51 protein-coding genes, 5 tRNA genes, 1 rRNA gene and 3 pseudogenes are annotated in these 57,671 nt (G+C 42.9%); 37 read left to right on the forward strand and 23 right to left on the reverse strand.

The window, feature by feature from the left end; all coding sequences use genetic code 11:
* The first annotated feature begins 126 nt into the window (after positions 1-126).
* Positions 127-242 (forward strand): 5S ribosomal RNA (gene rrf / locus SB658_RS14140).
* 37 nt (positions 243-279) lie between these two features.
* Here the strand turns inward: rrf and SB658_RS14145 are convergent.
* Positions 280-512 (reverse strand): annotated as a pseudogene (locus tag SB658_RS14145) (MFS transporter); the annotation flags it as partial.
* A gap of 313 nt (positions 513-825) precedes the next feature.
* On the opposite strand from SB658_RS14145, the gene SB658_RS14150 reads away from it, so the two are divergent.
* Both SB658_RS14150 and SB658_RS14155 read left to right on the forward strand, forming a co-directional pair.
* Entirely contained in the window at positions 826-2,262 is a 1,437-nt protein-coding gene (locus tag SB658_RS14150) for a SulP family inorganic anion transporter (RefSeq protein ID WP_015252977.1), read from the forward strand.
* A 145-nt stretch (positions 2,263-2,407) separates the two neighbouring features.
* Positions 2,408-3,328: a bile acid:sodium symporter family protein gene (locus SB658_RS14155; protein ID WP_014478637.1), complete on the forward strand. Its 921-nt coding sequence runs from the start codon at positions 2,408-2,410 to the stop codon at positions 3,326-3,328.
* Positions 3,329-3,337: 9 nt separating this feature from the next.
* Here SB658_RS14155 and SB658_RS14160 read toward each other — a convergent pair whose 3' ends face one another.
* From SB658_RS14160 to SB658_RS14220, 13 genes are all read right to left on the reverse strand, one after another.
* On the reverse strand, positions 3,338-4,090 hold the full coding sequence (locus tag SB658_RS14160; protein WP_038427276.1) for an alpha/beta hydrolase: 753 nt from the start codon (positions 4,088-4,090) through the stop codon (positions 3,338-3,340).
* Positions 4,087-5,097 (reverse strand): iron ABC transporter permease FeuC, encoded by a 1,011-nt coding sequence (gene feuC, locus SB658_RS14165; protein ID WP_003234980.1) that lies wholly within the window; start codon positions 5,095-5,097, stop codon positions 4,087-4,089. The genes SB658_RS14160 and feuC overlap by 4 nt, the downstream gene beginning before the upstream one ends.
* Positions 5,090-6,094 (reverse strand): FecCD family ABC transporter permease, encoded by a 1,005-nt coding sequence (locus SB658_RS14170; protein WP_014478640.1) that lies wholly within the window; start codon positions 6,092-6,094, stop codon positions 5,090-5,092. The genes feuC and SB658_RS14170 overlap by 8 nt, the downstream gene beginning before the upstream one ends.
* Before the next feature lie 18 nt (positions 6,095-6,112).
* Positions 6,113-7,066 (reverse strand): iron ABC transporter substrate-binding protein FeuA, encoded by a 954-nt coding sequence (gene feuA / locus SB658_RS14175; RefSeq protein WP_014478641.1) that lies wholly within the window; start codon positions 7,064-7,066, stop codon positions 6,113-6,115.
* 90 nt (positions 7,067-7,156) lie between these two features.
* The gene (gene btr / locus SB658_RS14180) at positions 7,157-8,746 is read right to left on the reverse strand and encodes a bacillibactin transport transcriptional regulator Btr (RefSeq protein ID WP_144500621.1); all 1,590 of its coding nucleotides are present in this window, start codon (positions 8,744-8,746) and stop codon (positions 7,157-7,159) included.
* Between the two features lie 190 nt (positions 8,747-8,936).
* Positions 8,937-10,181: an exo-beta-N-acetylmuramidase NamZ family protein gene (locus tag SB658_RS14185; protein ID WP_144500622.1), complete on the reverse strand. Its 1,245-nt coding sequence runs from the start codon at positions 10,179-10,181 to the stop codon at positions 8,937-8,939.
* 13 nt (positions 10,182-10,194) lie between these two features.
* The gene (gene nagZ, locus SB658_RS14190) at positions 10,195-12,123 is read right to left on the reverse strand and encodes a beta-N-acetylhexosaminidase (RefSeq protein WP_410601809.1); all 1,929 of its coding nucleotides are present in this window, start codon (positions 12,121-12,123) and stop codon (positions 10,195-10,197) included.
* Between the two features lie 27 nt (positions 12,124-12,150).
* On the reverse strand, positions 12,151-13,476 hold the full coding sequence (gene amiE, locus SB658_RS14195) for an N-acetylmuramoyl-L-alanine amidase (protein WP_088467490.1): 1,326 nt from the start codon (positions 13,474-13,476) through the stop codon (positions 12,151-12,153).
* 56 nt (positions 13,477-13,532) lie between these two features.
* On the reverse strand, positions 13,533-14,900 hold the full coding sequence (locus SB658_RS14200) for a PTS transporter subunit EIIC (RefSeq protein ID WP_144500624.1): 1,368 nt from the start codon (positions 14,898-14,900) through the stop codon (positions 13,533-13,535).
* 25 nt (positions 14,901-14,925) lie between these two features.
* Positions 14,926-15,777 (reverse strand): MurR/RpiR family transcriptional regulator, encoded by an 852-nt coding sequence (locus SB658_RS14205; protein ID WP_021481935.1) that lies wholly within the window; start codon positions 15,775-15,777, stop codon positions 14,926-14,928.
* A 16-nt stretch (positions 15,778-15,793) separates the two neighbouring features.
* Positions 15,794-16,708 (reverse strand): N-acetylmuramic acid 6-phosphate etherase, encoded by a 915-nt coding sequence (gene murQ / locus SB658_RS14210; RefSeq protein ID WP_021481934.1) that lies wholly within the window; start codon positions 16,706-16,708, stop codon positions 15,794-15,796.
* A gap of 109 nt (positions 16,709-16,817) precedes the next feature.
* Complete coding sequence (locus SB658_RS14215) at positions 16,818-17,300, reverse strand: GNAT family N-acetyltransferase (RefSeq protein WP_014475628.1); 483 nt, start codon at positions 17,298-17,300, stop codon at positions 16,818-16,820.
* Between the two features lie 12 nt (positions 17,301-17,312).
* Positions 17,313-17,768: a 2-thiouracil desulfurase family protein gene (locus tag SB658_RS14220; protein ID WP_003234960.1), complete on the reverse strand. Its 456-nt coding sequence runs from the start codon at positions 17,766-17,768 to the stop codon at positions 17,313-17,315.
* A gap of 179 nt (positions 17,769-17,947) precedes the next feature.
* On the opposite strand from SB658_RS14220, the gene SB658_RS14225 reads away from it, so the two are divergent.
* The 20 genes from SB658_RS14225 to SB658_RS14320 all read left to right on the forward strand — a co-directional run bounded on the left by SB658_RS14225 (position 17,948) and on the right by SB658_RS14320 (position 35,998).
* A tRNA-Glu gene (locus tag SB658_RS14225) sits at positions 17,948-18,022 on the forward strand.
* 3 nt (positions 18,023-18,025) lie between these two features.
* Positions 18,026-18,101: transfer RNA gene (locus tag SB658_RS14230), tRNA-Val, on the forward strand.
* Positions 18,102-18,105: 4 nt separating this feature from the next.
* A tRNA-Thr gene (locus tag SB658_RS14235) sits at positions 18,106-18,178 on the forward strand.
* Positions 18,179-18,200: 22 nt separating this feature from the next.
* A tRNA-Tyr gene (locus SB658_RS14240) sits at positions 18,201-18,285 on the forward strand.
* Between the two features lie 4 nt (positions 18,286-18,289).
* Positions 18,290-18,361: transfer RNA gene (locus SB658_RS14245), tRNA-Gln, on the forward strand.
* A gap of 230 nt (positions 18,362-18,591) precedes the next feature.
* Positions 18,592-19,155: an RNA polymerase sigma factor SigW gene (gene sigW, locus SB658_RS14250; RefSeq protein ID WP_014478649.1), complete on the forward strand. Its 564-nt coding sequence runs from the start codon at positions 18,592-18,594 to the stop codon at positions 19,153-19,155.
* A 13-nt stretch (positions 19,156-19,168) separates the two neighbouring features.
* Positions 19,169-19,795, forward strand: a complete 627-nt coding sequence (gene rsiW / locus SB658_RS14255) for an anti-sigma-W factor RsiW (protein WP_410601813.1) — start codon at positions 19,169-19,171, stop codon at positions 19,793-19,795.
* Between the two features lie 160 nt (positions 19,796-19,955).
* Complete coding sequence (gene cdaA, locus SB658_RS14260) at positions 19,956-20,777, forward strand: diadenylate cyclase CdaA (protein WP_003223651.1); 822 nt, start codon at positions 19,956-19,958, stop codon at positions 20,775-20,777.
* Positions 20,770-22,221: a CdaA regulatory protein CdaR gene (cdaR, locus tag SB658_RS14265; RefSeq protein WP_029726928.1), complete on the forward strand. Its 1,452-nt coding sequence runs from the start codon at positions 20,770-20,772 to the stop codon at positions 22,219-22,221. The genes cdaA and cdaR overlap by 8 nt, the downstream gene beginning before the upstream one ends.
* Before the next feature lie 18 nt (positions 22,222-22,239).
* Complete coding sequence (gene glmM / locus SB658_RS14270; protein ID WP_014478651.1) at positions 22,240-23,586, forward strand: phosphoglucosamine mutase; 1,347 nt, start codon at positions 22,240-22,242, stop codon at positions 23,584-23,586.
* 436 nt (positions 23,587-24,022) lie between these two features.
* A complete protein-coding gene (gene glmS, locus SB658_RS14275) occupies positions 24,023-25,825 on the forward strand; it encodes a glutamine--fructose-6-phosphate transaminase (isomerizing) (protein WP_015252962.1) in 1,803 nt (600 codons plus the stop codon).
* A gap of 248 nt (positions 25,826-26,073) precedes the next feature.
* Complete coding sequence (locus SB658_RS14280; RefSeq protein ID WP_174243312.1) at positions 26,074-26,745, forward strand: undecaprenyl-diphosphatase; 672 nt, start codon at positions 26,074-26,076, stop codon at positions 26,743-26,745.
* A gap of 1,069 nt (positions 26,746-27,814) precedes the next feature.
* Positions 27,815-29,332 (forward strand): NADH dehydrogenase subunit 5, encoded by a 1,518-nt coding sequence (locus tag SB658_RS14285; protein ID WP_144500626.1) that lies wholly within the window; start codon positions 27,815-27,817, stop codon positions 29,330-29,332.
* Positions 29,333-29,346: 14 nt separating this feature from the next.
* The gene (locus SB658_RS14290) at positions 29,347-31,962 is read left to right on the forward strand and encodes a DUF2309 domain-containing protein (protein ID WP_144500627.1); all 2,616 of its coding nucleotides are present in this window, start codon (positions 29,347-29,349) and stop codon (positions 31,960-31,962) included.
* Between the two features lie 76 nt (positions 31,963-32,038).
* Complete coding sequence (locus tag SB658_RS14295) at positions 32,039-32,566, forward strand: carbonic anhydrase (RefSeq protein ID WP_038827946.1); 528 nt, start codon at positions 32,039-32,041, stop codon at positions 32,564-32,566.
* A 63-nt stretch (positions 32,567-32,629) separates the two neighbouring features.
* A complete protein-coding gene (locus SB658_RS14300; protein WP_014475635.1) occupies positions 32,630-32,920 on the forward strand; it encodes a DUF6407 family protein in 291 nt (96 codons plus the stop codon).
* Between the two features lie 57 nt (positions 32,921-32,977).
* On the forward strand, positions 32,978-33,352 hold the full coding sequence (locus SB658_RS14305) for a Na-translocating system protein MpsC family protein (protein ID WP_003246482.1): 375 nt from the start codon (positions 32,978-32,980) through the stop codon (positions 33,350-33,352).
* Positions 33,353-33,835: 483 nt separating this feature from the next.
* Positions 33,836-34,138: an ArsR/SmtB family transcription factor gene (locus SB658_RS14310; RefSeq protein ID WP_003234907.1), complete on the forward strand. Its 303-nt coding sequence runs from the start codon at positions 33,836-33,838 to the stop codon at positions 34,136-34,138.
* Between the two features lie 126 nt (positions 34,139-34,264).
* A complete protein-coding gene (locus tag SB658_RS14315) occupies positions 34,265-35,437 on the forward strand; it encodes an MFS transporter (RefSeq protein ID WP_144500900.1) in 1,173 nt (390 codons plus the stop codon).
* 207 nt (positions 35,438-35,644) lie between these two features.
* Positions 35,645-35,998 carry a hypothetical protein gene (locus SB658_RS14320; RefSeq protein WP_029317260.1) on the forward strand — a complete coding sequence of 118 codons (354 nt, stop codon included), beginning with the start codon at positions 35,645-35,647 and terminating at the stop codon, positions 35,996-35,998.
* Positions 35,999-36,141: 143 nt separating this feature from the next.
* Here SB658_RS14320 and SB658_RS14325 read toward each other — a convergent pair.
* Positions 36,142-36,265 (reverse strand): annotated as a pseudogene (locus SB658_RS14325) (MerR family DNA-binding transcriptional regulator); the annotation flags it as partial.
* A gap of 121 nt (positions 36,266-36,386) precedes the next feature.
* On the opposite strand from SB658_RS14325, the gene SB658_RS14330 reads away from it, so the two are divergent.
* From SB658_RS14330 to SB658_RS14345, 4 genes and pseudogenes are all read left to right on the forward strand, one after another.
* Positions 36,387-37,364, forward strand: a complete 978-nt coding sequence (locus SB658_RS14330; protein ID WP_015715154.1) for an alpha/beta hydrolase — start codon at positions 36,387-36,389, stop codon at positions 37,362-37,364.
* Position 37,365: 1 nt separating this feature from the next.
* Positions 37,366-38,037: a two-component system response regulator YbdJ gene (gene ybdJ, locus SB658_RS14335; RefSeq protein ID WP_003234895.1), complete on the forward strand. Its 672-nt coding sequence runs from the start codon at positions 37,366-37,368 to the stop codon at positions 38,035-38,037.
* Positions 38,034-39,020, forward strand: coding sequence for a two-component system sensor histidine kinase YbdK (gene ybdK, locus SB658_RS14340; protein ID WP_186437843.1), 987 nt, complete (start codon positions 38,034-38,036; stop codon positions 39,018-39,020). Before ybdJ ends, ybdK begins: the two co-directional genes overlap by 4 nt.
* Positions 39,021-39,078: 58 nt before the next feature.
* Positions 39,079-39,338, forward strand: a pseudogene (locus SB658_RS14345) (hypothetical protein).
* Here the strand turns inward: SB658_RS14345 and SB658_RS14350 are convergent.
* The gene (locus tag SB658_RS14350) at positions 39,323-40,093 is read right to left on the reverse strand and encodes a serine/threonine protein kinase (protein ID WP_129133851.1); all 771 of its coding nucleotides are present in this window, start codon (positions 40,091-40,093) and stop codon (positions 39,323-39,325) included. The pseudogene SB658_RS14345 and the gene SB658_RS14350 overlap by 16 nt on opposite strands.
* An 85-nt stretch (positions 40,094-40,178) precedes the next feature.
* Positions 40,179-41,036: a hypothetical protein gene (locus SB658_RS14355; protein ID WP_144500901.1), complete on the reverse strand. Its 858-nt coding sequence runs from the start codon at positions 41,034-41,036 to the stop codon at positions 40,179-40,181.
* A 131-nt stretch (positions 41,037-41,167) separates the two neighbouring features.
* Here SB658_RS14355 and SB658_RS14360 point away from each other — a divergent pair, with 131 nt between their 5' ends.
* The 4 genes from SB658_RS14360 (at position 41,168) to SB658_RS14375 (ending at position 44,626) form a co-directional block, all read left to right on the forward strand.
* Positions 41,168-42,352, forward strand: coding sequence for a DUF4885 domain-containing protein (locus tag SB658_RS14360; RefSeq protein WP_144500902.1), 1,185 nt, complete (start codon positions 41,168-41,170; stop codon positions 42,350-42,352).
* 317 nt (positions 42,353-42,669) lie between these two features.
* Positions 42,670-44,058, forward strand: coding sequence for an amino acid permease (locus tag SB658_RS14365; protein ID WP_029726943.1), 1,389 nt, complete (start codon positions 42,670-42,672; stop codon positions 44,056-44,058).
* A gap of 111 nt (positions 44,059-44,169) precedes the next feature.
* The gene (csgA, locus tag SB658_RS14370) at positions 44,170-44,418 is read left to right on the forward strand and encodes a sigma-G-dependent sporulation-specific acid-soluble spore protein CsgA (RefSeq protein WP_003234887.1); all 249 of its coding nucleotides are present in this window, start codon (positions 44,170-44,172) and stop codon (positions 44,416-44,418) included.
* A gap of 16 nt (positions 44,419-44,434) precedes the next feature.
* Positions 44,435-44,626, forward strand: a complete 192-nt coding sequence (locus SB658_RS14375; protein ID WP_003234886.1) for a DUF5370 family protein — start codon at positions 44,435-44,437, stop codon at positions 44,624-44,626.
* A 26-nt stretch (positions 44,627-44,652) separates the two neighbouring features.
* Here SB658_RS14375 and blaOXA read toward each other — a convergent pair whose 3' ends face one another.
* The gene (gene blaOXA, locus SB658_RS14380) at positions 44,653-45,456 is read right to left on the reverse strand and encodes a class D beta-lactamase (protein WP_106074132.1); all 804 of its coding nucleotides are present in this window, start codon (positions 45,454-45,456) and stop codon (positions 44,653-44,655) included.
* 172 nt (positions 45,457-45,628) lie between these two features.
* Here blaOXA and cypC point away from each other — a divergent pair, with 172 nt between their 5' ends.
* Positions 45,629-46,882 (forward strand): CYP152 family fatty-acid peroxygenase CypC, encoded by a 1,254-nt coding sequence (gene cypC / locus SB658_RS14385; RefSeq protein WP_144500903.1) that lies wholly within the window; start codon positions 45,629-45,631, stop codon positions 46,880-46,882.
* 40 nt (positions 46,883-46,922) lie between these two features.
* Here the strand turns inward: cypC and SB658_RS14390 are convergent, their stop codons facing one another.
* Positions 46,923-47,183 carry a hypothetical protein gene (locus SB658_RS14390; protein WP_003234883.1) on the reverse strand — a complete coding sequence of 87 codons (261 nt, stop codon included), beginning with the start codon at positions 47,181-47,183 and terminating at the stop codon, positions 46,923-46,925.
* Positions 47,184-47,450: 267 nt separating this feature from the next.
* Here SB658_RS14390 and aimA point away from each other — a divergent pair, with 267 nt between their 5' ends.
* Positions 47,451-49,070: a glutamate/serine transporter AimA gene (aimA, locus tag SB658_RS14395; RefSeq protein ID WP_003246447.1), complete on the forward strand. Its 1,620-nt coding sequence runs from the start codon at positions 47,451-47,453 to the stop codon at positions 49,068-49,070.
* Between the two features lie 46 nt (positions 49,071-49,116).
* On the opposite strand, the gene SB658_RS14400 is transcribed toward aimA, so the two are convergent.
* Positions 49,117-49,998 (reverse strand): glycerophosphodiester phosphodiesterase, encoded by an 882-nt coding sequence (locus SB658_RS14400; RefSeq protein WP_089172441.1) that lies wholly within the window; start codon positions 49,996-49,998, stop codon positions 49,117-49,119.
* A 98-nt stretch (positions 49,999-50,096) separates the two neighbouring features.
* The gene (gene glpT / locus SB658_RS14405; RefSeq protein WP_003246460.1) at positions 50,097-51,431 is read right to left on the reverse strand and encodes a glycerol-3-phosphate transporter; all 1,335 of its coding nucleotides are present in this window, start codon (positions 51,429-51,431) and stop codon (positions 50,097-50,099) included.
* 296 nt (positions 51,432-51,727) lie between these two features.
* Between glpT and SB658_RS14410 the strand changes: the two genes are divergently transcribed.
* From SB658_RS14410 to SB658_RS14420, 3 genes are all read left to right on the forward strand, one after another.
* The gene (locus SB658_RS14410; RefSeq protein WP_003234879.1) at positions 51,728-51,976 is read left to right on the forward strand and encodes a YbeF family protein; all 249 of its coding nucleotides are present in this window, start codon (positions 51,728-51,730) and stop codon (positions 51,974-51,976) included.
* A 91-nt stretch (positions 51,977-52,067) separates the two neighbouring features.
* Entirely contained in the window at positions 52,068-52,985 is a 918-nt protein-coding gene (locus SB658_RS14415; RefSeq protein WP_089172442.1) for a bifunctional helix-turn-helix transcriptional regulator/GNAT family N-acetyltransferase, read from the forward strand.
* Entirely contained in the window at positions 52,982-54,232 is a 1,251-nt protein-coding gene (locus SB658_RS14420) for an MFS transporter (RefSeq protein ID WP_087614845.1), read from the forward strand. The genes SB658_RS14415 and SB658_RS14420 overlap by 4 nt, the downstream gene beginning before the upstream one ends.
* Positions 54,233-54,488: 256 nt before the next feature.
* Here SB658_RS14420 and SB658_RS14425 read toward each other — a convergent pair whose 3' ends face one another.
* Positions 54,489-55,409 carry a DMT family transporter gene (locus SB658_RS14425; RefSeq protein ID WP_041339995.1) on the reverse strand — a complete coding sequence of 307 codons (921 nt, stop codon included), beginning with the start codon at positions 55,407-55,409 and terminating at the stop codon, positions 54,489-54,491.
* Positions 55,406-56,233 (reverse strand): AraC family ligand binding domain-containing protein, encoded by an 828-nt coding sequence (locus tag SB658_RS14430; RefSeq protein ID WP_038827919.1) that lies wholly within the window; start codon positions 56,231-56,233, stop codon positions 55,406-55,408. The genes SB658_RS14425 and SB658_RS14430 overlap by 4 nt, the downstream gene beginning before the upstream one ends.
* A 215-nt stretch (positions 56,234-56,448) precedes the next feature.
* Here SB658_RS14430 and purT point away from each other — a divergent pair, with 215 nt between their 5' ends.
* The gene (gene purT, locus SB658_RS14435) at positions 56,449-57,618 is read left to right on the forward strand and encodes a phosphoribosylglycinamide formyltransferase 2 (RefSeq protein ID WP_284690742.1); all 1,170 of its coding nucleotides are present in this window, start codon (positions 56,449-56,451) and stop codon (positions 57,616-57,618) included.
* Positions 57,619-57,671 lie beyond the last annotated feature (53 nt).

Here is a 57,671-nt window from a genome sequence, read left to right on the forward strand (position 1 = left end):
TTGATAGGTCTGAGGTGGAAGTGTGGCGACACATGGAGCTGACAGATACTAATCGATCGAGGACTTAACCATATTTTGAATGATGTCACACCTGTTATCTAGTTTTGAGAGAACACTCTCAATTTGTTTGGTGGCGATAGCGAAGAGGTCACACCCGTTCCCATACCGAACACGGAAGTTAAGCTCTTCAGCGCCGATGGTAGTCGGGGGTTTCCCCCTGTGAGAGTAGGACGCCGCCAAGCAAGCTTAAACCCAGCTCAATGAGCTGGGTTTTTTATTTTATATCTGTGCCGATTTGCTTTCGTCAGTATCCATTTTATCAAGCTTCTGCTTTTTAAGTTTTCTAATATTTTTGAATCCCAATACAATCACCAGCATGATCAACATGAGAGTCATAAATAATCAAAATGCAGGTTGTACGGGAGACTCATCCAGACTCCATCCGACTGCGATTGGCAGGATAGAGCCGCCAATCCATTGGCAGCGAGCAGCATGCCTGTCGTTTGTTCGGAAACCGGCTCGGGTTGCCAAATGAGAGAAAAGATATTACTGTCATTAAAACGATTCTTGGTTTCATCCGGATATGATAAAATGTCTCAGACTATATTTGAGCCATTTTTTTCTTCAGCAATCATCTTGCGTAATTGATAAAAATTTATTATGATACTCTTTGTATGACAACTCCTTGCCTCAATACAATATACTCAACGTTTCCCCGTTTTCTCCGGTCGTTTTTCTTTTCATTTTCTCCCGTAAAATAAAAAAAGCTCCCAATACAATAGATATGGTGCGGATTTATTTTTTACTAAAAAGGAGTCGTTATATTTGAATAATAGTTTTACATTAAAACAGCAATGGTTCGGGAATATCCGAAAAGACATTCTTGCTGGCATTTTAGTTGCGTTAGCGTTAATACCTGAAGCGATTGGCTTTTCTATTATAGCCGGTGTGGATCCGATGGTCGGTCTTTATGCGTCATTTTGCATAGCCATTATTATTTCTATTTTTGGCGGCAGACCTGGCATGATTTCAGCTGCGACAGGCTCAATGGCAGTTGTTATGGTGTCGCTGGTTGCTGATCATGGGCTTCAGTATTTATTTGCAGCTACGATTTTGACTGGCATTATTCAAGTGATTTTAGGTATCAGTAAAATTGCAAGATTAATGAAATTCATCCCGCGTTCTGTGATGATCGGGTTTGTGAATGCGCTGGCAATCCTTATCTTCTCTGCGCAGCTTCCCCAGTTTGAAGGTGCTTCTTGGAGCATGTATGCGATGCTTGCCGGGTCGTTGGTTATTATTTATGTGCTGCCAAGGTTTACGACTGCTGTTCCGTCTCCGCTTGTGGCGATTATTGTGATGACAATTATTGCGGTCACTTTCCATGTGGATGTGCGGACGGTTGGTGATATGGGCAATATTTCTAGTTCATTGCCTCATTTCTTAATCCCTGATGTTCCGTTTACCTTTGAAACACTGCAAATTATTTTTCCTTATTCAATTGCTTTAGCGTTTGTCGGGTTGCTTGAATCTTTGCTGACAGCACAGATTATTGATGAAATGACGGATACGGATAGTGATAAAAATAAAGAGAGCCGCGGACAGGGAATTGCGAATATCGTGACTGGATTCTTTGGCGGAATGGCAGGCTGCGCTATGATCGGACAATCTGTCATTAATACAAAAGCGGGCGGTCGCGGACGTTTGTCAGCATTTGTTGCCGGTGCTTTTCTGATGTTTTTAATTGCGGTGTTAAGTCATGTCGTGGTGAAAATCCCAATGGCGGCGTTAGTGGCTGTAATGGTTATGGTGTCTGTCGGCACTTTTGATTGGTCTTCTTTAAAAGGTCTCAAAAAAGCGCCGCTCACGGACTCGATTGTCACGGTTGTGACTGTGGTTACGGTTGTTGTGACAGATGACTTATCTAAGGGTGTATTTGTCGGTGTTCTTTTAAGTGCCGTGTTCTTTGTAGCAAAAATCTCGAAGCTGAAAATCGTTTCTCATGCAGAGGATCAAAAGCTTAGAACGTATCAAGTGAAGGGGCAAATCTTTTTTGCGTCAGTGACTGATCTTACGAATGCGTTTATATATCAAGAGGATATTGAGCGGGTTGTGATTGACTTAACTGAAGCTCACGTATGGGACGATTCTGGTGCGGCCGCACTTGATAAGATTGTTGCGAAGTTTAAGGAACAAGGCATTGAAGCTGAGTTAAAAGGTTTGAATAAAGCGAGTAAATCTCTAATGAAACAGATGGCATAAAATAGAGAAGCCCAGATGAATGAGATCTGGGCTTTTTTATATAACATACACTTAAGCAGCATTGATATAATAGAGAGAAGAGAAATTTTAAATAGGGGACTTGCATATGATGCTTCAGAAGCTGAACCGTGTATTGGGGAGAGTGATGCCGCTGTTAACGCCGACTAGTGTGGTGTTGGGCGTGCTGCTGTCTCAGTTTTTAAATGGGTATGAATGGGCTGTACCTTGGATCTTTGCTTTTATTACGTTTGCAGGCAGTTTGAGCGCGAACTTTCAATCTTTGAGACATGCATTGTCTCATCCTCTCCCTATGATTCTTGCACTATTCGTTCTTCATATTTTCATGCCGCTTTTTGCTTGGGGCAGCGGCCATCTTATATTTAAAGGTGATCCTTTGACGATTACCGGTTTAACATTGGCTGTTGTGATTCCTACGGGGATTACAAGCTTGATTTGGGCAGCGATGTACAAAGGGAATGTCGGTTTGACACTTTCGATTATTTTAATTGATACTGTGCTGTCACCGCTAATCGTACCGCTGAGTCTTTCATTGCTGGCCGGCGCTCAGGTTCATATGGATGTGTGGGGAATGATGAAAGGTCTGATTGTAATGGTCGTGATTCCTTCTTTTCTGGGCATGCTGTTTAATCAGATGTCATCTCCAGAAAGAACTGCGTCTGTGAGCAGTGCGCTGTCGCCTTTTTCAAAGCTTTGCTTGATGGCAGTGATTGCGATTAACAGTTCAGCGATTGCTCCTTATTTCAAATCCATTGATTTGAGATTTGCAGGAATAGCTGTAACGGTATTCTTTATCGCGTTAACAGGCTATGCCGCTGCTTGGCTGATCGGAAAAATGATGAAAAGGCGGCAAGAGGAAATAGTCTCTCTTATATTTACGGGAGGCATGAGGAATATTAGTGCCGGCGCAGTTCTTGCCGTTACGTTCTTCCCGTCTCAGGTTGCCGTTCCTGTTGTGATCGGCATGCTGTTTCAGCAGATATTGGCTGCTTTGTTTGGCTATATGCTGAATCGTTTTGAATTAAAACCAATGTTGCAGAAAGCATAAAAAAACCGCTCATAGGGTTGAGCGGTTTTTTCCGTATAGCCATTCGAGCGCGTTGATGAACTGTTTGCAGAAATACTTGCGGTGGTGCACCGCTCCTTTTTCAATTGAAAGATACAACCGGTCTTCAGTGAAGCCTTTTTCTTTTAGACTTTGATGAACTTGCTTTGTTTTTTTCAGCATATGTCGCTGAATGGATTGTTTTTCACGGCCTTCTTCACTCCCGACAGACATGAAAACACGTGTAGTGCCGGGCTTTAAAGAAGATATATGAATGGTTTCCGCTGCGTTCTCGTACCAGTATGAACCTGATATAGAGCCTATTTTCCCGAACATTGACGGATATTTTAATAAGGCGAACATTGAGATGAGGCCGCCTAATGAGGCACCGATCATTCCTCTTGACTGCGGTTCCCTGATGACGTTCCAGTTTTCTTCGATTAGCGGAATGAACTGGTTCGTTATATCAGACAGATAGTGATATCCCATTCCGCCGAAGTCCGTGAACCGATCACTGAGTGATGCAGCCGGCCAAGGTGTGTATTCATTTAGCCGGTTTTCGGGTTCGATACCGATCAGCACGAGTTCAGGGAGCCTTTGCTGTTGATATGCGCTTTCTAATAATTCGATTTGGTTTTGGAACAAAGAACTGCCATCCTGCACGTAAACAGCAGGAAATCCCCCGCTGTCTGTGCTGTAGGAAGGAGGGAGGTACAGCGTGAACCTCCTGTTGCCGGCTTTGTGTTCTGAAAGAGATCCTTTCAAGCATTCTCCCCCTTTTTTTGCTTGAAAAGCAGATATAAGAAATAAGGAACTCCGAGGATCGCCAAAATGATGCCTGCGGGCACTTCTGCGGGCTGAAAAAACAGTTTTCCGGCAAAGTCTGCGCTTATCACAAGAAGCATCCCGATTAAACCGCTCAGTGGCAGGATATAGCGATGTTCGACGCCAGCCAGTCTCCGTGAGATATGGGGAGCAATTAAGCCGACAAACGCCATACTTCCCGCTACGGAGACACAGGCGCTGATGATTGCTACACAGGCTACGAGCAGGATGGTTTTTTCTTTATTTGATGAAATGCCGAGGCTTCTGACTGTGTCTTCATCAAAACGAATGGTGTCGAGCAGGCGGGATTTGCCGATAAGAATCGGTATAAACAGCAGCATCCATGGGAGAACGGCTGTGATATACGTCCAGTTGGCAGACCAGATGCTTCCGTTTTTCCACACCATGGCCATTTGATAGTCTTGCGGGTCCATTTTTAAAGATAAAAACAAAGACAGGGCGCTGAATCCTGAATTGATCGCAATCCCTACCAGAATAATTCTTCCTGAATCTAAATTGCCTCTGTGCCATGCAAATATGTAAATCAGGATCGCCGCGATGAGCCCGCCTATCAATCCAAAGAGCGGCATTCCCATCGCTGCAGCTATGGATGTCACTTCCTTCTGGCCTTGGAATAAGAGCATAAACGCTACAATGCCGGCTCCTGCCCCTGCGTTGATTCCGAGAATTCCAGGGTCAGCAAGCCCGTTTCTCGTGATGGCCTGGATAACAGCGCCTGCAATGCCAAGACCGAGTCCAATAATAGCAGCCATGACAACCCGCGGCAGTCTTAAATCGAACAACAAAATTTCATACTGCGGATTCGGGTCGATTTGAAAAAGAGTGGAGAGCAGCTCAGCAGGACGAACAGAAAATGATCCGCTCGTTAAGCTGAAATAGCTGACAACAAGAATCAAAGCGATGAACAATGCATATTTTTTAGCCATTTTGCTCCCCTCCTTTTCGTTTAATTAAATAAAGGAAGAAAGGTACGCCGATAATGGATGTTACGACCTCAATCGGTGTTTCAAACGGATAGTTGATAAATCTGCTTGCGAGATCACACAGAGTTAAAAAGATTCCGCCCAAAAGACAGGAGCACGGAATCAGCCTGCTGTAATCAGAGCCGACGAGAAATCTCGTGATATGCGGAACAACCAACCCGACAAACGCAATTTTTCCGGCCAGCGCTACGGCACTGCCGGTTAAAATGATGACGGAAAGCATCGCCATGATTTTAATGGTTTTTTTCTTTTGCCCCAGGCTTTTAGAAATGTCGTCCCCTAATGATACAGCGGTTACCTTTTTGCTGAGAGAAATGGCCATTATAATGCCAATCAGGAAAAACGGAGCGGCAAGCTTCAGGAAATCTGGACTCATTTGATGAAGTCTGGCACTGTACCAGAAACTGAGATCCTGAGAAATTTGAAAATAAATCGACATGGCCGCTGATAAGCTGCTGAGCAGCATGCTTGTGACTGTGCCGATGATGGCGAGCTGCACGGGGGTAAATCCGTTTGGCATCATGGCGGCAAGGCCGAATACTAACACCGCTCCTAACGCTGAGCCGATAAAAGAGTATATCATCATTTCAATCGAAGATGATTGCGGGAGCAGAACCATGCAAAGCGTAATGATAAACGCTGAACCATCTGAAACACCCATAATGGATGGCGAAGCTAAATAATTGCGCGTAATGCCCTGCATAAGCGCTCCAGAAACAGCAAGGGCTGCCCCTATGAGCAGAGCGCCGGCAGCCCTTGGAATCCGGGAATGCCATATAATTTGATGGTCTGTGTTTCCCGGATCGAAATGAATAAGAGATGTAAAAACAATATCTGTGCTAAGATGCTTTGCCCCATAAAGGATTGAAAGTAAAAGTGACAGCGCTATAGCAAATGGAGAAGTAATCAATATGATACGTGTCCACTGTTTTGAATACATACAAAAACCTACTCTGAATTAGTTTTGTGTCAATTTTTCAGCAGCCGCTTTCAGGAAACGGACTTTGCTCCAAGCTGTACCGCCTTGTGCGAGAGGGTCCACTGAGTTGACATACACATGGTCTTCTTTGACTGCTTTGAGGCTTTTCCAGATTGGATTTTTCTCTAAATCTTTTAAGGCATCAGGTTTGTCTGCATTTTCATCATCAGAAAATTGGACGAAAATATGGTCCGGGTTCATTTCACTTAATTTTTCTAATGAAATCAGCTCTTGCGCTTTTGCAGCTTTTACTTCGTTAGGCGCCTTAAGGCCTAAATCACCGTATAGTGTGGAGTTGAAATACACCTGTTCAGGGTAAATGTAAATGTTGCCTTGTCTAATTCTAATGACAAGCGCTTTTGAATCTTTCGCTTTATCGTTGATTTTTGTTTTTGTTTCTTTTAGATCTTGTTCATAGTCTGCAATAATTTTCTTTGCTTTTTTCTCTTTTCCGGTCAGCTGGGCAAGCAGCATCATGTTTTCCTTCCAGTTTGAAGAGATATGAGAAACTGGGATCGTCGTGCCTGCTGTGCTGATTTTTTGCAGCGTTTTTTCCGGAAACTTTGTTGAAGCAAGGATAACATCTGGCTTCATTTCAAGAATCTTTTCGATATTTGGCTCCATTTTTTCTCCGGTTGGTTTGGCTTTATCAGTGATGTCTTTGAACATATCAGGGAATTTGCCGGAGAATGAAATTGCGCCTTGCGGATGAACGTCAAGCAATTTCGCGTCTTCCATTGATTCAACGCTTCCCGTAATGGCGATTTTGTCTGTCGGTACAGTTACTTCATATGTTTTATCAAGGTATTCAATTTTCTTCTTCTCAGATGCTGTGCCGCTTGCCTTGCTGGCAGTTGATTCATTTTTGCTGCCGCAAGCTGCCGCCGTCAGCGCGAGAAGTAAGATTAATAAGGTAAGAGATATCTTTTTCATCTATAGAGCCTCCTGTTCAATTGATAACTATTATCAATTGGAATTATAGAGAATGAACAGATATAACACCATGGACAAATTCCTGATTTATCATGGACAATCTCCGGATAGTAAAGAAACAGTTTGCTGAACGATGCGTTCGTGCCCGCAAGCTGAGTATTCATTCCACGGGTCAAGGGATAGAAGATAAACACGGTTATCTCGTACCGCGCTTAGGTTTTGCCATGCTTCTGTCTGCTGTAATTGCTGGTAGTAAGCTATGGTCTCCGGCTCTTTAAAAAGAAAAAGCATCATACAGTCAGCTTGGTAATTTGCGATATTTTCTAACGAAATCGCTTGTTCTGAAGGTGTGTCAGCCGTTGTTGCCGAGCTGAATCCTAAATCCCCAAAGAAAACTTCGCGGACACTTCGGTTATGAGCCAGATAGAAGTTTTGCTTATGCAGCCTCAAAAAGAGAAAACGCAGCCCTTGAACGTGCTGAAGTGTTTTTTTGGCGGCTGTTGTCTGCTGGTCATAATCCGCTAGCCACTTTTCTGCTTCGGACTCCTCCTTTAAAAATGAGGCAGTTTGCAGAAAGTGGGTTCTCCAGCTTTCTTCTGAAGGAAGGTACATGACTTCTGCGATGCGATTCAGGCGATCTTGTTCTTCTGGAGAAATAGAATCCATGCTGACAATCACATCTGGTTCTGCCTGTGATAACGTGTACAGGTTTTCTTCCCACTTTTCATTAAACCGGTATGCACTAAGCTGGACGGGTATATCTGTCGAATAATGCTGATAGTAGTAAGACGTCCATTTCGGATGCAGAGCGGCCGCAAAAGGTATGTGGTGAAGAGGGATGAGATGGCCCATTGTGCCCCTTCCGTATGCGGCGATTTTCTTTCGGCGTTTTTTCATATAGCTTGTAGGTGAACAGCCTGTATATTTTTTAAAGATTCTGCTGAAATAAAATTCATCTTGATAACCGGTTTGGTGTGCGATTTCTTTCAATTTGCAGTTTGATTTTGCCATGAGCCGTTTTGCCTTTGTGATTCGTGTTTTCGTAATAAATTCTGTTACGCTCTGTCCTGTCCATTTTTTAAAACTTTCACTGTAGTGTTTGGCACTGATTCCTGCCATTTGCGACAGCTGGGCAAGCGTGATTTTTGTATCGGCATGGGTTTCGATATAGTGTTTTGTTTTTTCGATTGCTGAATGTGTATCCGTTTGATCAGATAAACTGGCAGTAAAAAGGTCATAAATCAGGCTTTGTACTTCAATCACACATTTTAGCTGAGAAAGCTGAGACGATTCATTCCATAGTGCAGCAAGCTCTTGAAGCCGGACTGCAAGATTTTCGATATGTGAAACATTCATAAGCTTCAGGTTGGCTAATTCCGATTCTGTGCACGGTGTGAAAATATCTTGTCCGGTTTCCTTGATATAGCTTTGAAGTCTGATCAGACAGGCATCTATATGTCCATCGGCTGCTGGCGTAAAGCCAAAGGTCTCGTTAGGCGGACAAACATAAAGTGTCTTTTTTTGCAGAGGATTGGTGTTTGTTCCGATCGAAATATAGCCGTTTCCTTTTAAATGAAAAATCAGCACGAATGAATCGGCTAATTGCTGTTCTGAGAAGAGATCACTTGTCTTTTTTAGATATTCAATTTGTATCGGTTGATAAATCACTGCATTTTGCACGAGTAGACCACCTTTTCAGAAGCTTTCAATTGATAATCATTTTCAATAAAAATTGTACCAAATAAATGAAAGTTTTCCTATATAAAGCGGGTGGGTTTTTAGCATGAAAAAAACTCTTACTTATGTGTAAAAGTAAGGGTCTTTCGTTCAGTAAGAATATGTTACACGTGTAACATACGATGCTTACGTTCTAATAAATGAGATATTTTTTTCTTGTTTTGCTGAATTGTTGGAGTGTTTTTTCATAGCTGTTTATGATGCCCTCAACCGAAGTTCCATTTTCAATTTTTGTCCTGATCCAGCCGTTGCCTGCCAGTTTATCGAATGAACCTGTTGACAGGAACTCAAAATCCTCAGGATAGAGATCGTGTATGGTTTTAATGACTGAAAGACCCGTTTTAACGGCTTCAAACTTATCTCTGTCTGTCACATAGAGCTGCACACCGTGGCAAAGCGTTCCTTGATGTTTAGAAAACGTCGGTGTGAAGGATGCTGCCCTAAATGTTACGCCCGGCAAATGGAGGCTGTTTAATGTTTCTTCAAGTTCTGTGCTTTTGATAAAGGGAGCTCCGATCAATTCGAATGGCTTTGTTGTCCCTCGCCCTTCGGATATATTTGTTCCTTCAATCAGCCCGGTTGCAGGATAAACAAATGTGCTTTCCACCGTCGGCATGTTAGGCGAAGGGAGGACGAAAGGCAATCGGGTATCGTCAAAATCCATTTTTCGTTTCCAGTGTTTCATTTTTACCACTGTAAGATCGGCATCAATATCAAATTCTTTGTTGAACAGTAAAGCCAATTCGCCTATCGTCATCCCATGCTTCAATGGAATGGGATACAATCCGACAAATGAGGCGTATTCAGGTTCTAAGATTGGTCCTTCAATATGATTCCCGCCTTGAGGATTCGGACGGTCCAGCACCATAAATGGAATGCCGTTTTCTTTAGCGGCTTCCATTGCGTATGCCATTGTATAAATGTACGTGTAGAAACGGGTCCCGACATCCTGAATGTCAAACATTAGAATATCGACATTTTTCAGCATTTCTGGAGTCGGTTTTTTCGTTTTTCCGTAGAGGCTGTATACGGGTACCCCGGTTTTTTCGTCAATGTAAGAGCCTACTTCGTCTCCAGCCTGGGCGTCACCGCGGACGCCGTGTTCAGGGCCGAATAAAGCTGTCAGTTTGATATCTGGGTTCTCGTAAAGAATATCGACACTGCTTTTCAGAGATGCGTTTACTCCGGTTGGATTGGTGATCAGTCCGATGCGTTTTCCCTTGAGCTGTTTTTTATAGTCTGGCAAGAGCGTGTCTATACCAGTCTGGACTTTAGGCTTTTTAGCCGTTTGATTCTTTGAATCGGGTGAAGCAGAGGCAGCGGTTATCGTTCCGAACATCATGAGCCCTGTCAGAAAAGCGAATATTGTTTTTATCATGTGTCCCTCCTTATTAAAGCGGTCTTCCCGTTTTGATATTTAATCCGTAGCCATATGGATAAAGGGTGTCCCCCGGGTTCGTGACTGATGGGATGTCAACTGGAAGTGTGCCTTTAGGTTTTGCCTGGCCGAAAATCGCCATCACTCCGGCCGGAATATTAGGTTGAAGATAACGGCCATTTGCGTATCCTTTAAAGCCATAGACTGCAATCAGTGCCTTTGCTTCTTCGAAATTGGCTGCATCATAGGGGTTGCGCAGGCTCATTAAGACAAATGGTTTGTTGTGCTGCAGTGCGGCTTTCATGACAGCTCTCGGAAACACGGTGGCCCATTTGCTTGAATCTGATATTGTGTCGTCGATGACACCGTCGTTGACGACAGGGTCATTTTTGACGACATAGGAGCCGGTTATGATATAATCAGCCTTTTTTACTTGTTTTGCATGCTCGGCATTAAATACTTGGTTGGCAAAATTCATTTTGTCGACAGATACGGGTTTGATTTTCTTTCGCTTGATGAGATCGTGAATGGTTTGTTCGATTGAAGCAGTTTGTTCTTCGTAAGGTGCCACAATTAAGATGTGGCTGCCTTTTTTAGGCTTGAACGGCAAAGTGTGCTGTTCATTTTTTAATACAGTTACTGCTTTTTCAGCTATTTTTTTCTCTGCTTTCAGGTGCTGCTTGCTTCCTACGATTTTTTGGGCTTTGGCTATTTTTTCTTTTGTACTGTCGCTATTTCGCGCTGGATACATGCCGCGTTTTATTTTCAGGGAAATGATTCTTTCAACTGATTTGTTGATTTGTTGTTCAGGAATATCCCCGTTTTTTATGGTTTCTTTTAAAGCTTGAATGACACGTGCGAATTTCTGTTCTTCTTTCATTGAAGTGACTGAGGCTGGCATTAATGCAATATCGACACCAGCTTTAACAGCCATGACCACAGCCTCTTCCTGTCCGAAATGATCTGCAATTGCCTTCATATTGAGCGCATCAGTAACGATCACACCATTAAAGCCCATTTCCTCACGAAGAAGACCTGTCATCACTTTTTTTGAAAGTGTAGCTGGAACCAGAATATCCGACCCATCGAGTTTGCTTTTGTAAGTGGTGTCATCAAAGGCGGGAAACTGAACATGGGCTGTCATCACCATATCAGCACCAGCATCAATTGCTTTTTGAAAAGGATAAAGCTCGACTTCGCGAAGCCGTTCTTGGCCATGGGAAACTAGCGGCAGTCCATAATGGCTGTCAACGTCCGTGTCTCCATGTCCCGGGAAATGTTTGAGGGCAGACGCGATATCCTGCCGCTGCAACCCTTTCATCGTGTATAAACCGAGGCGTGATGTCAGTTCTCGGTTGGAGCTGAATGACCGTACGCCGATTACAGGATTATTAGGATTATTGTTAATGTCCACGACAGGGCTGAAATCTGTATTGATGCCTAAGGCAGAGAGCTCTTTCCCGATGATGCTGCCGGTCTGATACGCATTGATTCTGCTTCTGGCTGCGCCCAGTGCCATATTCCCTGGGAAATTAGTGCCCTCCCCTAACCTCGTTACAATGCCGCCTTCCTGATCAATACTCAGCATGAGCGGGATTTTTGGACTTGCCTTTTGGTAATCGTCTGTCAGTTGGACAGTTTGTTTTGTTGTTTTTACATTTTCTGCAAAAAGGATGATGCCTCCGAATTGATATTTCTTGACGAGGCTGGCGACTTCATCATTCATTTCTGTAAGGGCTTGCGGAGAGGACTCGCCTTCCTTTTGCCAATTTCTAAAATCAGGCATCAGCATCTGGCCGAGTTTTTCATCTAACGACATACGATTGACAATCTGATTGGCATCGATTGAACGTTTGGATGCAGAGGCTTCTGTCTGTCTGGCCCCGAAAAAGCATGAAAGAAAGAGAACGGCTGAAAGGATAAGCGGAAAGACAGGTCTCATAGAAACTTCCTCCTATCGTCTAATCATTCACTCCATCGCTTCATAAATCGCGGTTATGACACTTCCATAACTGCTTGTTGCAAATTGATCACCCTCAAAGACGTTTGGATTTTCTTCCGGATCAATAACTGGCGTATGCTTTTTATTTGTTAACAATGCGATGCCTAAATTGTATGCTGGATCAATAATTGTAACTGTCCCCGTCCAGCCGGTATGCCCGTAAGCATTTTCGCTGGCATGAGGGCCAAACATCCATTCCATGCTTTTACTTCCGTTCCGCCTCCAGCCAAGAGCGAATGTCGGATCTGTTGCTGAAGGTGCTGTAAACAGGTCGGCTGTTTTCTGATCAAATAAAGAAATGTTTCGGTATGAACCTTTGTTTAACATGACTTGCAGCAGTATGGCCATATCATCTGCATTTGAGAACAATCCGGCATGCCCAGACACGCCGTCCATTGAGTAAAACGCTTTTTCGTCATGCACCTCTCCTTGCAGCGTGTTTGTGCGGATGTTAGGGAATTGAATAACGCCGTCACGTGTATTGCCCATGCGTTCAGTAGCTGCGAACTGTTTCGGTTTAAAGCCCTTTTGCAGCGGATTGTACAAGGTATGCTTCAGCCTGAGCGGTTTGTAGAACTCTTGCTCCGTGTAGACATCAAGCGGTTTACCGGTGAGTTTTTCGACAATACATCCGAGTAGCATATATCCAATGTCACTGTATACGTGCTTTGTCCCAGTTTGATAATCGAGCGGAATTTTCGTCAAATATTCAATCGTTTTGTCCCGTTCCTGGGAATAGTACTTGCCGGCTTTTTCCGGCGTGTAAAAGTAAAAGCTTGATGGGAGCCCTGATTGGTGCTGGAGGACATCGATGACACGTATCTTGTCTTTTCCTTTTATGAGGTCACCCGGCTGATCCTTGAAACCCGGCAAATATGCAGAAACTTTTTCATAGACGTCAAGTTTTCCTTGGCTGACTAAGCGCTGCAATGCAAAGTTTGTTGCGTACATTTTTGTATTTGAGGCTAAGTCAAACATCGAGCGGGTTTTCATTTTGGCCGGACGGCGCAGCAGTTCTGACCCTTCGTACTTTTTACTGTAGCCGTATGCTGCTTTTTTTATGATGCGTCCATCCTTCACCACCACAAGAACGGCGCCTGGAAATCCTGCTGTAATATCCCGTTCTATCATCTGATCTACCTTCTTTAGCTTCTTCGTCGAGAATTGTGCAGTTTCTGCATTTATGGTTTTCGGCTCAACCAAGTTGTCTGCTGTTTGTGCGAAGGTTTCATTTGGCGCGAATATCGATAGGGTTAAAATGGCACTGAATATGAACAGTGTCTTTGTTTTCACAGGCTAGCCCCTTTCTGTGCTTCTATCCCGTTTACTATCCCTAAAACAGAAACAATTTAATCGAACTGAGAAGCCATTTCATCTTTATATCCGAATGCATAGGTCAATAAAAAGCCGGCCGCGTAGGAAATAAAGAGCCCAACGATATACAGGATGATTTGCGAAGGCAGGACTAGAAAGGAAAGCGGCAGTCCGGAGACACCAATCGCAATGGTGGCTACTTGAAAATACGCTTGAAAGGCGCCGCCGATTCCAGCTCCTAAACATGCTGTTAAAAACGGACGGCCAAGCGGCAGCGTGACTCCGAAAATAAGCGGTTCACCAATGCCGAGCAGTCCCGATGGAAGCCCGCCAGCGATTGCTTTCCTCAGTGTTGTTTTTTTCGTCTTCACGAAAACGGCAAAGGCCGCGCCTACCTGTCCTGCACCTCCCATAGCCAAAATAGGGAGCAGAGGATCATTGCCAATTGAATTGATCAGTTCCATGTGCACAGGCGTCAAGCCTTGATGCAGTCCGGTTACGACGAGAGGAAGGAAGGTTGCACCCAGAATAAAGCCCGCAGCGATGCCGCCGATGTCCAGGATGGACAGTAGGCCGGATGTAATAGCATCAGAAATGAATCCGCCTAAAGGCATAAATACGACATACGTTACGATTCCGGTGATTAACAGTGAAACGGTGGGTGTGACAATGATATCAAGTGATTGAGGAATAAAACGGCGAATAAATTGTTCGGTGTAAGCAATGAATATGGCTGCGAAAAGGACGCCGATCAGACCTCCCCTGCCTGGGAGAAGCTCTTCTCCAAATAAACTGATTTTTGCGATCTCCGGATTGATAATCAAGATCCCGGCCAAAGCCCCAAGTGCGGGTGTCCCGCCAAATTCTTTCGAAGCGTTAATACCGACGAGAATGCCGAGATAAGTGAACAGCCCTGATCCGATGACTGTCAGGATAACCGCAATTTGTGAGTCTGCAGAGAGCCAGCCTGCTTGAATAATTGCTTTGGTAATCCCAGTAATTAAACCGGAAGCGACTAGAGCGGGAATAAGAGGGATAAAAATGCTGGCAATTTTACGTAAGAAAAGTTTAAAAGGAGTGGCGTTTTTTCGATTGATATCGGCTTTCTTTTTGGCCGCTGCTTCTTTGACATCGGCACCTTCTTCTGCTGACACGAGCTTTGAGAAAGCAGCTGTAACATGATTGACGACTCCTGTGGCGAGGATAATTTGTAACGTTTCAGCTTCAACGACCCCCAATACGCCGTCAAGCTTTCTTAAACCCTGAGCATCTGCTTTGCTTTCATCGTAAGGCGTAATGCGCAGGCGTGTCATGCAATGCGTATATGAAGAAATATTGGATTTTCCTCCGCATAGCTCAAGGATTTTCTGTGCGAGATGATGGTAGTTATTTTCTTTGCTCATTAAAACCCCTCCCCTTCAAGATGCCTTATTTTTTTCTCATAGATTGGATGGCTGCTCTCGTTTTATCGATATAACCGGTTGTCGTTTCATACTGCTCAGCCGCCATGCCTAAAAACAAAACATCAATTATAAAAAGCTGGGCGAGGCGGGAGGAAGTGGCCGCACTTCGAATCAAGGCTTCATTGGAATGGGCTGTATACAAAGGGACATCAGCCAGTGCGGAGACGGATGTCTGACTGAATTGTGTGATGCTGATCGTTGTAATGCCTTTTTCCTTGGCCATGGCGAACAGTTCAACGATTTCTTGTGTCTCTCCTGAAAACGAAATGGCGAATACGATGTCGTCTTTATCTGCATTTGCGATTAAAGATGCCACAAGATGAGTGTCTGTAAACGCGGTTGCTTGTTTATGAATGCGAAGCCACTTTTGCTGGGCGTCCTTGGCGACAATGCCGGAAGCCCCGAGGCCGATAAAATGCACGGTATGAGCTTTGAGAAGCAGAGAAACCGCTCGTTCAAGCTCTTTGTAGTCCATCAGGTCTGAAGTATCCTGAATGGCTTGAATGGCATTGCCGGCCGTTTTTTCGGAAATGGAGGGCAGCGGCTCGTGGGGAACAATATCCCGGTAGCCCTGAAACGTAGGCTTTGCCAGATCGCCTGCTACTCTCATTTTTAAATCTTGAAATCCTTTTAAACCGAGTGATTTGCAGAGCCTGATGACGGCAGCGTCACTTGAATTGGCTAAGGCGCTGATTTCGTTGACCGTGCTTTCGATTGCTTTGTGGGGATGGGCTAGGATATAATCTGCAAGTTTGCGCTCGGATGGAGGGAGCTTATGCTTCATTGATTGGATGATCGCTAAACCGCCTGTGGCCATTCTAGTTCTCTCCTTATCATGGATGGTAATGTTCGATTGCTTTGTCAATGAAACCGTTTGCTTCATCGAGTAATGTCTTTGCTTGTTTCTGATCTGTGCTTGTTTTGAGCATGACGATTGCTGTTTTGACGTGATGATCGGCTTGTTCCAGAGTGTATCTTGCTGTGTCGTATGAAGCGTTTGTAAGGCTTTGGATGATGCTGATGGCGCGTTCTTTTAGTTTTTTGTTGCTGACGTTGACGTCTACCATCAAGTTTTCGTAAACCTTGCCGATTTTGACCATTACAGCGGTAGATATCATGTTTAGAATCATTTTATGAGCGGTTGCGGCTTTCATACGTGTTGATCCTGTAATGGCCTCAGGTCCGACGACAACCTCAATGCTGTGATCCGCATCCTTGCTGATGGCGGAGTTTTCATTGCAAGTAAGGGCGATGGTGTGTGCTCCGACTTTTCGGGCGTATCTTAGGGCGCCTGCGGCGTACGGTGTGCGGCCGCTTGCTGCGATGGCAATGACGGTGTCATTTGAAGTGAGCTGTATGTTTCTTAAATCTTCAGCTCCTGCTTCTTCACTGTCTTCAATGCCCTCTGCTGCCTGTAAAAAGGCTTTGGGGCCTCCAGCCATGATTCCGATGACCTGATCAGGGCTTACGCTGTAGGTGGGAGGACATTCAACAGCATCCATGACGCCGAGTCTGCCGCTTGTGCCGGCGCCTGTATATATGAGCCGGCCTCCATTTTGAAACGATTCATATGCGCAGTCTACAGCCGTTTTGATGTCGGGGAGAACCTCCTGAACGGCTGCAGCGACTTTCATATCTTCGTTGTTGATCATTTTGAGGATGCCAAGAGTGTTTGCTTTGTGGATTTCAACTGTTTGGCTATTGCGTGATTCCGTTGTAAGACGGTGAAGGTTTAATGGTTCTGACATGAGGATGCCCCCTGTTTTAAAATGATATATCTCAATATTCAGTATATTCATTTCTGTTATGATATTTCAACTATGTTTTTAAGTTTTTGAAATTTTATTTCACTCAAGACTATAAGAAATGATGAAGGATCAACTGTTCTCCAAGCGGCCCGATTCTTCGCCGTCCTTTATCAAGGAACCCGCTTTTCATATAAAGGTGTTTTGCGCGTATGTTCAGATGATTGACGGCCAAGATGATTTCGTCGCACCATGGAAAATATCCGCTCACAAAAGCGGGAAGCAAAAGCATGGCTTTTTTCGCATAGCCTTTTCCGTGATGCACAGCGTTTAAAGACAGGGAGCTGAGCAGTAAAGCAAATGGATTGTTAGAATAAGAAGCAAGCGTTTCTTTTGATGCATGTAAAATGAAAAAACCGACTGGAAGGTCGTCTTTTAAGATGACAACCGGGTATCGGTCCTGTATGCCCAGAGCCTGAGACAGCACCTCTTTCGGGAGGGAGGTAAAGCGTTTGTCATCGTTGGTGAGCGTGAATGATTGGAGCTCGGGCAAGTGTTCAGGCTTATAGAAGGATAAAGAAATGTCTTGAGTCATGGGGTGGCCTCCTTACAATATGTCGTTAAGCTCGTTTTCCGAAATGACGCGGTAGCCCGCTTGTTTTAACAGTGCGGCGGTTACTCCGCTGCCGGTGATTTTTTTGCCAGAGAATGTGCCGTTATAGATAAAACCGCTTCCGCAAGATGGACTGTTTTCTTTTAATATGACGGCAGAAGCGTTGATTTCTTTTGCGTAAGCCAATGTTTTCGCGGCGCCTTCCATATATAGTTCTGTGACGTCTTCTCCTGAAGCTGTCACGATTTTCGCTGTTCCATTGAGGACATCCTCGCCGGTGCCTCCTATGATTTCTGCGGGTTCGCGTGGGGTAGAGAAGCCGCCGAGAAGTTCAGGGCAAGCCATAACTGCTTTCTTTTCATCGACGAGTTTTCTGATTTTCTCCGACGCTGCGTGAGAGCCGTTATATCTGCATTCAATGCCTCCAAGGCAAGAACTGACTAGAATCATATTGGTTTCTCCTCTCTTGCTTTGCTTGTCTCTATCATAAAATAAATGGCTTTAGTTGGGAGGCTTTTTCAGTTAAAAAAGGAGTTAAAAAGTTTGAAAATAAAAAATTTAATTTTCCTCTTTACAAACAGGGGGTGACCTGTATATAATAACTTTTGTCAGCTCGACGAGAACACAACGGCCCGTTGGTCAAGCGGTTAAGACACCGCCCTTTCACGGCGGTAACACGGGTTCGAATCCCGTACGGGTCACCATTTGGAGGATTAGCTCAGCTGGGAGAGCATCTGCCTTACAAGCAGAGGGTCGGCGGTTCGAGCCCGTCATCCTCCACCATCTTGCCGGTGTAGCTCAATTGGTAGAGCAACTGACTTGTAATCAGTAGGTTGGGGGTTCAAGTCCTCTTGCCGGCACTGTTTTTTCAAAATTTTATGTGGAGGGGTAGCGAAGTGGCTAAACGCGGCGGACTGTAAATCCGCTCCCTCAGGGTTCGGCAGTTCGAATCTGCCCCCCTCCACCATTATTGGGCTATAGCCAAGCGGTAAGGCAACGGACTTTGACTCCGTCATGCGTTGGTTCGAATCCAGCTAGCCCAGTCACAGACACCTTTGATCAAAAGGTGTCTTTTTTCTTTTCGGAAAAATCATTCCAATTTCTAACTGTTCAGTCTGTATAATAATTTTAAAAATATGTTAAGGTAGTTTATTCACAAATTACCATCTACACCCTGCCAAAAATTTGATAAACTTATTTTATAAAAAAATTGAAACCTTTTGAAACGAAGCTCGTATACATACAGACCGGTGAAGGCAGAGGTTAGATAAATATGGAAATGATGATTAAAAAAAGAATTAAACAAGTCAAAAAAGGCGACCAGAATGCATTTGCGGACATCGTAGATATTTACAAAGATAAAATTTATCAGCTTTGCTACCGTATGCTTGGCAATGTGCATGAGGCGGAGGATATTGCACAGGAAGCTTTCATCAGAGCGTACGTTAATATCGACAGTTTTGATATTAACCGGAAATTTTCAACTTGGCTTTATCGAATCGCGACCAATTTGACCATTGACCGCATTCGCAAAAAGAAGCCGGATTATTACCTCGATGCAGAGGTGGCTGGTACGGAAGGCTTGACCATGTATTCTCAAATCGCCGCAGATGGTGTTTTGCCTGAAGATGCAGTTGTGTCGCTGGAGCTCTCAAACACGATACAGCAGAAAATTTTAAAGCTTCCTGACAAATACAGAACAGTCATCGTATTAAAGTATATTGACGAACTCTCATTAATTGAAATCGGGGAGATTCTAAACATTCCTGTGGGGACTGTGAAAACGCGGATTCACAGAGGCAGAGAGGCTCTTAGAAAACAATTAAGGGATCTTTAAGTGGGGTGATGAAATGAGCTGTCCTGAACAAATTGTGCAGCTTATGCATATGCATCTTGATGGAGATATCCTTCCAAAAGATGAACACGTATTAAATGAACATCTGGAGACATGCGAGAAATGCAGAAAGCATTTTTACGAGATGGAGAAATCCATAGCGCTCGTACGGAGCACATCGCATGTCGAAGCCCCCGCGGATTTTACCGCTAATGTCATGGCAAAATTGCCTAAGGAGAAGAAAAGAGCTTCTGTAAAAAGATGGTTCAGAACCCATCCCATTATCGCAGCTGCTGCGGTATTCATCATTTTGATGGGCGGGGGTTTTTTTAACAGCTGGCATAATGACCACAATTTCAGCGTGTCCAAGCAGCCGAATCTTGTGGTTCATAACCATACTGTGACCGTACCAGAAGGTGAGACGGTCAAAGGTGATGTCACTGTCAAAAACGGCAAGCTGATTATTAAAGGCAAAATAGACGGGGATGTAACCGTCGTAAACGGCGAAAAGTATATGGCCTCTGCTGGACAAGTCACCGGTCAGATTGAAGAAATCAATCAATTATTCGACTGGACATGGTACAAGATGAAGTCTGCGGGGAAAAGTGTACTCGATGCATTCAGTCCGAACGGAGAAGAGTAAAGCGCGTTAGCCGCTTTGCTCTTTTTTTGCGGGCTGAGAGGGCTGGCACATTTCACTTGCTAAATCGAAATGTGGTATAATGGGCTCGCTATGTAAAGTACATATGCGTAACACGTAAAACACAAAATACGAAATGACTGAAATCTTGGAGGACGAGGAAATGGCTTTTGAGGATATCCCTTTTTTGCAGTACCTCGGCAATGCCGTTGATATTCTCCTTGTTTGGTATGTGATATATAAATTGATTATGGTGATACGCGGCACGAAAGCGGTTCAGCTGTTAAAAGGAATTGTAGTCATCGTGCTTGTTCGTATGGCCAGCCAATATTTGGGCCTCAGCACACTTCAATGGCTGATGGACCAAGCGATAACATGGGGATTTTTAGCAATTATTATTATTTTTCAGCCTGAGCTGAGAAGAGCGCTTGAACAGCTAGGCCGCGGCCGCTTTTTTTCGAGGAGCGGCACGCCTGTTGAAGAAGCGCAGCAGAAAACGATTGAGGCCATTACAAAAGCGATCAATTATATGGCGAAACGCCGTATAGGCGCCCTGCTGACCATTGAGCGGGATACTGGAATGGGGGATTATATTGAGACCGGCATACCACTAAATGCCAAAGTCAGCTCTGAGCTGCTGATCAATATTTTTATTCCAAACACCCCGCTTCATGACGGTGCGGTGATTATGAAAAATAATGAAATTGCCGCGGCCGCCTGTTATCTGCCGCTTTCTGAGAGCCCGTTTATTTCAAAAGAACTGGGCACGCGGCACAGAGCAGCTGTCGGTATCAGTGAAGTAACAGACAGTTTGACGATTATTGTGTCTGAAGAGACCGGCGGCGTCAGTGTGGCAAAGAACGGCGACCTTCACAGAGAGCTTACAGAAGAAGCGCTGAAAGAAATGCTTGAAGCCGAGTTTAAGAAAAACACCAGAGACACTTCTTCTAACCGCTGGTATTGGAGGGGCAAGAAAAATGGATAAATTCTTAAACAACCGCTGGGCTGTGAAAATCATTGCTCTGCTTTTCGCGCTCTTGCTTTATGTGGCGGTTAACAGCAACCAAGCACCGACTCCAAAAAAACCGGGTGAATCTTTCTTTCCGACATCAACAACTGATGAAGCAACTCTGACTGATATTCCGGTTAAAGCGTATTATGATGATGAAAATTACGTCGTGACGGGTGTTCCGCAAACGGTTAATGTCACGATAAAAGGCTCGACAAGCGCCGTGAAAAAGGCTCGGCAGACCAAAAACTTTGAAATATATGCCGATATGGAACATTTGAAAACCGGCACACATAAGGTTGAGCTTAAGGCCAAAAACGTGTCGGATGGGCTGACAATCTCAATTAATCCGTCTGTTACGACAGTGACCATTCAGGAACGGACGACCAAAAGTTTTCCCGTAGAAGTGGAGTACTACAACAAAAGCAAGATGAAAAAAGGCTATTCTCCGGAGCAGCCGATTGTCAGTCCGAAAAATGTGCAGATTACCGGATCGAAAAATGTGATCGATAATATTTCTCTTGTAAAAGCTTCAGTGAATTTGGAAAACGCAGATGAAACGATTGAAAAGGAAGCGAAAGTGACTGTCTATGATAAAGACGGAAACGCGCTTCCTGTCGACGTGGAGCCCTCGGTCATCAAGATTACCGTTCCGGTGACAAGCCCGAGTAAAAAAGTGCCCTTTAAAATTGAACGGACAGGAAGCCTTCCTGACGGTGTCAGCATAGCGAATATTGAATCAAGCCCCAGTGAGGTAACGGTTTACGGCTCACAGGATGTGTTGGATTCTCTTGAATTTATTGACGGCGTCAGCTTAGATTTAAGTAAAATTAACAAGGATTCCGATATCGAGGCAGATATTCCGCTTCCTGACGGTGTCAAAAAAATCTCACCGTCAAAGGTGACTTTGCATATAGAAGTCGATAGTGAAGCGGATCAGAAGTTCGAGAATGTCCCTATCAAGACTGTAGGGCTGAGCAGCTCACAAAACATTGAATTTCTTGATCCTGAATCACAAGCGATAGATGTAACGGCTAAAGGCTCTCCCACGAATATAAAAAAGCTGAAAAAATCAGATATTGAATTGTATGTGAATGTTTCAGATTTAGAGGACGGGGAGCATAGCGTGAAGCTTGAAGTGAACGGGCCACAGAATGTAACTTGGTCCTTGGGGCGGAAAAACGCCAAAATCAAGCTGACGTCTAAGAAAAGCAATACATCAACGAATGATAACAGCAGCAATACATCAGGGAACCAGGATGACACAGATAAACAAACAAATGATCAAAAGAACAATCAGCAAGAAGATACAAAGAACACTGATAAAAACAGCAACGATCAAAACCAAGACGAAAATAAAGATCAAAACCAAGATCAGGATGAGGATGAATCCACTGCGAATTCATCCTCATCGGAATAAAAAAGGAGCGATTATAAAATGGGCAAGTATTTTGGAACAGACGGTGTAAGAGGTGTCGCCAATAGTGAGCTTACACCTGAGCTGGCCTTTAAAGTCGGACGTTTCGGCGGTTATGTGCTGACAAAAGACAAACAACGTCCAAAAGTGCTGATAGGCCGCGATACACGCATCTCCGGCCATATGCTGGAGGGAGCCCTTGTCGCCGGACTTTTATCCATTGGCGCAGAAGTCATGCGCCTAGGTGTCATTTCTACACCAGGTGTATCTTATTTGACAAAAGCGATGGATGCAGAGGCGGGCGTCATGATTTCCGCTTCTCATAACCCAGTGCAGGATAACGGCATCAAATTCTTTGGGGGAGATGGATTTAAGCTTTCTGATGAACAAGAGGCTGAAATTGAGCGCCTGATGGACGAACCTGAGGATAAGCTGCCAAGACCTGTCGGAGCAGACCTTGGACTTGTAAACGATTATTTTGAAGGCGGACAAAAATATCTGCAATTCTTAAAACAGACAGCTGATGAAGATTTCACAGGCATTCATGTGGCATTGGACTGTGCCCATGGCGCAACATCATCCTTGGCGACACACCTGTTTGCTGATTTAGATGCAGATGTTTCTACAATGGGGACTTCCCCGAACGGATTAAACATTAATGACGGCGTCGGTTCGACTCATCCCGAAGCGCTCAGCGCGTTTGTCAAAGAGAAAAACGCGGATCTCGGCCTTGCATTCGACGGTGACGGCGACCGCCTGATTGCTGTCGATGAAAAAGGAAATATTGTAGACGGCGACCAAATCATGTACATATGCTCAAAACACCTGAAATCAGAGGGCCGTTTAAAGGATGATACTTTGGTTTCAACCGTGATGAGCAACCTCGGCTTCTATAAGGCGCTCGAAAAAGAAGGCATCAAAAGCGTACAGACAGCTGTCGGCGACCGCTACGTAGTAGAAGCAATGAAAAAAGACGGCTACAACGTCGGCGGAGAGCAGTCAGGACATCTTATTTTCCTTGATTACAACACGACAGGGGACGGATTATTGTCTGCTATTATGCTGATGAACACTTTGAAAGCCACAGGCAAGCCACTGTCAGAGCTTGCAGCTGAAATGCAGAAGTTCCCGCAGCTGTTAGTCAATGTGAGAGTGACTGATAAATATAAAGTTGAAGAAAATGAAAAAGTAAAAGCAGTTATTTCTGAAGTTGAAAAAGAAATGAACGGCGACGGCCGGATTTTGGTGCGCCCTTCAGGAACTGAACCGCTCGTCCGTGTCATGGCTGAAGCGAAGACGAAAGAGCTGTGCGATGAGTATGTCAATCGCATTGTTGAAGTCGTCCGGTCAGAAATGGGATTAGAGTAACGAAGTCTATTATCAGAGAGTGAACAAGACAAGCGAGGTTTACATAAGATAATTGTGAGACATACGGCAAAGTTGTTTAAAAAACAATTGACCGTTTATGCCACATGTTGTAAAATCAAGCTTGTCTTGTTCTTATTTTCTCAATAGGAAAAGAAGAAGACGGGATTATTGCTTTACCTATAATTATAGCGCCCGAACTAAGCGCCCGGAAAAAGGCTTAGTTGACGAGGATGGAGGTTATCGAATTTTCGGCGGATGCCTCCCGGCTGAGTGTGCAGATCACAGCCGTAAGGATTTCTTCAAACCAAGGGGGTGACTCCTTGAACAAAGAGAAATCACATGATCTTCCAAAAAACATGTAGGAGGGGACGATTGAAAGTCCCCTTGAAATTTGACTTTCTTCGTCTCCTTTTACAATCTTAGGAGGAAGAAAAATATGTGTGGAATCGTAGGTTATATCGGTCAGCTTGATGCGAAGGAAATTTTATTAAAAGGGTTAGAAAAGCTTGAGTATCGCGGTTATGACTCTGCTGGTATTGCTGTTGCCAACGAACAGGGAATCCATGTGTTCAAAGAAAAAGGACGCATTGCAGATCTTCGTGAAGTTGTGGATGCCAATGTAGAAGCGAAAGCCGGAATTGGGCATACTCGCTGGGCGACACACGGCGAACCAAGCTATCTGAACGCTCACCCGCATCAAAGCGCACTGGGCCGCTTTACACTTGTTCACAACGGCGTGATCGAGAACTATGTTCAGCTGAAGCAAGAGTATTTGCAAGATGTAGAGCTCAAAAGTGACACCGATACAGAAGTAGTCGTTCAAGTAATCGAGCAATTCGTCAATGGAGGACTTGAGACAGAAGAAGCGTTCCGCAAAACACTTACACTGTTAAAAGGCTCTTATGCAATTGCTTTATTCGATAACGACAACAGAGAAACGATTTTTGTAGCGAAAAACAAAAGCCCTCTATTAGTAGGTCTTGGAGATACATTCAACGTCGTAGCATCTGATGCGATGGCGATGCTTCAAGTAACCAACGAATATGTTGAGCTGATGGATAAAGAAATGGTTATCGTCACTGATGACCAAGTTGTCATCAAAAACCTTGATGGTGACGTGATTACACGTGCGTCTTATATTGCTGAGCTTGATGCCAGTGATATCGAAAAAGGCACGTACCCTCACTACATGTTGAAAGAAACGGATGAGCAGCCTGTTGTTATGCGCAAAATCATCCAAACGTATCAAGATGAAAACGGCAAGCTGTCTGTGCCTGGCGATATCGCTGCCGCTGTAGCGGAAGCGGACCGCATCTATATCATTGGCTGCGGAACCAGCTACCATGCAGGACTTGTCGGTAAACAATATATTGAAATGTGGGCAAACGTGCCGGTTGAAGTGCATGTAGCGAGTGAATTCTCCTACAACATGCCGCTTCTGTCTAAGAAACCGCTCTTCATTTTCCTTTCTCAAAGCGGAGAAACAGCAGACAGCCGCGCGGTTCTCGTTCAAGTCAAAGCGCTCGGACACAAAGCCCTGACAATCACAAACGTACCTGGATCAACGCTTTCTCGTGAAGCTGACTATACATTGCTGCTTCATGCAGGCCCTGAGATCGCTGTTGCGTCAACGAAAGCATACACTGCACAAATCGCAGTTCTTGCGGTTCTTGCTTCTGTGGCTGCTGACAAAAACGGCATCGATATCGGATTTGACCTCGTCAAAGAACTCGGTATCGCTGCAAACGCAATGGAAGCTCTATGCGACCAGAAAGACGAAATGGAAATGATCGCTCGTGAATACCTGACTGTATCCAGAAATGCTTTCTTCATCGGACGCGGCCTTGACTACTTCGTATGTGTCGAAGGCGCACTGAAGCTGAAAGAGATTTCTTACATCCAGGCAGAAGGTTTTGCCGGCGGTGAGCTTAAGCACGGAACGATTGCCTTGATCGAACAAGGAACACCAGTATTCGCACTGGCAACTCAAGAGCACGTAAACCTAAGCATCCGCGGAAACGTCAAAGAAGTTGCCGCTCGCGGAGCAAACACATGCATCATCTCACTGAAAGGCCTAGACGATGCGGATGACAGATTCGTACTGCCGGAAGTAAACCCAGCGCTTGCTCCGTTGGTATCTGTTGTTCCATTGCAGCTGATCGCTTACTATGCTGCACTGCATCGCGGCTGTGATGTTGATAAACCGCGTAACCTTGCGAAGAGTGTTACTGTGGAGTAATAAATGTTTAACCCCTTTGGTTGTTTTTACGGCTTTAAAATAAAGTTACGACGTTTATAAAAATGTTGTGATGCTTTTTCCCTTAGATAATTTTTGTCTAAGGGTATTTTTCTATTTTAACTAAAGAGGCAGGTAACTAAAAATTATAAGGGGATTCCAATTGATTTTGGGCCCCCTTTTTACATAAATGATGTGACACCAATCTTACAAAAATGTAACTTTAATCTCAAATAATGTAATTTGATTCGATGGCAGGTCATCTAATTTTCTTTTATTATGTTCTAAAAAGAGATTGGTTGGTGTTGGGTTTGGATATTTCAGAAGTTAATATATCACTGTTTAGACTAGTTAATGACTTAGGAAAAGAACATCCCTTTTTGAATCCTGTATTTAGTTTTATTGCTGAATATATGGTTTTTTTACTTGCACTAAGTGTTCTATTTATTTGGTTTACAAGGGATACGGATAATAGAATTATGATTCTTTGTGCATCTATCGCTTTCATTTGTGCCTTTACGATAGGGAAGGTTTCAGGGGTATTCCACTCGAATTATCAACCTTTTGTTGAATTGGGAGAGGTTAATAAACTGATACATAAAGAAAAAGACAATTCTTTTCCAAGTGACCATACAATTTTATTCTTCTCATATTGTATTTCATTCTGGCTCTTTAAGAGAGGCTGGTCAATTTTATGGGTATTGTTAGCTGTTCTTGTGGGAGTCTCCCGTATATGGGTTGGGGTTCATTATCCTTTTGATGTTTTAGCAGGAGTATTAATAAGCCTAGCAGTTTCAACTTTTATATATTTAACATTCCCTAAACTAAATATTACTCAAACTACCATGAAAATTTATGAAAAATGTGAAAACATACTTCTTTATCGCTTCAAAAGAAAGGAAAACAAGTCAAAAAACCTTTAGATTTATTCAACAATCGGGTGCTAATGTTCAAAAAATCGTAACCTAAAATGATAAACTCTTTTATAAAGATTCCATCTGTATTTAAAGCTGTAGAATCCATTTTGATCTATCTTTTTTTCTATGGATTCTTTAAATTTGCCGTAAACTGAAGGTTCATGTGTTATTTTTGATCAACCTTTATTTTAAAGCTACAGTTTTAGCCAAAGGGGTTTTTTGTTTTAAAGATGGCTATGTTTAATTTTACTGATATTAGGATTGCCATAAGAATATGAAAATATTATAGAAGGTATTTTTAAGGAAAGTGATATCTACGGAGAAATTGGGGAATTCTAGCTATAACACTATCCACACAGCTAGTTCAATTTCTTGGTCGTTAAGGCTGTTGAAAATAAAGTAGGAACCAGTATTTATTTATAGTTCCTAATTGAACCTAGTTATTTACTAAACAAGAAAATAGAAAAATGATTATAAAATTCTTCTTGTATTTCTACAAAAAATTAAAGTGATAGATATCATAAGCCTTGGATAAAGATTCAGGATGTATATTTAAAGGGAAAGAAGGATTTGATACTTCATTCTCTGTATTCCAACATCTTGACAATGTTTAAAATTTAGCATATCTTATATTTATCTTAATAATCGCGACCAGATGTTTATTTTCGTTTGTTACATTATTAGGTCTTTAGCATTCTTTCAACTAATCTTGACAGGATGAAAAAGTATCCTAATTTAAGCGAAAGAGAAGCATAAGTCGATTTATTTATAATCAAGCACTATATTAAAGTGTAGCGGTGAGTTCATTCCTTTAGAATGAACTTAAAATATTGTATAAAGTAAAATGACCAATAATAAGGTAGCACTTCAAAAAACTTCGCTGAAGTTAGTTGAAGTGAAGCCGACAATTTTCAGGATTCAATGATCTAACATAATCATTGAAATTTTGAAGTTGTCGGCTTTTTTGTTGGAAAAAAATAGAGATAAATAAAAATTGAAATAAATAATAGACAAATATGATCTGATTGAAAGGTCTTTTGACCAATAATGAGTTTTAAAAAAGGGAGAATTTAGAATGTTAGTTTCGCTGAGTTTGTCATCATTATTAACATTATTTTTTATTATGCTTATGGCTTCTGGGATTAGTGGACTATTGTTTTTACATCCGCGTGTACCCTTGAGTTTTGTTCGCATTCATATTGGGATCTTGGCTTTACCACTTTTGGTTTCCTTACTGATTCTTGCCAATAGTGGTGTGAGTGGAAATGTTGGCCCTTGGCACTTAGATTCCTTAGCTTGTTTAATGACTTTCTTTGTTCTTGCAATTGGATTCATCATTCAGCGTTTTTCTGTACGTTACTTAATGGGGGATCGATCTTATCGAAAATATTTTACGCTTTTTACTTTCACAACAGGAGCTGCTTCAATGACATGGTTAAGTGGTGATCTCCGCTTGATGGTTCTATTTTGGGGAGCAACTCTTGTTGGTTTAACCTTACTTATAAGGTTAAACAGTGCTTGGCAAGTGGCTAGTGAAGCAGCCAAAATTTCTGGACGGTTATTTTTGTTAAGTTGGTTTTCTTTGTTTTTTGCGATGATGTGGCTTTTTCATGCCACAGGTCAATGGCAGCTATCATTGGTTGTAACAAATGAAAGTTTAGCTGGGCTGGGAGAATGGGAGAGAACAGGGATTCAGCTATTGATTGTACTGGCGGTGATCATTCCTGCAGCTCAATGGCCGTTCCAAAGATGGTTGGTTGAGTCTATTGTTGCTCCAACCCCTGTTTCTGCAATTATGCATGCAGGTTTAGTAAATGCAGGAGGAATAATACTAACTCGATTTTCACCTCTATTTCATGGTGGTATCGCTTCGATTATCTTACTTCTGCTTGCTAGCATTTCTGTATTGATTGGAACTGGAATTAGTTTAGTCCAGGTTGATTATAAACGTCAGTTAGTAGGCTCCACGATTGGACAAATGGGGTTTATGCTCATTCAGTGTGCATTAGGCGCCTATATAGCAGCCATTATTCATCTTATTTTACATGGTTTATTCAAAGCTACGTTGTTTCTACAAGCTGGTTCAGCAGTAGGGCGTCATGAAGTATCGGCTCGCACTAATGAAAGAACATCCTATTTATGGGTCATGGCTGGTCGGATTTTATCCTTAGTAATAGGCGTTGCTTTTTGGCTCGCTGCTCCTGGAGAGGTATATCAATTCATTAGTGCGCTGATCTTAGGGTGGTCATTGTCCGTTTCTTGGAATCAGCTTGTCGCTTTTGGAGAGGGTCGAATTGGCCGAATTGCCGGCTTAACTGTTTTAGGAGGAGCAGCCCTCGTATATTTTATCATTCATAACCTTTTCTATAAGTGGCTGCATACAACCATTTTTCAAAGTGTTCAACCTCCAATGTCAGCTGTCATGATTGTCGTATGTCTCTTATTATTTGGCAGTGCTTTAGGTACATGGGTTGCTCGTTATCGTTCTTCCGTTTTTTTCGCGGTGCTCTATCTTTGGTTAGTTCGATTAGGTGAAGCAAAACCAAAGTCAGTAGAGAGTCACCCAGACTACCTTAAACAATATATTTCATAAGGAGCTAATCTGAGATGGGCATTACATCCGTATTAACGAAAGATAATGTAAAAAAGATAGATACAGATATTGATGTTCAAGAAAGGGATCTTAACGTTTTCATTACATCTGCCAGCCGAGTGATTGCGCCACTTTGGCCTATTTCTACATTTGCTGCACGTAATCCGTGGATGGGACTTGAAAACCAACCTTTTGATCAGGTTGCAAGTTGGTTGAAAAACACTCGCGATGTTGATATATACCCTAGTGCGTCTATGATCCGTTCAGCAAAGAATAAAGGTGAGATTGATGAAGATTTTGTGGAAATGGGGCTGCAGCGTTGGCTTGATTCACATTCTTATCACATCCCACGGGACGTGGCAGAGCGATTTTGTCATGCTGCATTAAAGTTAGATCCCCTGCCTTCCGACCTTTTATCATCACATGAGCTGGAGAAATTAGTAGGTGAATGTAGTGGATTGGATCATATCGAGAATGTGTTTATGCAACCACTAAGTTCGTATATAGAGAATCAAGATGGTGAAAGGCTAGTCAATATACTAGATCATCATGTCATTAAGTGGAGTAAATTATATCTTGATGACTCTCAAGCAGGCTGGACAATGCCTAATCGTGAGGAAGGTTTCTATCGTGCTTGGCAGCATCTTATTCAATATGATCCAGCACTTAGCAAAAAGCAACGGGAAAGGGTAAAGGGTTGGCCGAAAGAGGCACATTTGGCTTTAAAGGAAGCCTTATTCGCACTAGAAATCCCAGAGTCAGAAATCCAGACTTATCTTGAAGGTCATTTACTTTCATTACCTGGATGGGCAGGGATGATGCTTTGGCGCTCCCAGCAATCGAGCCACGAACATGCACTCCTAACAGAATATTTAGCGGTTCGAATATCCATGGAGTGGGCTCTTATAAAGCCATATTTACCTTTGACTAATGAACGATCTAAGAAAACAATTTCAATTGCTCCCCTTATAGCAGCTTGGATTCATTGGGGTGGGCTTACATTAGAAGAATGGTCACAGATGACGGCCATTGAACAAAACGAATATTTATCATTTGCCTACAGCTTTGATGAGAAACTTCGCAAGAAACTTTGGTTAGAAGCTTGGGAACAAACGTACACTGATCGATTAAGCCAGAAGATCATCTCGAAACTACGTGAAACCGGCCGTGAAAAATCTGCATTAGCTCAATTAGCATTCTGCATCGATGTACGATCAGAACCTTTTCGTCGTCAACTAGAAAAAGAAGGCCCGTTTGAAACGATTGGTATTGCTGGTTTCTTCGGGGTGCCGATTGCAACTTGTGAACTTGGCAGTAAACACAGTCATGCTTCCTTGCCGATCATACAAAAACCGCAAAATAAAATAAAAGAGTTCGCAGATGAGGATGTATTCAAAAAATACAATCAACGGAAGCAAGCAATTCATTCTTTAAGCCATACCTTTAAAACGATGAAGCAGAATGCGCTTTCGAGCTTACTACTGCCTGAGCTAAGCGGACCTTGGCTTACACTGCAAATGGCAGCCCGTAGCTTTGTGCCAAGAAAGGCGGGTCGTTTCATTCGTAATCTCCGTGAGGCTTGGTTACGCAAACCTGATACAAAACTCTCGCTTCATCATGATGCTACAGAGGCAGAAATACCTGTGGGTTTTACTGATGAAGAAAAAGTGAACTATGCTCGCCAAGCATTAAAAATGATGGGGTTAACAGAGAACATCGCACCATTGGTCGTGATTTGCGGGCATGGCAGTCAAAGTACTAATAATCCTTATTCTGCAGCCCTTGATTGTGGTGCCTGCGGTGGAGCGGCCGGTGGATTCAATGCAAGAGTTTTAGCTGCTTTATGTAATCTATCAGAGGTACGAGAAGCTCTTTTAACTGAAGGAATTAAAATCCCTGAGGATACGGTTTTTGCGGCAGCTGAACATAATACAACGGTGGATGAATTACATTGGCTTTATGTACCAGAGCTTTCCGAAGCTGCACAAGAAGCATTTGAACAAATTGAAGCCGTTATGCCGAAAGTGAGACATCATGTAAACGCAGAACGTCTAGCCCAATTACCGAATTTCCAATCGAAGCTAAAAAATCCGAAGGCTGAGGCAAACCGATTTGCGGAAGATTGGAGTGAGATACGTCCGGAATGGGGACTGGCTCGTAATGCCGCCTTTATTATCGGTAAACGTGAACTAACTCAGGATTGTGATTTGGAAGGCAGAGCCTTTCTCCATAATTATGATTGGAAGCAGGATGAAAGCGGTGAACTCCTAGCAAATATTATTGCAGGACCTGGAACTGTAGCCCAATGGATTAATTTACAATATTACGCATCAACGGTAGCACCTCATTATTATGGCAGCGGAAATAAAGCAACTCAAACCGTTACTGCAGGTCTCGGCGTTATGCAGGGGAATGCAAGCGACTTGTTAGCCGGACTGCCTTGGCAATCGGTCATGGAATCAGATCACGAGGCCTATCATTCTCCTCTTCGTTTATTGATACTCATCCAAGCACCTAGAGAATATGTAGAACGGTTATTAAATCATGACTCAGCATTTCTGCAAAAAGTTCAAAATGGATGGGTCCGACTGGCTAATATTGATCCAGAAGGATGTTGGGAAAGCTGGTAATGATGAATCTAAGCATTTATCAAATGGATTTGTTATTCAAAATAAAAATAATAAACATAAGGAAGAGGTGTGCTGTATGAATGTAAACCAAAATAAAAAAGTATTATTTTTGACGGATATTGAAAACGGTTTGGAGCCTATTTTACAAGAAGCGACTAACACTTCTGCAGAGAATATGTTGACTATACAAAGCTATGGTGCCAGTATTTCACATCCTTATGGAGAAATCATGAGATCTATTATTTTTGCGATTTACCAGGAAGATGTTGAGGAGATTTTTGTAGTAGGAACAAAAGATAAGAAGACTTCCGCAGGTAATGGACTAACTCAACTTGAAACAATGAAAGATAAAATACAAACATTGGATTATCTCTTTCAAAATTGCAAGCCTGAATTTTTTGGTGGTACGGTCGATGAATGGCTAAATGAAAATAGCAGTGACACCATTGAAAAAAGTGTTGATATGATTCGACATCATCCCCTAGTGCCGTCATATGTTAAAGTTAGAGGTTTATTCGTTCATCATAAGGATGGAAAACCCTCAATCGTGGAGGTTCCTGATGTTAAAACAGGTCAAGCCTTACCTGATCATTGCTTGTCATGATGAAATGCAGGTTCAACTTCTAAACGCACCCATATATGGAGAAAGCAGTTCTAAGGAGATTGTATGAGCGCTAATTTAACTGATTTTGTCACGAAAACAATAGAGGAAATGAACTCGTTTGATCGTGAAAATATGGAATGTATGAAAAAACTAATTAGAAAAGCAATTGATTTTTATCATCTAAAGTCTTATGAAGAAGTTGAGGAAACCCATTCAGGAAATGTTCGATTTTTGCATGTCCACTCTATGATGGAAGAAAATATGTTATCCAAAATGATAGTGGTCACAAGAAACGGTAAAACTGATTTGGATATTGAAGGTGTATATGAAGGATATGTTGTAAGAGAATATTAATGAGATGAAATCACAAATAGAATATGCCAATTTTTTTGCTCAGGAGATGTATTAGATATGAAAAAGTCGAAGGGTTCTATTGAATCAGAGATCAGTAAGTCCATTACTCAATGGGAGAAGGATTATCTTGGGCGGGGGTCTGTATCTGTTAAGACTGATATACTGCGGGACATGATCATCGTCAATTTAAAAGGGATTTTAACACCAGCCGAATATGTAGTTTGTGGATCAAAAGAGGGTATGTTATCTATCAAACAAACTCGTTCGGAGTTAGTCGAATCAGGTATAGAAGGCCTTAAGGATATTATCTTAAAAATAACCGGAGAAAAAGTGAAAAGTTTTCATACTGATTTAAGCTCCCGGACAGGTGAACGAGTGATGGTGTTTAAATTATGTAATGATCTAGAGAAAAATTTGGAAAAGATCTTATAATCTATAGAAAATAAATGTTTTGACGGTATGGAATTGGTTGTGAATTGAACATAATGAACTGCCGATTCTTTTGTTTTACAATTATGGCATCATTGATAACTTTTATTCATATCCTAAGCGGACATAAAGAGATGTCAATTCATAGTATACTGTCTTGTTATTCCTGTCGAAAGATCTAACATCCGCTGTTGTTATGAGCGGATGTTTTTTTACATCTATTTTAAATACATGAATTTGATGCTGGTGATTAGTCACTTGAACAATATTAAATTCATTTTAATTGAAAACTCCTTGTCACCTGCCGGGTTCCCCCAAGTGTTTAGTGACACGATTATGAGACCAATTTCGTAAAGCTTGATGATAAATTTAAGCGGTGAACAAAATTGATATGCTGTCTTCAGTTTCATTTCACGGAATTAGCTTTAATTAAATATATCCAAAAAACGGATTGACATATCGAAATATAACGATATAATAATCGATATGGAACCAATTGAAGTATTCAAAGCCTTATCAAATGAATCAAGGCTGCAAATTTTACAATGGCTGAAGGAGCCCGATCGTCATTTTGCACCCCATGAAGGGATTGATATGAACACAATCGGGGTATGTGTCAGTCAAATAACAGACAAATTGAAAATGACGCAATCGACAGCTTCTCAATATCTTACCATCCTTTTAAGAGCCGGCTTGATTAAGGCGGAGCGTATTGGAAAGTACACATATTACAAAAGAGATGAAGAAGCCATTGGGAAACTTGCTGACTTTCTTAAAACAGAGATATAAAAATAAACATCAAAAGATGTTTATTTTTACACCATACATATCGACATATTACGATGTGTTTATTTTTTATAATAACATATCGATAATTCGTGATATGTTTATTAATAATTAAGGAGTGAATGTTTTATGTCTATCACTTGGAAAATTTATATTTTAGCCATTGTCAGCTTTTTAGTTGGAACCTCAGAGTACATCATTTCCGGAATTTTGGATCAAATTGCTCATACTCTCGGGATCACTTTAGCTGCCGCGGGCCAGTTTATTACCATTTTTTCACTTGTATATGCTCTTTCTACACCCGTACTTATGGCGTTGACAGCAAGTATGGATAGACGCAAATTGATGATGTATGCCCTAGGTTTGTTTGTGTTCGGTAATGTCCTGGCTTTTGTATTGCCTGGTTATGGATGGTTTATTGCAGCGCGGATCATTATGGCGATGGGAGCAGGTGTGGTGGTTGTCACCGCATTAACGATTGCCGCTAAGATTGCATCGGAAGGGAAGCAGGGAAGTGCCATCGCTACGGTCGTGATGGGATTTACCGCTTCTTTAATCATTGGTGTTCCGCTTGGAAGAATGATAGCAGTAGCATTAGGCTGGAAGTCTGTATTTGGAGCCATTGCTTTGTTGGGATTGATCGCAATGGTCGTTATTTTCTTTACTCTTCCGCATACTGAAGGGGATAAGCCTGTGCCTTTGCTTCAACAGCTTGCTCTTTTCAAAAAACGGAAAGTGGCTATGGGATTATCAATCACTTTCTTCTGGCTCGGGGGATATTCTGTTGCTTACACTTATTTGTCACCGTATCTCTTGAACATCTCAGGTATAAACGGCAACTTGCTTAGCGGTGTTTTGCTTATATTTGGAATTGCCAGTTTGGTTGGATCAAAGTTTGGGGGATATAGCACCGATAAATGGGGAGTGCCCTTTACACTCGTTGGCGGGATGACGTTGCATATCGTCACACTGATTCTTCTGTCACTTGTCACTCATTCCTATATCGGAGTGTTGGTGATTCTCATATTATGGTCGTTTGCCGCATGGTCCACCGGTCCGACACAGCAATTTCACCTGGCTACAATAGAACCGGAAATGTCTGGTGTTTTGCTTAGCATGAATCAGTCAATGATGCAATTCGCCATGGCGGTCGGCGCAGGAATAGGAGGGGTTTTTGTGGAAAACGTATCATTGGCCTCGATTACCTGGGTTGGTGCGTTAGGGGTTATGATTGCCATTATTGCATCATTGCTGATTTTCAATTCGCAACCGAAACAAGCGCTAAAAGATATCAATCAATAATTTCGAAAGATCTAACATCCGCTCGTTATACAAGCGGGTGTTTTTTTATAGGCTCAAGTAGAAGGCACACTGAAGCTGAAAGGGATTTTTGCCGACGGAGAGCAGAAGCACAGCAAGTTATAATATACTAGGAAGGGAAATAACGGTATGGCAGAAGGGTTCTAGCGCTTCTCGCCTGTAAGATCATTACTTTGAGGATGTGTCATCGTGAATCAAAAGACGTACATTGAAATGAGCAGGACATCGCAGTACATCAACAAAATGAGAGAGTATTCAGTGCTAATTGATGGGGCTGAGATGGGAACTATCAAAGATGGAGGAAGGCTGCGAATTGATTTACCGCCTGGTGAGCATGTTATTCAAGTGAAGATTGCTTGGTGTACAAGCCCAACTTTGAGGTTTACTTTAGCGGAAGGAGAAGTGTTGAAGTTTAGATGCGGAAGTCCGCTTCGAGGTTGGAAGTTGCTTTTGGCACTTTTTTCTGTTTTGGGCCGTCCTGAAAATTATCTGTTTATCGAGCAGGAAGAAGAGAAAAAGCTTTGTGGTGACTTTGTTGTGTGAATAAATAGGAATAAATAGATTAAATACCCCTGAATTATGTTTTGTGAAAGATTGATATAAGCGGTAGCCTTCTCAATGTCGTTCTCCTTGGAGAAGGCTGCGTATAAGAAATTCTCGAACTTTGCGGATAGACCTTCCGATATCCATTTCAGGATTAATGTCTTCTGGGTGGATGAGTCCGATTTCATCATAGTATCGCAGTGTTTTTGTTGATACTTTGCATATCTTTGAAAATTCGCTGATCGATAGCCGAGTGATCACCTCCATGCTCCAAATGTACACCTTTCCGTAAGGGCAAAGTTAAATGTGAAAATAAAACTGTTCCAAAGTTAATCAGAAATTTATTTTCATATTGTATCCTTTCAGTATCAAGTGAAAGGAGCATCATATGAAAACATTATGGAAAGTCCTAAAAATTGTTTTTGTCAGCTTGGCTGCTTTGGTTTTGCTTGTATCCGTCTCGGTATTTATTTATCACCATTTCCAGCTAAATAAGGAGGCGGCACTGCTGAAAGGTAAAGGCACAGTAGTCGATGTTGACGGTAAAAAGATGAATGTGTATCAAGAGGGAAGCGGGAAGGATACGTTTGTGTTTATGTCCGGTTCGGGGATTGCTGCGCCTGCTTATGAAATGAAGGGGCTGTACAGCAAGTTTTCAAAAGAAAATAAGATTGCTGTTGTAGATCGGGCAGGTTATGGATACAGTGAAGTGTCTCACGATGACAGAGATATTGATACAGTATTGGAACAGACGAGGAAAGCGCTTATGAAAAGCGGAAATAAGCCTCCTTATATTTTAATGCCTCATTCGATATCCGGGATTGAAGCGATGTATTGGGCACAGAAATATCCTAAGGAAATCAAGGCCATTATTGCGATGGATATTGGATTGCCCCAGCAGTACGTCACGTATAAATTGAGCGGAGTTGACAGATTGAAAGTGAGAGGGTTCCACCTGTTAACCTCGATTGGTTTTCATCGGTTTATGCCTTCCGCTGTATATAATCCTGAGGTGATTCGGCAGTCGTTTTTAACTGATGAAGAAAAAGAAATCTATAAAGCCATTAACTTTAAGCAATTTTTTAATGCAGATATGGAGCATGAGCTTTTACAGTCTTACCAAAACGGCAGCAAATCTGTGAATCTGCCGGCACCAAAGGAAACTCCCGTCTTGATTTTAGATGCGGTCTCTGACCAAAATAGACATTCAAAGTATGCTATACAAAACCGAAAAGACTATGAAGCGTTTGCGGCTCAATTCAATACTGCCGATATAAAGGAACTGAGGGGAACACACAGTATTTATTTATATCAGCCTGATCAAATATATAAACTTTCCATGGAGTTTATGAGAAAGGTTCGCTAGGATGAAGGGTTATCGTATTTTAATCGTTGAGGACGATGTGATGATTGGTGATTTGCTGCAAAAGATTTTGCAGCGTGAGGGATATCGTGTGATATGGAAAACAGATGGAGCGGATGTGCTTTCGGTGATTCAGAAGGTGGATTTGGTCATTATGGATGTGATGCTGCCGGGTGAAGACGGGTATCAAATGTCTGCAAAAATCAAAAAGCTGGGGCTGGGCATTCCGGTTATTTTTCTCTCAGCCCGCAATGACATGGACAGCAAGCTTCAAGGTTTGCAGATCGGCGAGGATTATATGGTAAAGCCCTTTGATCCGAGAGAGCTGCTATTAAGAATGCGGAATATGCTTGAGCATCATTATGGGACCTTTACGCAAATCAAACATTTGTATATTGATGCGGTAACGAAAAAAGTGTTCAATGAAAGCCTGCATGATGAGGTATTATTTACTGCGATTGAGCGGAAAATTTTCTTTTATTTATATGAAAATAGAGACAGTATCCTGACAAAGGAACATTTCTTTGAATATCTATGGCAACTCGAAGATAGAAACCCGAATATTGTCAATGTGCATATTAAAAAAATTAGAGCTAAAATCAATGATCAAGCGGGTGAGATGATTGAAAATATATATGGAGAAGGGTATCGGCTGAATACCGTTGTGAAGAAATGAAGCTTAAGACAAAATATCAGTTGTTATTGTTTACGGCCGTCATTAGTGTTCCAATGCTATTGCTGGCGGTAAGTGTTTTGATGTCGGTGATTTATGACAGCATGTTTAAACCGATGAATCATGGTATGCCCTTTCACAGGTCGTTTGCGTACCCGGCAATGATCGTTGTATTTTTGATATCACTCTTATTGTTAGCTTTTTTATTTTCAAAGTCGATTCATTCTCTGTTGCATAAAATCAATCTATTAAATCAAACCATTCGGCATTTGGCGAGTGATCAAAGGGTGCCCGATAAAATTGAAGTGAAGCGTGCTGATGAAATCGGGGAACTGATCAAGTCGGTCAATTTGTTAATTGAACGGACGACATATCGTGAACTGGAGCTGAGACAGCAAGAGGAAATCAAAAAGGAGCTTTTGCAAAAACTGCGGCATGACATTAATACACCTTTAACGGCTCTCAGGCTGCAGTTATTTTATTTGGAAGACCAATGTCATGGTCAGGCTGTATTCGAATCATTGTATCAGCAAATCGAATATATCTCGGAATTAACCAATGAATTCAATCTATATTCCGCTGAGACGCTGGAAAGCTCTTATATTGTAAATGAAGAAGTGCGTCTAAACGAGCTATTAGAAACAGCGGTGAAAAAGTGGGATTATTTATACAGTATGAGTGGGATTGAGCTGCACTATAAGGCGGCAGATCAAGATGTGATATGGATGAGCAACGCGTTATGGATGCAAAGGCTGTTTGATAATATTTTTCAAATTACGTTAAAGCATTCAAAAGCTGAAAAGATGGAAGTCACGATTGAACATGACAATGTTTTTATTCGTGATGACGGTATTGGATTTGATCGGAATGAGAGCAGTGAGGGACTTGGGTTAAAGATTATTGAGGATACATGCAGGCTGCTTGCGATTACTTATGAGCTGCATACAAATGATAGCGGAACGGGGTTCTTGTTTTCAAAAGAGTGACCCCGCTGATGTTTTTCTTTCTCCTATAAAATTTATATAATAGGGAGAAAGAAATGGGGTGAACAGCATATGTTTAAAAAAATCATCAAAACGATTAAGTACCTCTCAAGCAGTTCTAGTGACCGATATCGCAGACACCGGCATTACAGCAGCAGCCGGCGCAGACATTATCGCAGCTACAGCAGCTCGGGCAAAAGAAGACACTACGACCGTTATGGCGGCAGTCATCGTTACAAACGCCGGAGCTACAGCAGCAGTTAATCCAAAAAAGTTCTTGTTCCGCTTTTGGGACAAGGGTTTTTTTATGTGACCGATTGAATGGCCCGGTTTAGATCCTCGCGAATGGAAGCGGTGTGCTGATACTCTTCCTCAATGCCCAATAATCTTTTCAGCAGCAGGGTTACTTCCTTTGTCAGTGTTAATTCCTCCAGCCAAGTGCCGTTTTTCTTCTTTTTTCCTTTATATTGAGAGTACAGCAGGAATAACAGCGTTTCTCCGAGATCGAAGAAGTCATCCTGTTTTCGTACCTTTATTTCCTCCATTTCTTCAGGAGTCAATTGTTTGGCAAGGCCGAAATCGAGGAGGCAGAGCCTGCCGTCATTGATGATGATATTAGGCGTCCTGATGTCGCTGTGGAAGATAAGGCGATCATGCAGGTATTCTATAATCTCAAGCAGCTGCGAAATCAGTTGTAACGCCATAAGCTCTGTGAACGGCTGTTTTCGAAAAAATAATAATTCTTCTATATTCTCTCCCTCAATGAACTGCATGACATAATAAGCCTGTCCGTCTATGATGAACTCATCTATGAAGCCCGGAATTTGCGGGTGGTGAATGCTTTTGAGAAGTTTTATTTCCTGCTGGAACCGGACTTTTTCTTTTTCCTTTTTCGCTTTTGTCGGCCGAAGCTGTTTTAAGACATAAGGTGTTTGAGTTAGGATATCGGTGCACAAATAAACCAAACCGTAGCCTCCCATACCGAGGCACTCTTCGATTTTGTATTGATGATTTAAGATAACGCCGTTCTTTAGAGGGCGGTCAAAAAGCAGTTTTTTTAGAAGCTTTAATGCCATGTCTGCACTTCCCTTGGTTGTACTGACTATAGTTTACCTTCTAGACTGAGAATAAAAAAGAGCCGGATAACCGGCTCGGTATAAGTTAAAACTGCTTTGTCACGTCGTATTCATAATCTATTTTTGTTTTTACGTTGCTCATCGCCGATCTGGCTGTCGCTAATGTATTATATTTAAAACTCCATACCTTTGCCACACTGAGTTGATCTGACAAAGAGATATCATAAGACCCTGAAGTCGAGCTGTTTACAAGAGCACGGCGCCATTCGTTGTTTTCGCTCGTCATGATCAGGTGGCGTGTATTTCCCTGGCTTGGTGTTTGAGTGGCGGTTGTCTGAACTCTGGTTACAATGGCATCACGCGGTATCCCAGATTGGTTTGTTAAATCAACCTTGATCACGCTGGAGTCAGAACCTGAGGGGCTAAGGCTTGTATTTCCTTTATTTTCAGCAACGCCGCTGAATTGGAACGTTCCGCTGCCTGATTTGATTCGGTCTTCAATTGAAAGCGTAAAGTACATGTTTCCAGTATAGGTGCCTCGTGACACTTTCACATAAAAGGTATCTGTCGTGTTTTGGGCGTCTGCATTTGCATAAATAAAAGAAGAAAACGTATTAGGGTTTATGACTTCTGTCCCTTGAGAAACAGGTATTCTATTCTTATCATAAATTTCAATTTTCATCCCTGTATATGCGCTCTGGTATGTACTCCTCACGTATACTTTTTCTCCCTTATTAGCCGTAAAAGTGAAATAGGCTTCATCTTGACCAGCTTCCAGTATTGTTGTATCGATATTTTTATATTTCCAATAACCGATCGGCATTGCGGTATCAAATGAATTGTTTCCTGTGATAGCAGTGACTCCGGCAGCTGATGCCGAATACGTAAAGGTGAATAAGACAGACAGCATAACAGCGAATGGAATAAGCCATTTTTTCACCATGCAAACAACCTCCTTTTATTTCCATCATACATAATAACGATTTAGGTGTAAATAAATGTTTTTTGAGGTTAATATATACATTGTATTTGCCGATAAAAAAGAATAAGAGAGAATACTCGGGAGGGAATTCAATGCGTCTGAATCGGCAATTTATCCGCACTCAGCTGATGGCACAGAACATATTGAGCAAGAATGCGCCTGCCAAACGGGAGAATGCGACTGAAAATCCAGCGGCAGTTCTGGAAAAGGCATACAGCAGGCTTAAGTCACAATCTTCAACTGGGGGAATCAATCAGTTCAATTATTCTAAAATCAGCGTGTCGGGAAACAGCGGGACATTCAGCAAAGTGTATCAATCAGCGAATGATCGAACAGTGACAGACACAGGGGAAGAAACAGTGATTCAATCCCAAAACCCCTATGAATCTGAGAGTGATATCAGAATCAAAATACTAGATGAAAAATACAGCAGGATGAATGCGATTAATAAAACAAAGTCTGATCCATTAGGCTATATTAAGGATAAGTACCAAAATTCAAAGTCTCCTTATTTCAGAAGTGATCTGTCAGCTGCAGAGAGACAGGCCGCTTACGATAATGAAACAGAATGGTTATTCAAAGGGAAGGCGCAAAACTATAACCTCCAGGATGCTGCGTTTCGGAATGTCACATTTCATGGGGAAGTGGAAGCTGAGAATGAAAAGGTGTATCAGCGGGGACAGGTTAACCAGCAGCTGCAAGTGCTGTTGAATCGAAACCATATTTATATTCCAGAGGGGACAGAGCTGACGTTTACAATCACACCGATTGACTATCAGGTGCGGGTGAGCGGGACAGACGATCAGGATCTGATCAAGCAGATTGAGCAAGTGCTGCAATCTGGAGACAACAGCAAAGAACTATTTTTGCACATCATGAAAAGCCAAAGCAGTGATTCAGCACAATTTTCCGAAGAGGCCTATCAAAAGTATCAGGCTGCTCGTGAGATGTACGAAGTTACAGGCTACCATTTAAAGGATTTAGAAGTGATTGATGGGCGGTATGTCACGCCTGATGGACGTGACTTATTAGACGTCTATAAAGAAGAACTTGAAAAAGATCCAGTACAGAAGCAAACGGCTTCTTATGCTATATCTTACTATCGTTCAGAGCTCAGTAAAATCGCGGAAGCCGGGTATAATGCCATTCCGGATTTCATCCTATCAATTGATTACAGCAATGGATCTCTGAGAGATGTGGGACAAAGCAAGAGCTATGGGACCGGAGATACCGGGTGGCTTGAAGCATTAAAGCGTCAAACGGGTGTGAATTATTAAGTAAGCTGTTCATGTAGAACAGCTTATTTTTTATGAGAATCTAAGGGGTGTATTAATTTCAATATTCAAACAATTTTATTATTTTTATATAAAAGATTTTAAAAGAAGTGAACGATTCAAAACTCTGAACAAAGGTGTTTACCTGAAAAAAACAATTGTATTTTCCAGAGAAATTTATTATGATGAAATAAGTAATTTAGGAGATTATATAACAATTTTAAGTTTGAATTTTCTGATTGTTATCACTGATTCATGTGAAGGCAAGCAGGTCTGCTGTTTTCTCATTTATGAGTATTTTGTTAGGAGGAGGAAGAGGAGTGGCAAATAAAGAATTAAAGAGGGGCCTGGGCGCGCGCCATATTCAGATGATCGCCTTGGGCGGTACGATCGGTGTTGGCTTGTTTATGGGTTCTGCCAGCACGATTTCATGGACTGGCCCATCTGTCCTTCTGGCTTATGCAATATGCGGAATTTTTATCTTTTTTATTATGCGTGCGATGGGTGAAATGCTGTATGTCGAGCCGAGCACAGGTTCTTTTGCGACGTTCGGCCATCAATATATTCATCCGATGGCAGGTTATATAACAGCATGGAGCAACTGGTTCCAGTGGATTATCGTCGGCATGTCAGAAATTATCGCTGTCGGTTCTTATATGAAGTATTGGTTCCCGGATTTGCCTGCTTGGATACCTGGTATCGTGGCAATGGTGATTCTTGGTGCGGCGAATTTAATTTCTGTTAAGTCGTTTGGGGAATTTGAGTTTTGGTTTGCGATGATTAAAATCGTGACGATTATCTTGATGATTATTGCGGGAATCGGAATTATTTTCTTCGGTTTTGGCAACGGCGGAGATGCGATCGGTTTGTCGAACCTGTGGTCTCACGGGGGCTTCTTTGCAGGAGGTTTCTCAGGTTTCTTCTTTGCACTGTCTCTTGTCATTGCGGCCTATCAAGGAGTTGAGCTGATCGGGATTACAGCGGGTGAAGCGAAGGACCCGCAAAACACGCTAAGAAATGCGATTCAAAGTATTATCTGGCGTATTTTGATTTTCTACATTGGCGCTATTTTTGTGATCGTGACGGTGTATCCTTGGGATGAGCTCAACTCACTCGGAAGTCCGTTTGTGTCTACGTTCTCGAAAATCGGAATTACGGCAGCGGCCGGCATTATTAACTTTGTCGTAATTACTGCGGCAATGTCCGGCTGTAATAGCGGTATTTTCAGCGCGGGCCGCATGCTATATACACTGGGTGTCAATGGACAAGCACCGAAATTCTTTAAGAAGATTTCACGCAATGGTGTGCCGCTGTATGGCACAATTGCGGTGCTGATCGGTTTGGCTGTCGGTGTTGTACTGAACTATATCGCGCCGCCGAAGATCTTTGTCTATGTATACAGCGCAAGCGTGCTCCCAGGGATGATTCCTTGGTTTATCATTTTGATCAGCCATATCGGATTCAGAAAAGTGAAGGGTGCTGCATTAGATAAACATCCATTCAAAATGCCGTTTGCTCCTTTTACAAACTATTTGACGATTGCTTTCTTGCTGATGGTTCTGGTTGGTATGTGGTTTAACGATGATACTCGTATCTCCCTGATTGTAGGCGTGATTTTCTTAGCGCTTGTGGTCATTAGTTATTATGTGTTTGGGATTGGCAAACGCACGCAGGCCAATTTGACAAAAAGCGAACAAGCAGCTGAATAACGATAAAAAAGAGACATTCGCGGATGTCTCTTTTTTTATTTTTTGCGTATGGATTTTCCCTATTTTAGCAAGCTATAGGGTAAAGATAGCAGAAGGAAAGGTGTTCATAAAATGGATGTTACACTCGGTTATTTGCGCGAATCACTTTCGAATCATCTAGAAAATGAAGTCTGCCAGCGTATTTGCAAGAAGATGCTGGCGAAGCGTTATGCAAATGAAGAGGAATTTGTAAAAGACTTAGATGATAATGAAATGTCTTTTTTGAACCATGTATTAGAAAAAGAAATTAAGTATGCCCAGAATGAACAGGATCAAAAACGGGCCAAGGAATTAAACGAGGTGTATGAATTACTGCTTTGAGAAAGGCGGGTAAGAAATGGGAGCAATTGAACGAAGCGGATATACATTTCAGCCGGAGTTTAGCGTTGTCCGTCAAAACGGAGCCATCCATGTGTACCATCAAGGAGAGTTTGTGGAAGAAATCGAATTTGAATTTAACGGGGAATATCCCGATCATGATTTGATTGAAGAGCTTGTGAATCATTATTGTTTTGAGCATGAAATTTAGAGCCCTGCCGTGCAGGGCTCTTTTATTTAGGATGTGATCAGGCCATACTTTTTCAGGATATCCACGGTGATGTTTTTGGCTTTTGTGCCGGAATCATCGACATTGGTGACAAAGACATAAGAGCCATGCTCTGTTTTGATGAATCCGACAAACCATCCTAATCCCATATCTGTCAGGCGAGTTCCGGTTTTCCCGTAGAGCGTGTAATGATCGCCTTCCTCTTGAATCATCATGCGCTTGACGGTTTTCATTACCGGCTTGTCAAATGGAAGCTCCTCGTTAGCCAGTTTCTCCAAAAAAGTTTCTTGTTCCAGCGGAGATATTGTGAGCGAGCTTTGCAGCCAAAACTGGTCGATTCCCCCGCTGATATCCTCGTTGCCGTAAGATAGAGTATGAAGCCATGTTTTCATTCTTTCCTCGCCGATATCTCTCGCTAATGCCTGATAATACCAGATTGCGGATTCGCGCATGGCCGAGCCAAGCGTATGGTCGCGGTTCCATGATTCGAATTCACGCTTGACCCCGTCCCATCGTTTAACATCGTATTCATCTCTTACAGCTTTGACCTGCAAACCGATTAAAGCGTTCACGACTTTAAAGGTGGATTGCGGAGTTTGTCTTTGATTTGCCCGTTTTCTGTTATAGACAAATGTCTGATCCTTTTGTAAATCGTGAAGAATGAAGGTTCCATCCGTATCCTTGAATTCGTCATCGACATTCATTCTGCTGACATTCAAGTGTTTTTCATGAGCAGATGATGCTGCGTGGACGGAGAAGCCGCCGATCCCTACAATACTCAGCACAAGCACAACATATATCCATTTTTTCATTTTGTTCTCCCCTTCGTTTTGATTAACTACCTTTTCTCTCTTTCGTTTGTTCTTCCTTTAAAAAATAATCAAAAAGCGCTTAAATTTGGTTTTGTAAACAAATACTGTTACTGGGTTTATATTCGGAAGATAACGTGAAAATAGAGGGTAAAAAGGAAGGCAGGGTAAGCGGATGAATGAGCAGATTCCACATGACAAAAGTCTCGATAACAGCCTGACACTGCTGAAGGAAGGGTATTTATTTATTAAAAACAGAACAGAGCGCTACAATTCAGATCTGTTTCAGGCCCGTTTGTTGGGAAAAAACTTTATTTGCATGACTGGCGCTGAGGCGGCGAAGGTGTTTTATGATACGGATCGATTCCAGCGGCAGAACGCTTTGCCTAAGCGGGTGCAGAAATCGCTGTTTGGTGTTAATGCGATTCAGGGAATGGATGGCAGCGCGCATATCCATCGGAAGATGCTTTTTCTGTCATTGATGACACCGCCGCATCAAAAACGTTTGGCTGAGTTGATGACAGAGGAGTGGAAAGCAGCAGTCACAAGATGGGAGAAGGCAGATGAGGTTGTGTTATTTGAAGAAGCAAAAGAAATCCTGTGCCGGGTAGCGTGCTATTGGGCAGGTGTTCCGTTGAAGGAAACGGAAGTCAAAGAGAGAGCGGATGACTTCATTGACATGGTCGACGCGTTCGGTGCTGTGGGACCGCGGCATTGGAAGGGAAGAAGAGCAAGGCCGCGTGCGGAAGAGTGGATTGAAGTCATGATTGAAGATGCTCGTGCCGGCTTGCTGAAAACGACTCCCGGAACAGCGCTGCATGAAATGGCTTTTCACACACAAGAAGATGGAAGCCAGCTGGATTCCCGCATGGCAGCCATTGAGCTGATTAATGTATTGCGGCCTATTGTCGCCATTTCTTACTTTCTGGTGTTTTCAGCTTTGGCGCTTCATGAGCATCCGAAGTATAAGGAATGGCTGCGGTCTGGAAACAGCCGGGAAAGAGAAATGTTTGTGCAGGAGGTCCGCAGATATTATCCGTTCGGCCCGTTTTTAGGGGCGCTTGTCAAAAAAGATTTTGTATGGAATAACTGTGAGTTTAAAAAGGGCACATCGGTGCTGCTTGATTTATATGGAACGAACCACGACCCTCGTCTATGGGATCATCCCGATGAATTCCGGCCGGAACGATTTGCGGAGCGGGAAGAAAATCCGTTTGATATGATTCCTCAAGGGGGGGGGCACGCCGAGAAAGGCCACCGCTGTCCAGGGGAAGGCATTACAATTGAAGTCATGAAAGCGAGCCTGGATTTCCTCGTCCATCAGATTGAATACGATGTTCCGGAACAATCACTGCATTACAGTCTCGTCAGAATGCCGTCATTGCCTGAAAGCGGCTTCGTAATGAGCGGAATCAGACGAAAAAGTTAAATTAAAAAGCTCTCTTCCTTTATCGAAGAGAGCTTTTTGATTACTTCTTTTTTTCATCGTAGTATTGGACGGGATACATGGAGCCTTCTGATACCATTTTGTTGTCCTCGATATCTTGCGGGTCCGGGTGGCCGGCTTTATCAACTGGGAACGTTTCCATGTCTGGCTGTTTTGTTATTTTCATCTTCATGCTGTGAATGAATTCTCTTGCCTTTTGGCGATTTGACGGGTCTTTTAATAGATAAGAAGTGATGCCGACAGTTGAAACAGCGAGACCTGAAAGTAACAGCTTTTGTTTCATGGTGATACTCCTTTCTATTTTAAGAATAGTGTTTCCTGTATCATTCCCGTTTTGGAAATAGCTAAACCTATTGTGTTTTTATCATTAGAATTCACAGTAAATTCCATTTAAGAAGAAATTAGTGACTTCATTCCTGTATTGGAAGGTAATATACATTGACTTATTATCGTTTCAGTCAAAATTCGATAAATATTGACAAAGTAAAGTAATCAGAATAATAATATAATTAGCAAGAGAATGTCATCATACATGAAAGGTGTTTACGATATGAATCAATTGCATCGAAGAATGGGAACGTTTTCCCTCATGATGGTCGGGCTCGGGTCGATGATCGGTTCAGGCTGGCTGTTCGGGGCTTGGCGTGCGGCTCAAATAGCAGGACCAGCTGCTATTATTTCATGGGTTATTGGAATGGTCGTCATTTTATTTATTGCTCTTTCTTATAGTGAACTAGGTTCTATGTTCCCTGAAGCGGGGGGAATGGTAAAATATACGCAATATTCACACGGTTCGTTTATCGGTTTTATTGCGGGCTGGGCCAACTGGATTGCGATTGTGTCCGTCATTCCGGTTGAAGCGGTGGCCTCCGTTCAATATATGAGTTCTTGGCCATGGGAATGGGCGAAATGGACAAGCGGTTTGGTGAAGAATGGAACGCTGACTGGGGAAGGACTAGCATTTGCCTCTGTATTGCTTCTCATTTATTTTCTGCTGAACTATTGGACAGTCAATCTATTTTCGAAAGCGAATTCATTAATTACGATTTTTAAAATTATTATTCCGGGTCTTACGATTGGAGCTTTGCTGTTTGTCGGATTCCACGGAGAAAACTTTACTGGCGGTCAAAGCATTGCGCCGAATGGCTGGGCAAGTGTGCTGACGGCGGTTGCCACTTCTGGTATCGTTTTTGCGTTTAACGGTTTCCAAAGCCCGATTAATATGGCGGGTGAAGCAAAAAATCCGGGGAAATCAATCCCGATTGCGGTTGTTGGCTCTCTTTTCGTTGCGACAGTGATTTATGTCCTGCTGCAGATCGCCTTCATTGGAGCTGTGAATCCTTCTGATATTGCTCACGGCTGGAGCCATCTGAATTTTAATTCTCCTTTTGCTGATCTGGCGATTGCGCTGAATATTAACTGGCTAGTTATTGTGTTATATGCAGATGCATTTGTATCACCGTCTGGAACGGGGATTACGTATACGGCGACAACGTCCCGAATGATTTACGGAATGGAAAAAAACAAATACATGCCGAGTATATTCGGGAAGCTTCATCCGATTTACGGCGTTCCGCGACAAGCAATGTTCTTTAACTTGATTGTGTCGTTCATCTTTTTGTTCCTGTTCAGAGGGTGGGGCGTATTAGCGGAAATTATTTCCGTTGCTACGTTAATTTCTTATATCACCGGCCCGATCACAGTTATGACATTGAGACGGACGGGGAAAGACCTGTACAGGCCTCTTCGTTTAAAAGGCTTAAACGTGATTGCGCCGCTTGGATTTATCTTTGCGTCACTGGTGCTGTATTGGGCGCGCTGGCCGTTAACAGGGCAGGTTCTGTTTATTATCCTGATCGGTCTTCCGATTTATTTCTATTATCAGGCGAAGGCGAAATGGAAAGGGTTTGGCCGGAACTTTAAAGCCGGCGTCTGGATGGTGTTTTATCTGCTGGCCATGATGGTCATTTCTTATTTGGGCAGTGATAAATTCGGCGGCCTGAATGTCATTCATTATGGCTGGGATATGGTTCTGATTGCGATGGTATCACTTGTATTCTATGTGTGGGCGCTGAAGAGCGGCTACCAGACAGAATACTTAAAGGATGCGAAAGAGATAAATTCTCAGCTGCTTAATGGACAGTCAGAAGCTGCTGCCGGAAAAGAATAAAATAAATAAGAAAACCTTGCGATAGTTGTCGCAAGGTTTTTTGCTTTTAATAACCCTTTTTTACTTTGTGGAAAAGATCAGGATAGTTGGTGAACACTCCTGTTACGCCCCAATCAAGCAGGCGATGCATATCAGCTTCATTATTGACTGTGTAAGGATGAAGCAGGAGGCCGTGGCTGCGGATCATACGGACGTTTTCTTGATTTAAAGCTTTATAATCCGGGCCCGCACCGACAGCGTATGTTTTGATTTCTTCCAGGGCAGCATCTGTCATTGACGCCATTTGTTTGGCTTCCAGCAATTGAACGGTCGGCAGGTTTGGCTGTAATTGATGGACTTTTACCAGGCTTTCTTTGCTGAACGATTGAATGATCACCTGGCCTGGCTTAGAATGCTTCCCTAGTAATTTATGTTTCTGCAAAGAAGCGATCAGTTTTTCTTCCATACCTGGGTAGGTGTCAGGCGATTTTGTTTCAATGTAGTAGTTCGCGTGCTTTCCGAAACGGTCTAATACCTCTTCTAATGTAGGAACTTTAAGGCTGACGTACTGCGGCTTTGCTTTTTCCGGATAGGCTTCATTAAACCAAGAACCGGCGTCAAGCTTCTTAATGTCTGCGAGCGTATGGTCTTTCACCCAGCCCGTTCCGTTTGTGGTGCGGTCCAGTTTTTCGTCATGCATGACAATCAATTTCCCGTCTTTTGTCATTTGCAGATCCAATTCAATATAATCAGCCTTCATTTTCTGAGCGGTTTCGTAAGACAGAATCGTGTGCTCAGGCACATATCCAGAAGCCCCTCTGTGCGCGACGGTCAGGATACGGTCAGGTGACAGCAGGTTTCCTTTTGACGCTGCCGACACTGGCGTTACCATAAATAAGAGTAAGCCCAGCGACAGAACAAACAAGGCCAGTATTTTATTTTTTCTCATGATTTCTCCTCCTTATAGATAAGCACTACCTGTCTTTCATATTAAAAAACGGATGTAAACGGCGTGTTGGAAAACTATTAATCTTTTATGTGTCTTTCTTAAACATGCTCTGCCCGTTTTCCTGTATTCCACGTCAAAGCCAAGAAGACGATGGCAAGAATGCAGGATGAGATCAGCATGATAAAGCCGCCGTTCCAGTTAAAACGGTCCACGACAAAGCCCATAATGGCGTTTGCGAAGGCGGATCCGCCGATGTATCCGAAAAATCCGGTCAAACCGGCTGCAGTTCCGGCTGCTTTTTTCGGTGCTAGATCGATCGCTTGCAGGCCGATCAGCATAACAGGTCCGTAGATTAAGAAGCCAATGCTGATCAGGGCAATATTGTCTACGAGCGGATTGCCGGCCGGATTCAGCCAGTACACCAATACGGCAATGAAAACACCCGCCATAAACAAAACGCCTGCCGGTGCCCGGCGGCTTTTGAAGAATCGGTCACTGATCCAGCCGCACAAGATCGTTCCCGGTATGCCTGCGTATTCGTAAAGAAAATACGACCAGCGTGAGTCTTCAGGAGAAAAGCCTTTGGCTTCTGTTAAGTAAGTAGGCGCCCAGTCAACCACGCCGTATCGCACGAAATAAACAAATACATTGGCAAAAGCGATGTACCAAAGAAATTTGTTGTTCAACACATATTGAAAAAGAATTTCTTTTGTTGTTAATTCTTTTTCCTGATTTTTAAAAGCGTGTTTTGGATAGTCATTCCGATACTCTTCAATTGGCGGGAGTCCGCAGGATTGAGGCGTATCACGAACCAATAAAACAATTAAAAATGAAATGATAATGGCGATGATGGCAGGGAAGAAAAACACGCTTTTCCAAGTGACGAACATCGCGATCCCAAGAGTGACAAGCGGAGCAAGAATACCGCCGCCTATGTTATGGGCGACATTCCAGATTGACATTTTTGTGCCGCGTTCACTTATGGAGAACCAATGGGCCATCGTCCTGCCGCATGGCGGCCAGCCCATTCCTTGAAACCATCCATTGATAAACATAAAAATAAACATGATGGTGACGCTCGAAGTCACCCAAGGCATTGAAACGAATAGAATATTAACGATTGCTGATAAAAATAGGCCTGTTGCCAGAAAATATCTCGGATTACAGCGGTCTGACACCATTCCCATGATGAATTTGCTGAAGCCGTACGCAATGGACACAGCGGCCAGCACCAAACCCAGTTCTGTTTTCGAAAATCCCTGTTCCTGCAGATAAGGAATGGCAAAGGCAAAGTTTTTCCGCAGCAGGTAGTAGCCTGCGTAGCCAATGAAAATACCAATGAATACTTGCAGCCTGAGCCGTTTGTATGCCGCATCCATCTTTGAATCATCCAGTCTCTCAATATGAGGAGCCGGTTTAAATATATTAAGCATTAATAATTATCCCCCTTTGCTGTTTGTGCTGGATGTGTGGCGTGCCTCCTTTCCCAAAAAATAAATAGAGCCAGAAAACACCCCTTGTCAAAAGGGGTTGGATTCCTGGCTCTCCTCATCTCCATCCAAGCTATTAACTTATCATGATAGCGCTTTCTTAAATTATCATAGTCCGGAGCGAATGTAAACGGGTAATTTTCAAATTGGGCCTTAGGGAAGTAAATATTATCCTTTTACTAAATGCAATTATATTTTTTTACTAGTAACATAAAAATCTGGAGGGAGGCTGTTTAAAGGTGGATGAATTAGATATCGCATTCTTTATTTTACCGTTAGGAATTATGCTGCTATCGATTGTCGGGACCTGTATTTGTAAAAACCCGTATCTGATGCCAATGCTTAGTTTGGTGATTTCTCTTGTGCTCACCTTTACCATTTTTAATCAATCATTTTTGGGATGGGCTGTTGTCTATAGCTTGGTTTCTCTGGCTTTATCCTATATCACATTGATTGTGGTAAGGAAAAGGAAGGAATCAGGAAATTAAAAAGACCTCACTTTCTAACATATCGTTGACTAAAGCAACTATATGTGATTATAATTGCTTTAGTCAACGATATTAGAAAGTGGGGATTGATTTGAAAACAAGAGAATCATCTGTCGGGTTAAAATTCAGAAAGTTCAATCGATTTTATACAAACGTCCTTGGTTTCCTTAATGAGCACATTTACGACAGCCCGTTTTCCTTAACAGAAACACGGATTTTATTTGAGATTTATAATACGCCTAATTGTACGGCAAAAGCTCTTCAGGATAAGCTGGGGCTTGACCGGGGATATGTCAGCAGGATTGTGAAGCAGTTTGAAAAAGAAGATTTGATTTATAAACAGAGGAGCAAAGATGACGCCCGCCACCATTACATTTTTGTCACAGAAACAGGAAAAACGATTTATAAAAAGCTGGAGGAGAAAGCCAACGAACAAGTAGAACTGATGCTGAAGGAAATCAACCAAAAGGAGCAGCACAAGCTTGCCGAGGCGATGGCAGAGATTGAAGCGATCCTTTCACAGTCGCTTTCTGCCAGAGCATCAGAGATATCGATTAGAGATTATTTTCTTTCGGAGGATCTTCAACTCCTTATTGAGAAACAAAGACAATTTTACGCGGAGGCTCACGGTTGGGATGACACGTTTTTAGCTTATCTTCAGGAGACATTTGACGCTGACATCGAAAAAATATGGATTGCGGAAAGCGGCGGGAAATTTGCCGGCTCTGTCGGGTTGGTCAAGCACGATGAAAAGACAGTCCAGCTCAGATGGTTTCTGGTTGATGCGGATTTTCGGGGCAGGGGGCTCGGCACGCAATTGCTGGAGCATCTGATTGCATACTGCCAAGACATGAAGTTTGACCGCATTTTCCTTTGGACGGTGAGCACCATGGCTGAGGCTCGTCCGCTCTATGAAAAATTTGGATTCAGGATAAGTGAAGTAAAACAAGAAGCGCCATTATGGGGACAGCAGCTGACAGAAGAACGGTGGGATTTGGAGCTGTCATGAAAAGACTGCATTATGCGTGGATCATCGTCTCCGTCACCTTTTTGATCTTATTGGCGGTTCAGGGGGTGCGGCTGTCGTTTGGTGCGTTTGTGGAGCCGTGGGAACGGCAATTTTCAATGGATAGAAGCACCATCTCGCTGATTTCGACGATGAGTTTTATTGTTTATGGCATATCACAGCCTGTGATCGGTCGGCTTGTGGACAAATGGGGTGCCCGGGCTGTTTTGGCATGGAGTGCGTTACTGACAGGAGTCAGCATTTTCTTAACATACCTTGTGACTTCGCCTTGGCAGCTGTTTTTGCTTTATGGGCTGGGTGTCTCGCTTGGAGTGGGAGGAGCGTCGAATGTGGCGGCAAGTGTATTGGTCGTCAATTGGTTCAGCAAAAAGCGGGGACTAGCCTTTGGGATCATGGAAGCAGGCTTTGGCGCGGGGCAAATGCTTCTCGTTCCCGGCTCACTCATGTTGATCCATTGGTTTAGCTGGAAGCTGACGGTTGTGGTGTTGGGACTGCTGTTAATCGTGATTGTCTTTCCGGCTGCGCTGCTGATGCTTCGGAACAATCCTTCAGAAAAGAATACAGAGCCGATAGGCGGACTGGCTGCATCAGAAAAAGAAACAGCACCCAAAACAACAGCTCTTTCAGTGGCCGGGATGTTTCGTATGAGGCAATTCTGGTTCTTGATTTTTCCGTTTTTGATCTGTGGATTTACGACCGTGGGGCTGATGGATACCCATTTGATTCCGTTTTCTCATGATCATGGCTTTTCAACGACAGTCACGAGTGCTGCTGTCAGTCTGCTGGCAGGCTTTAATATTGCTGGCATCTTGCTGTCCGGAATTGTAGCGGACCGGTGGAGCAGCCGGAAAATCCTGTGCTTTTTATATGCGGTGCGGGCGCTGTCGATCGTGATTCTTATTTACAGCCACGAGCCCTACTTGCTTTTAGCCTTTGCGATTCTGTTTGGATTAGTGGACTTTGCAACGGTAGCACCGACTCAAATGCTCGCCACCCAGTACTTTCAAAACTACTCGATCGGCCTCATGATTGGCTGGCTGTCACTCGCCCATCAGATCGGATCGGCACTAGGTGCGTATGTGCCCGGCGTCATCTATACGGTAACGGGTGAGTATACACTGGCTTTTTATTTGTCGATTGGAATGCTCGTGCTTGCGAGCGTAATGAATATGATGCTGAGGGAGCCAGCTGCGGTTACGCGTGACAGTGCGGCTGTGGTAGAGAAGTGATGAGAGCAGAGGATAAGCATCTCTGATTTGGGATTATTCAGAGATGCTTTTTTTGTATTTTTGTTCTAATACGAAGTCGATCATACCGACTATGCGGGCGTTTTCGGATTTTTGTTTGAAGCGTTCTGAACGATTATAAGCGTAAAACCTCAAACATCTATTGGGAAGTTGAGACTATTTAACATATTTTTATAATAGTTGATTTGTAACGCAGCGTGAGATGTCTGTCGTCTACCCATAAACTGTAATTTAGACATTAAGCATCCATTTTACATCCATTCTCCATCAGCTTCGCTTTCGGTTTCATCTCCGAGATGTAGAGGCCTAAAAGCGTAAGGGCGCCTCCTAGAAGAGCGATCCATGTCATGTTTTCATGCAGGACCAGGACGGAAGCGGCGATTGTGATAACCGGGACCATGTATATATAAGCACTGGATTTGACGGCTCCGAGCACGCCAACTGAATAATTCCAAGTGGCGAAGCACAGGGCAGAAGCGCCAATCCCTAAGAAAAGCATGTTGAGTATATTTGAAGCAGATGAAAATCGGCTTAGGTCAAAATGGAAGTCGAACAAAAATAAAGCGGGAACCATAAATAATAGGCCATACAAAAATACTCTCTGTGTCAGCTCGATGATGTGGTATTCGTAGGCGCTTAATTTTTTCATGAATATCGAGTATCCGCCAAACACGAGAGCAGCCCCGGCTGCCATGATGTCTCCGAGTGGATTTAGACGAAGTACCACATTGCCGTTAAACGTAATCAATAAAAGCCCGATCAGTGCCGAGACAAATCCAATCAAAAAAGTCAGACGCAGTTTTTCGCCTTCGAGCAGAAAATGGGCCAAAACCGCAGTGATCATCGGTATAATGGACACGATCATGCCGACATTGGATGCGTATGTATAGGTGAGAGCTATATTTTCTAATAGAAAGTATAAGGTTACGCCAAATAAACCAGCCCCGGCAAACAACAGCTCCTGCCGCCAATTCCTGAACGGAATCATGTTGGGACGGACGAGGATAAGAGCGATAAAGCCCATCAAAAACCGATAAAATAATATTTCCATTGGAGAGAAGTCAGCCAGCAGAACTTTTGTCGAAATAAAGGTCGTCCCCCAAATCAGAATGGTCACAATGGCTGCGATATGCCCCGAAGTTTCTCTTTGTATGTTCATCTGTGAAGCTCCTTTTCAAAAATCTTCATGTATTGCTTCGGCGTCAGCCCCACCTGCCGTTTAAAAAACTTCGTCATATGGCTCTGATCGCTGAATCCTGTATGAAATGCCGCATCAATCGGCCTTACCCCTTGTTCAAGGAGTTTTTTCGCTTGATTAATCCGGATTGTTTCCATGTAGCTATTAGGGGTAATGCCTTTTTGTTTTGTAAATGAACGCAATAAATGATACTTGCTCCAGCCTGTTAATTCACTCAAATCATTGAGTGTGACATTTTCGGCATAATGCTCTTCTAAAAATTCACAAACCATTTTGACTTCGTCTGATGGTTCTGGAACGCTGCTAAGGAACGTGACATCTGAATAATGGCGGATCAGCTCCTCTAATAGATGAAGAAACAGCTCCTCTTTACGCAAAGCTTGTTTTTCCTCGGATATCAAAATATGCAATTCCTGCAGGCTAGCTGTCAGCTCATGGCGGAATAACACATGCTGGGAGAAATAAGGGAGATGCCCGGAGCCAGTAATCTCTTTCACCGCCTTCTCCATGATATCCGGCATAACATTGATACACCGATAATCAAGCGTCCGGCCGTCAATCTGTTCACAGCTATGCGTGTCACGGGGGTTAAAGAGGAGAAGATCACCTGGATTGATGATATATTCTTGATCCTGACAGGCCAGATACCGTTGCCCTTTTTCAATAAATCCAATCACATAATAATCGTGAAAGTGGTTCGGGAACTTCTGCATAATTCCCTTGAAGCGGTAGGCTTCTATATGAAGGTGTGGGTCAAGCTGCAGTGTGCGGGTTTCGTTTTGCATGGGATGCCTCCTGTCGGTGTGGTGGTCTTGGATTAAGTGTAGCATGATTTTGGGGGATTTCTTGTATGATGTTGCTGTTTAGGAATAGAGAAAGCAGACCGTTATTGATCTGCTTTCATCTAAGAATTTAAAAGATTTTAACCCTCAATAATAATTTTATCTTTTTTAATAAAAATTTATTTTTCAAATATTTCAGTTATAATGGTTTGGAACAGATAGGAGGGGCAAAGATGTATCAATCAAAGAAGGTTTTATTGTTAGGTTCAGGTGAATTAGGTAAAGAGGTAGTGATTGAAGCCCAGCGTCTTGGGGTACAGACGGTGGCAGTTGACAGTTACGAGCATGCTCCTGCGATGCAGGTCGCGCATAACAGTTATGTCGTTGATATGCTGGACCCAGAGCAGATCAGAACCATTATTGAGAAAGAAAAGCCGGATTTGATTGTGCCTGAGGTGGAGGCGATCGCGACGGATGAATTGTTGAAGCTTGAAGAGGAAGGATTTCACGTCATCCCGAATGCCCGTGCGGCCAAGCTGACGATGGATCGGGAAGGCATCAGACGGCTTGCGGCGGAAACGCTTGGACTTGCGACGGCTGGCTATGAATTTGCGAATACATATGATGAATTTATACAAGCGGCAGCACAGATCGGTTTTCCTTGTGTCGTTAAACCATTGATGAGTTCTTCTGGAAAAGGCCAAAGTATCTGCCGCTCTGAAGCGGATTTAGAGAGCTGCTGGGAGACTGCGATGGAAGGCGGACGGGTGAAAAACGGCCGCGTGATCGTTGAGGAGTTTATCCCATTCGAATCAGAAATCACACTCTTAACCGTACGTGCGGTTAACGGTACGGCATTTTGCGAGCCGATCGGTCATGTGCAAAAGGACGGGGATTATATCGAATCGTGGCAGCCGCATGATATGACAGAGCAGCAAATAGAAGAAGCGAAGCATATTGCGAAAACGATCACGGATGAGCTTGGCGGATACGGCCTGTTTGGTGTTGAGCTGTTCCTTGCGAAAGATAGGGTATATTTCAGTGAGGTATCTCCTCGTCCGCATGATACGGGTCTTGTCACGCTGGTGACGCAAAATTTGTCAGAATTCGCACTGCATGTCCGGGCGATTCTCGGCTTTCCGATTACAGAAATCACACAGCTTTCTCCTGGCGCCAGCAGGCCCCTCAAAGCGCCGGAAGAATTAGCGGATTACACTGTTGAAGGATTGGAAAACGCACTGGCAGTCCCAAAGACTCAAGTGCGCGTCTTTGGAAAGCCGATAACGAAAGCCGGACGTCGTATCGCAGTTGCGCTCTCTGCTGCTGATTCAGTTGAAACGGCAAGAGAGAATGCAAAGAAAGCGTTGGAACAGCTAACGATAAAATAGAGTTTGAGCAGGTCTTGTCATGGGACAAGGCCTGTTTTTTTCTTTCTCCGTAA

This window comes from Bacillus sp. SIMBA_008, assembly GCF_046535495.1.
In the GTDB taxonomy this organism is placed as follows: Bacteria; Bacillota; Bacilli; order Bacillales; family Bacillaceae; genus Bacillus; species Bacillus subtilis.

What these genes read in the sequence shown, in the direction of transcription:
- SB658_RS14155 (WP_014478637.1), top strand. Translation starts at nt 2,408, where the DNA reads ATGCCGCTGTTAACGCCGACTAGTGTGGTGTTGGGCGTGCTGCTGTCT.
- feuC (WP_003234980.1), bottom strand. Translation starts at nt 5,097, where the DNA reads ATGGCTAAAAAATATGCATTGTTCATCGCTTTGATTCTTGTTGTCAGC.
- SB658_RS14170 (WP_014478640.1), bottom strand. Translation starts at nt 6,094, where the DNA reads ATGTATTCAAAACAGTGGACACGTATCATATTGATTACTTCTCCATTT.
- feuA (WP_014478641.1), bottom strand. Translation starts at nt 7,066, where the DNA reads ATGAAAAAGATATCTCTTACCTTATTAATCTTACTTCTCGCGCTGACG.
- SB658_RS14185 (WP_144500622.1), bottom strand. Translation starts at nt 10,181, where the DNA reads ATGATAAAAACAATATTCGCTTTTCTGACAGGGCTCATGATGTTCGGA.
- nagZ (WP_410601809.1), bottom strand. Translation starts at nt 12,123, where the DNA reads ATGAGACCTGTCTTTCCGCTTATCCTTTCAGCCGTTCTCTTTCTTTCA.
- SB658_RS14200 (WP_144500624.1), bottom strand. Translation starts at nt 14,900, where the DNA reads ATGAGCAAAGAAAATAACTACCATCATCTCGCACAGAAAATCCTTGAG.
- SB658_RS14205 (WP_021481935.1), bottom strand. Translation starts at nt 15,777, where the DNA reads ATGGCCACAGGCGGTTTAGCGATCATCCAATCAATGAAGCATAAGCTC.
- murQ (WP_021481934.1), bottom strand. Translation starts at nt 16,708, where the DNA reads ATGTCAGAACCATTAAACCTTCACCGTCTTACAACGGAATCACGCAAT.
- SB658_RS14215 (WP_014475628.1), bottom strand. Translation starts at nt 17,300, where the DNA reads ATGACTCAAGACATTTCTTTATCCTTCTATAAGCCTGAACACTTGCCC.
- SB658_RS14220 (WP_003234960.1), bottom strand. Translation starts at nt 17,768, where the DNA reads ATGATTCTAGTCAGTTCTTGCCTTGGAGGCATTGAATGCAGATATAAC.
- sigW (WP_014478649.1), top strand. Translation starts at nt 18,592, where the DNA reads ATGGAAATGATGATTAAAAAAAGAATTAAACAAGTCAAAAAAGGCGAC.
- rsiW (WP_410601813.1), top strand. Translation starts at nt 19,169, where the DNA reads ATGAGCTGTCCTGAACAAATTGTGCAGCTTATGCATATGCATCTTGAT.
- cdaA (WP_003223651.1), top strand. Translation starts at nt 19,956, where the DNA reads ATGGCTTTTGAGGATATCCCTTTTTTGCAGTACCTCGGCAATGCCGTT.
- cdaR (WP_029726928.1), top strand. Translation starts at nt 20,770, where the DNA reads ATGGATAAATTCTTAAACAACCGCTGGGCTGTGAAAATCATTGCTCTG.
- glmM (WP_014478651.1), top strand. Translation starts at nt 22,240, where the DNA reads ATGGGCAAGTATTTTGGAACAGACGGTGTAAGAGGTGTCGCCAATAGT.
- glmS (WP_015252962.1), top strand. Translation starts at nt 24,023, where the DNA reads ATGTGTGGAATCGTAGGTTATATCGGTCAGCTTGATGCGAAGGAAATT.
- SB658_RS14280 (WP_174243312.1), top strand. Translation starts at nt 26,074, where the DNA reads ATGGCAGGTCATCTAATTTTCTTTTATTATGTTCTAAAAAGAGATTGG.
- SB658_RS14285 (WP_144500626.1), top strand. Translation starts at nt 27,815, where the DNA reads ATGTTAGTTTCGCTGAGTTTGTCATCATTATTAACATTATTTTTTATT.
- SB658_RS14290 (WP_144500627.1), top strand. Translation starts at nt 29,347, where the DNA reads ATGGGCATTACATCCGTATTAACGAAAGATAATGTAAAAAAGATAGAT.
- SB658_RS14295 (WP_038827946.1), top strand. Translation starts at nt 32,039, where the DNA reads ATGAATGTAAACCAAAATAAAAAAGTATTATTTTTGACGGATATTGAA.
- SB658_RS14300 (WP_014475635.1), top strand. Translation starts at nt 32,630, where the DNA reads ATGAGCGCTAATTTAACTGATTTTGTCACGAAAACAATAGAGGAAATG.
- SB658_RS14305 (WP_003246482.1), top strand. Translation starts at nt 32,978, where the DNA reads ATGAAAAAGTCGAAGGGTTCTATTGAATCAGAGATCAGTAAGTCCATT.
- SB658_RS14310 (WP_003234907.1), top strand. Translation starts at nt 33,836, where the DNA reads ATGGAACCAATTGAAGTATTCAAAGCCTTATCAAATGAATCAAGGCTG.
- SB658_RS14315 (WP_144500900.1), top strand. Translation starts at nt 34,265, where the DNA reads ATGTCTATCACTTGGAAAATTTATATTTTAGCCATTGTCAGCTTTTTA.
- SB658_RS14330 (WP_015715154.1), top strand. Translation starts at nt 36,387, where the DNA reads ATGAAAACATTATGGAAAGTCCTAAAAATTGTTTTTGTCAGCTTGGCT.
- ybdJ (WP_003234895.1), top strand. Translation starts at nt 37,366, where the DNA reads ATGAAGGGTTATCGTATTTTAATCGTTGAGGACGATGTGATGATTGGT.
- ybdK (WP_186437843.1), top strand. Translation starts at nt 38,034, where the DNA reads ATGAAGCTTAAGACAAAATATCAGTTGTTATTGTTTACGGCCGTCATT.
- SB658_RS14350 (WP_129133851.1), bottom strand. Translation starts at nt 40,093, where the DNA reads ATGGCATTAAAGCTTCTAAAAAAACTGCTTTTTGACCGCCCTCTAAAG.
- SB658_RS14355 (WP_144500901.1), bottom strand. Translation starts at nt 41,036, where the DNA reads ATGGTGAAAAAATGGCTTATTCCATTCGCTGTTATGCTGTCTGTCTTA.
- SB658_RS14360 (WP_144500902.1), top strand. Translation starts at nt 41,168, where the DNA reads ATGCGTCTGAATCGGCAATTTATCCGCACTCAGCTGATGGCACAGAAC.
- csgA (WP_003234887.1), top strand. Translation starts at nt 44,170, where the DNA reads ATGGATGTTACACTCGGTTATTTGCGCGAATCACTTTCGAATCATCTA.
- SB658_RS14375 (WP_003234886.1), top strand. Translation starts at nt 44,435, where the DNA reads ATGGGAGCAATTGAACGAAGCGGATATACATTTCAGCCGGAGTTTAGC.
- blaOXA (WP_106074132.1), bottom strand. Translation starts at nt 45,456, where the DNA reads ATGAAAAAATGGATATATGTTGTGCTTGTGCTGAGTATTGTAGGGATC.
- cypC (WP_144500903.1), top strand. Translation starts at nt 45,629, where the DNA reads ATGAATGAGCAGATTCCACATGACAAAAGTCTCGATAACAGCCTGACA.
- SB658_RS14390 (WP_003234883.1), bottom strand. Translation starts at nt 47,183, where the DNA reads ATGAAACAAAAGCTGTTACTTTCAGGTCTCGCTGTTTCAACTGTCGGC.
- aimA (WP_003246447.1), top strand. Translation starts at nt 47,451, where the DNA reads ATGAATCAATTGCATCGAAGAATGGGAACGTTTTCCCTCATGATGGTC.
- SB658_RS14400 (WP_089172441.1), bottom strand. Translation starts at nt 49,998, where the DNA reads ATGAGAAAAAATAAAATACTGGCCTTGTTTGTTCTGTCGCTGGGCTTA.
- glpT (WP_003246460.1), bottom strand. Translation starts at nt 51,431, where the DNA reads ATGCTTAATATATTTAAACCGGCTCCTCATATTGAGAGACTGGATGAT.
- SB658_RS14420 (WP_087614845.1), top strand. Translation starts at nt 52,982, where the DNA reads ATGAAAAGACTGCATTATGCGTGGATCATCGTCTCCGTCACCTTTTTG.
- SB658_RS14425 (WP_041339995.1), bottom strand. Translation starts at nt 55,409, where the DNA reads ATGAACATACAAAGAGAAACTTCGGGGCATATCGCAGCCATTGTGACC.
- SB658_RS14430 (WP_038827919.1), bottom strand. Translation starts at nt 56,233, where the DNA reads ATGCAAAACGAAACCCGCACACTGCAGCTTGACCCACACCTTCATATA.